This is a genomic window from Stenotrophomonas sp. GD04145 (assembly GCF_029835135.1).
In the GTDB taxonomy this organism is placed as follows: domain Bacteria; phylum Pseudomonadota; class Gammaproteobacteria; order Xanthomonadales; family Xanthomonadaceae; genus Stenotrophomonas; species Stenotrophomonas maltophilia_P.
On sequence record NZ_JAODZG010000029.1, the window covers coordinates 1 to 43,377 of the forward strand.

Here is a 43,377-nt window from a genome sequence, read left to right on the forward strand (position 1 = left end):
TGATCAACCCCGGTTTGCCGGATCCGGGCCGATCACGCCGCACGGGACGCTTGAAACCCCTCCCGGCCGTCCCAAGCTACAATGGGTGTTGCCATCGACAGGGCGCCAAGCGCCCTGTTTCGTTTGCGGCGGACGGATTCCCCAGGGAAGGCCGGGCGTCGTGTCCATCCAACCCGGTTCCTTCAATGATCAACAGCCTGCTTACCCGCGTATTTGGCAGTCGTAACGAACGACAGCTGCGCCAGCTCAACCGCATCGTCGCCAAGATCAATGCGCTGGAGCCGGAGATCGAGAAGCTTTCCGACGAGCAGCTGCAGGCCAAGACGCCGGAGTTCAAGCAGCGCATCGCCGGCGGTGAGGCCCTGGACAAGGTCCTGCCGGAAGCATTCGCGGTCTGCCGCGAAGCCGGTCGCCGCGTGCTCGGCATGCGCCACTACGACGTGCAGCTGATCGGCGGCATGGTCCTGCACCTGGGCAAGATCGCCGAAATGCGTACCGGTGAAGGCAAGACCCTGGTGGCCACGCTGCCGGTGTACCTCAACGCGCTGGAAGGCAAGGGCGTGCACGTGGTCACCGTGAACGACTACCTGGCCCGCCGCGATGCCGCGCAGATGGGCAAGCTGTACAACTGGCTGGGCCTGAGCGTGGGCGTGGTGTATCCGGGCATGCCGCACAGCGACAAGCGCGAAGCCTATTCCGCCGACATCACCTACGGCACCAACAACGAATTCGGTTTCGACTACCTGCGCGACAACATGGCGCTGTCCAAGGCCGATCGCTATCAGCGCGGCCTGCACTACGCCATCGTCGACGAAGTCGACTCCATCCTGATCGACGAAGCACGCACCCCGCTGATCATCTCCGGCCCGGCCGACGATTCCCCGGAGCTGTACATCCGCGTCAACCGCATCGTGCCGAACCTGGTCAAGCAGGAAGTGGAAGACGGCGAGGGCGACTTCTGGGTCGACGAGAAGGGCAAGCAGGTGCACTTGTCCGAAGCGGGCATGGAGCACGCCGAACAGCTGCTGGTCGAGGCCGGCATCCTCAACGGCGACACCGAAGGCCTTTACGCGGCGCAGAACCTGACCGTGGTCCACCACCTCAACGCCGCCCTGCGCGCGCACGCCATCTACCAGCGTGACGTGGACTACATCGTGCGCGATGGTGAAGTGGTGATCGTGGACGAGTTCACCGGCCGTACCCTGGCCGGTCGCCGCTGGTCCGACGGCCTGCACCAGGCGGTGGAGGCGAAGGAAGGCGTGCCGGTGCAGCGTGAGAACCAGACGCTGGCCAGCATTACCTTCCAGAACCTGTTCCGCATGTACAAGAAGCTGTCCGGCATGACCGGTACGGCCGATACCGAAGCATTCGAGTTCCAGAGCATCTACGGCCTGGAAGTGGTGGTGATCCCGACCAACCGCCCGACCATCCGCAAGGACAGCCCGGACCAGGTGTTCCTCAACCGCAAGGGCAAGTTCAACGCGGTGCTGGCCGACATCGAGGAATGCGCCAAGCGCGGCCAGCCGGTGCTGGTCGGTACCACCTCGATCGAAACCTCGGAAATGCTGTCCGAGCACCTGCGCAAGGCGGGCGTGAAGCACGAAGTGCTCAACGCCAAGCAGCATGACCGCGAAGCGACCATCGTCGCCAATGCCGGTCGTCCCGGCGCGGTGACCATCGCCACCAACATGGCCGGTCGTGGTACCGACATCGTGCTCGGTGGTTCGCTGGAAGCCGAGCTGCATGCGCTGGGCGAAGATGCCACCGATGAACAGAAGGCGGCGATCAAGGCCGACTGGCAGCAGCGCCACGAAGCAGTGAAGGCGGCAGGCGGCCTGCACATCGTCGGCACCGAGCGCCATGAATCGCGTCGTATCGACAATCAGCTGCGTGGCCGTTCGGGCCGCCAGGGCGACCCGGGTTCGTCCCGCTTCTACCTGTCGCTGGAAGACAACCTGATGCGCATCTTCGCCTCCGACTGGGTGCAGAAGGCCATGCGCATGATGGGCATGAAGGAAGACGACGTCATCGAAGACCGCCTGGTCAGCCGCCAGATCGAGAAGGCGCAGCGCAAGGTCGAGGCCCACAACTTCGACATCCGCAAGAACCTGCTGGACTTCGACGACGTCAACAACGACCAGCGCAAGGTCATCTACGCCCAGCGCGATGAACTGCTGGACGCCGAATCGGTGAAGGAGAACGTCGATGGCATCCGCGACGACGTCGTCTTCGACATCGTTGCGCGCTTCGTGCCGCCGAACTCGGTGGACGAGCAGTGGGACCTGCGTGGCCTGGAAGCGACCCTGGAGTCGGAGTTCGGCATGCAGATGTCGCTGACCGACCTGGTCAAGTCGCACGAGGAACTGGACGCCGAAACCATCGCCGCCAAGGTGCAAGAGCGCGTCAACCAGCACTTCGCCGAGAAGGAAGCCAGCGTCGGCGACGAGACCATGCGCGCGCTGGAAAAGCACGTGATGCTGACCGTGCTGGACCAGAGCTGGAAGGAGCACCTGGCACGCATGGACTACCTGCGCCAGGGCATCTACCTGCGGGGTTACGCGCAGAAGCAGCCGAAGCAGGAGTACAAGAAGGAAGCCTTCGAGCTGTTCTCGGACATGCTGGAGAACGTCAAGCGCGAAGTGGTGACCCTGCTCGCCCGCGTGCGCATCCGCAGCGACGAGGAAGTGCAGGCACTGGAAGCGGCCGAGCGCCAGCAGGTCGAGGCACGCCTGCGCCAGTCGCAGTTCCAGCACCAGGACGCCGGCGGCTACAGCGCCGACGAGGAAGCGGCGCAGGTGCAGGCCGCGCAGCAGGGCGTGGCCCAGGTGCAGCGCGAAGAAGCCAAGATCGGCCGCAACGATCCGTGCCCGTGCGGCAGTGGCAAGAAGTACAAGCACTGCCACGGCCAGCTGAGCTGACCGGCCAGAGAGCCCCGCGAAAGCGGGGCTCTCCCGTTCTGGGGCAGGAAAGTACGCGATCCGCGATTGCGCCGGTCCCCCTGTTGTAGGCATGCTCCCTGCATGCCTTCCCCCACCCGATCGATCCATGTCGTGGCGGCCGTCATCACCGACGCCCGTGGCCGCGTGCTGCTCAACCGTCGTACCGAGAACCGCGACATGGCCGGCCTGTGGGAGTTCCCCGGCGGCAAGCGCGAAGCGGGCGAAACCTCCGCGCAGGCCCTCGTGCGTGAACTGCGCGAGGAACTGGGCATCGAAGCCGAGGTCGGCGACTGGATCATGGACGTGCCACAGCGGTACCCGGACAAGCACCTGACGCTGGAAGTGCGGCACGTCCGCAGCTGGAAGGGCACGCCGCGCGGTCGCGAAGGCCAGGCCATCACCTGGGTCGCGCAGGACAAGCTCGGACGCTACTCGATGCCGCCGGCCGACCTGCCGGTGGTGGCGGCACTGCGCGAGCCCGACTGCTATCTGGTCACCCCTGCACCGGGTGAGGACGAGGCCGGTCAACGGCAGTGGCAGGAACGGCTGCAGCGCGCGGTCAGTGGCGGCCAGCAGCGTATCCAGCTGCGCCTGCCGCTGCAGCATCCTCGCCGTCAGGCCCTGATCGAGCAGGCGCTGCGTGCGCACCGGCGCGGGGTGCAGTGGCTGCTGAACCGCGATATCGAACTGGCGCGCTCGCTGGGTGTCGGCGTGCATCTGGGCAGCGAACAGCTGTTGTCCCTGCAGGCGCGACCGTTGCCGGATGGGCAGCTGGTGGGAGCCTCCTGCCACGATCTTGAGCAGCTGCAGGCCGCACAACGGCTGGGATGCGACTTCGCCGTGCTTGGGCCGGTGCAGGCGACCGCCAGCCATCCCGAGGCAACGCCGCTGGGCTGGGATGCGTTTGCCGCCCTGCGTGCACAGGTATCGCTGCCCATCTACGCGCTGGGTGGGATGGCACGCGGCCAGGTCGCTGAGGCGCGCCGCCATGGTGGGCAGGGCATCGCCGCCATCCGCAGCCTGTGGCCGGAGTAGAGCACGCTCGCGGGGTCAGATCCCCGCGCAGCCGGGCTCTGACCCCATTGCCGGGATCGGACCCCACCGGTCACAAGGTGATCCAGAAACAGCCGTACTGACGTCGCAGTCCCAGCACGGTCGCGGCGCGGGTGGCGCTGCCAGGCAGCGTCTGCTCAAGCCGCAGGCCTACGGGATGGCGCGACGTGGAGGGCTCGGTCGCGGATCCGGCCAGTGCAGGATCCTCGTCCTGGAGAAGGGCCTGTGCCTGCTGCGGATAGACCGGCACGACGTCCACCAGTGGCCGCCGCGCCAGCGACTCCAGCTGGCCGAGGATGCGCTGCGCGCCCGCGTCGGACACCGCCCCCCAGAGATAGAGTGAGGACAAGCGGTTCACGTCGTTGCCGGTGATGCCGGTGCGCAGGGCCTGTACCAGCTCGCTCAGGCGGCGCGGGCAGCGCGCCCCCAGCGAGTCCTGCGGCAGGTGGTTACCGGCAGGAGCGGGAGGTGGCAGCCGTGATCGCGCGCCGATGCTGTCGCAGGGTCGGTCGGTGTAGACGCTCTGGCCCTGTGCATCGGTGCAGCGGTTCAGGCGCGAGGCCTGGCCGTGGGCAACGCCGGGCGCAGCGGACAGCAGCAGCGGCAGCAGCAGGAGTGAAATGGATCTCATCGACGCAGGGTAGCGCCGAATGCACGCGTGCAGCGTGCTTTCAGCCCTGCAGCAGTTTCAACACGGCCGTTGTCGGCTTGGCCAGGTTCAGCGTGTAGAAGTGCAGGCCCGGCGCGCCGCCTTCGATCAGGCGCTGGCACAGCTTGGCCACCACTTCGGCGCCGAATGCACGCACCGATGCCGCGTCATCGCCGTAGGCCTGCATCTTGCGGCCGATCCAGCGCGGGATCTCGGCGCCGCATTGCTCGGAGAAGCGGCGCAGCTGGCTGAAGTTGGCGATCGGCATGATGCCGGGCGTGATCGGCACGTCCACGCCAAGCCGGCGCACTTCATCCACGAAGTGGAAGTAGGCGTCGGGGTTGAAGAAGTACTGGGTGATCGCCGCGTCGGCGCCGGCATCGATCTTGGCCTTGAAGTGCTTCAGGTCGGCCAGGGCATCGGAGGCCTGCGGGTGTGTTTCGGGATAGGCGCCGACCTCGATGCGGAAGGCATTGCCATGTTCGGCACGGATGAAGGCGATCAGTTCGGCGGCGTAGCGCAGGTCGCCAGGAAAGCCCATGCCCGAGGGCAGGTCACCGCGCAGTGCGACCAGCCGGCGGCAGCCGATCGCGCGGTACAGCTTGAGCAGTTCGCGGATTTCCTGGCGGGTGCCGCCGACGCAGGAGAGGTGAGGCGCCGCCTCGAAGCCGTGGTGCTGGTTGAGATGGCGCACGGTCTCGGAGGTGTAGCTCAGGGTCGAGCCACCGGCGCCGAACGTACAGGACACGTACTCGGGCGCGTAGTCCTTCAGCTTCGCCGCGGCACGGTCGAGCTGGCTGCGCTGTTCGTCGGTCTTGGGCGGATAGAACTCGAAGCTGATGGCGGTCATGGCACGGGCGATGGCGGCGGGTGCGAACCAGTATATCGCTTCATCAAGATGGATGTGCAATGAATGTGTGAAGCGCCTGCCGCGAAGGGGGAAGGGCGGGTACCCTGTGCCACTGAATCCCTGATCACGCCGCACACCATGTCCATCGTCCTTACCGATTTCGCCCGTCCCCGCCTGTTCCCGCGCGTGCCGCGCGGCAACACCATCCAGGACTGCACTGCCGAGCAGTTCGAGGCGTATCTCAACGCACACGCACCGCTGAAGGTGCTCGACGGCTACGCGCCGTTCTGCAAGCTGTTCGTCTACGAGAACTGGACCAGCACGCGCTGCCTGACCGTGCCGGTCACCGATGCCAACCGCCACCTGCTGCGCAGCGGCTACGAAGCGCGCAACCGCGATGAGCTGCCGGTGCTGGTGCGTTGGTTCGAAGGCGTCGAATCGCCGCGTGCGAACTACCTGGTGGTGATCCTGTACAGCGCTGAGCAGCTGGCCAAAGAGGGCTCACCGATCGATGCGGACTGGGGCATCGTCGGTTGCATCTACACCGCCGAACCGGAAGAAGTGCCGATGGCGCCGATCACGATGATGCGCAATGCGCTCGGTGTGGAGGAGGGGGGTTCCGGCGTGCCGCTGGACCGTGAGGCCTACCAGCGTTCGGTGGCGTTCTGGGAGAACAACGCCAACTGGCGGCCGTAAGCCCGGTCACGTGGGTCCGGCCGCGCTCAGCCGGAAAGCCATTCCCACCACGGGTAATGGTATTCGCGGTCGATTGCCTGCCAGTGCTGGCCGCAGTGTGCACAGGCGACCGTGTGGCAATCGCCCCAACCATCTTCGGCCTCCTGCAACGAGAGCAGCTGCATGTGGCCCTGTTCGATCAGGCGCCGGGGATCGAAGAACGGGTAGGTGGGGTTGAGCGCGCACAGGCAACCCTCGCGCGCCTGCCAGTAGCGCAATCGTCGCAGCGCCGCCTTCAGGTGCGCCTGGTTGCTGACCAGCATGCCGCCGAGTTCGATGGGCTCGCAGCGTCGCTCGATCAGGTCGGCGTGCGATGCCAGGGCCTCCAGCGAGGAGGGGGTGAACAACCGCGCAACCGTGCGCGCGGCGTCGGTGATGCGGCTGGCGTCGCGCGACAGCAGATCCTGCAGCAGCACGTCGGCCTGGGCATCGTCGAGCCGGGGTATCGGCGCTGCGGACCACGGCCAGCGCATCAGCGGGCCTTGCCGATGGCGGCGTAATGGCCGGCAGTAAGGCGCAGCAGGTCGGCCGGCGCCAGTTCCACTTCCAGTCCACGACGCCCGGCGCTGACATGCAGGCTGGGCAATACCTGCGCACTGGCATCCAGGAACGTGCGCAGGCGCTTCTTCTGCCCAAGCGGGCTGATGCCACCGACCACGTAGCCGGTGGCGCGCTGGGCGGCGTCGGCAGCGGCCATCTCACACTTCCGGCAGCCGGCTGCTTCCGCCAACGCCTTCAGGTCCAACTGGCCGGCCACCGGCACGATCGCCACCAGCAGCTCGTGGGTTTCGGTGCCGGCCAGCAGGGTCTTGAATACCTGTGCCGGGTTGAGGCCCAGCTTGTCGACGGCCTCGCCACCATACGACTCGGCGTGGGCATCGTGCACGTAGCTGCGTACGGTGTGGGCGATCTTCTCGCGCTTGAGCAGGGTGATGGCCGGAGTCATGGGTGCATCGTAGCGTGGGGCGACGCGGCTGCCTTGACCGAGGCTGTTGCCGTGATCTGGTAGCGCCGGGCCATGCCCGGCGGGTGCAGGGCGCCTGCTCATCGACACGCAGGCAATACGATCTCCACGCCACCGGGCATGGCCCGGCGCTACCGGGATGCTCGTGGGCTGGCGCTAGCGGCGTGCCTGACGCAGAACGGGCGCCCGAAGGCGCCCGTTCTTTCTGTTTCCGTTGCTGGGGCCGGGGCCCTTTCCTGCGGAAAGGGAACCGACCCCGGGCGCGGCATCAGTAGCGGTAGTGGTCCGGCTTGAACGGGCCTTCCACCGGCACGCCGATGTAGTCGGCCTGTTCCTGGGTCAGGGTGGTCAGCTTCACGCCGATCTTCTCCAGGTGCAGGCGTGCCACTTCCTCGTCCAGCTTCTTCGGCAGCAGGTAGACCTTCTTCTCGTAGCTGTCCTTGTTCGCCCACAGGTCGATCTGTGCCAGGGTCTGGTTGGCGAAGCTGTTGGACATCACGAAGCTCGGGTGGCCGGTGGCACAGCCCAGGTTCACCAGGCGGCCCTCGGCCAGCAGGAAGATCGCATTGCCGTTCGGGAAGACGTACTTGTCGACCTGCGGCTTGATGTTCACGTGCTTGATGCCCGGGTAGGACACCAGCGCATCGACCTGGATCTCGTTGTCGAAGTGGCCGATGTTGCAGACGATGGCCTGGTCCTTCATCGCGCTCAGGTGCTCGATGCGGATGATGTCCTTGTTGCCGGTGGTGGTGACGTACAGGTCGGCACGGCCCAGGGTCGATTCGATGGTGTTGACTTCATAGCCTTCCATCGCTGCCTGCAGGGCGCAGATCGGATCGATTTCGGTCACGACCACGCGTGCGCCGTAGGCACGCAGCGAGGCGGCGCAGCCCTTGCCGACGTCACCGTAACCGCAGACCACGGCCAGCTTCCCGGCCAGCATCACGTCCATGGCACGCTTCAGGCCATCGGCCAGCGACTCGCGGCAGCCGTACAGGTTGTCGAACTTGCTCTTGGTGACCGAATCGTTGACGTTGATCGCCGGAATCAGCAGGGTGCCGGCCTGGGCCAGCTGGTACAGGCGGTGCACGCCGGTGGTGGTCTCTTCGGAGACGCCCTTCCAGTCCTTGACCACGCGGCCCCAGTAACCCGGGCGCTCCTTGGCCACGCGCTTGAGCAGGTTCTTGATGACCTGTTCCTCGTGCGAGGAGGAGGCGGTGTTGACCCAGTCGCTGCCGTTTTCCAGCTCGTAGCCCTTGTGGATCAGCAGGGTGACGTCGCCACCGTCATCGACCACCAGCTCCGGACCGGTCAGGGTGCCGTCGGCCAGGGTGAAGGTCAGCGCGTCCAGGGTGCAGTCCCAGTACTCTTCCAGGGTCTCGCCCTTCCAGGCGAACACCGGGGTGCCGGTGGCGGCGATGGCCGCAGCCGCATGGTCCTGGGTCGAGAAGATGTTGCACGAGGCCCAGCGCACGTCGGCGCCGATGTCCTTCAGCGTTTCGATCAGCACCGCGGTCTGGATGGTCATGTGCAGCGAGCCGGTCACGCGCACGCCCTTCAGCGGCAGCTCGGCCTGGTACTTGCGGCGGATCGACATCAGGCCCGGCATTTCATGCTCGGCGATGTCCAGTTCCTTGCGGCCCCAGTCGGCCAGGGTGATGTCGCGGATCTTGTAATCGCCTTCGGTGGAGAAGGTCTTGGCAACAGCGTTCATGCAGTAGCTCCGGTTGTGGGCGAGCGGGTGCTCGCATCTAGCCGGGCGCCGTTGTTACAGAGCCACCTCACCGAGCCTGGCCGGCCTCATGGGGGTCCGGTCGCAGCGCCCCTCGGGAGGGGAGAACGGCCATTATATCGCGCGCCCGGTGTTTCATCGGCGTGACCCAACCATCGGCAGATGGGCGCCTGTGCACGGACTGTTAAGGTCGGGTTTTAACGCACCCTCAGGTGGAACGATGAGCACGCATGTACGCCGCAACCGGCGCTTGACCGGCCTGGTCCTGTCCATGGCCCTGTTGGCGGTGGCCCCGCTGGCCTGGGCGGCAGCGCCGCAGCCTGCGGCGGCCCAGGCCCAGGGGGCAAACGGCTACGAGCTGCCCTCGGCCGAGCTGCAGGCGGTGGTCGACGCCCCGCGTGCGCCCTCGCTGTACCTGTCGCCGCGCCGCGATGTGGCCGCGCTGATGCAGATGCCGTCGCTGCCGTCGATCCAGGTGGTGGCCCAGCCGGAACTGAAGCTGGCAGGCCTGCGCATCAACCCGCGCACGTTCTCCGACAGCCGTTTCAGCTTCGGCGAGAAGCTGTGGCTGATGAGCGTGGCCGACGGCAGGGAGCGGCAGATCAGCGGCCTGCCGGGCACGCTGTCGATTGCCAGCCTGGCATGGTCGCCGGACCAGAAGTGGCTGGCCTTCAATCAGGTGGACGCCGCCAGCGGCGCCAACGAACTATGGCTGGTGGATGTGGCCGCCGGCAGCGCCCGTCGCCTGGTCGCCGGCCTGAACACGGTGATCGGCAGCGGCTACCAGTGGCTGCCGGACAGCCGTGGTCTGGTGGTGTTCACCCGCCCGGCCAACCTCGGCGCCGCCCCGGCCGCCGACGGCATTCCCACCGGCCCCGCCGTGCAGCAGACCAGCCAGGGCGGCGGCGTGGTGTCGATCCGTACCTATCAGGACCTGCTGAAGAACGAGGCCGACGCGCGCCAGTTCGACTACTACGCCACCACCCAGCCGATGGAAGTCAGCCTGGATGGCCGCACCCGCGCGATCGGCGCGGCGGGCATCTTCATGGGCTTCTCGGTGTCGCCGGATGGCCGCTTCGTGCTGCGCCAGCCGGTGCAGCGGCCGTACTCCTATGTGGTGCCGGTCAGCAGCTTCCCGCGCCGCATTGAAGTGATCGACCGTGCCAGCGGCCAACTGGTGCACACCGTGGCCGTGCGCCCGCTGGTGGAAGGCCTGCCGACCGGCAACGACGCCGAAGTGACCGGCGTGCGCGACATCAGCTGGCGCGGCGATGCCGATGCCACACTGGTCTGGGCCGAAGCCCAGGACGGTGGTGATCCGAACCGCGACGCCAAGGTGCGCGACGCGGTGCTGATGCAGGCCGCCCCGTTCGACAGGCCGCCGGTGACGCTGGCCCAGCTCGGCAGCCGTCTGGCCGGCATCAGCTGGGGCCGTGGCGACCTGGCCCTGCTCACCGAGTCGTGGTGGAAGACCCGCAGGACCAAGACCTGGTTGATTGCCCCGGACAACGCCGGTGCCGAGCCGCGCCTGCTGTGGGATCGTGATGCGCAGGACCGCTATTCCGATCCTGGCCGGCCCCAGCTGTCCAGCGACGATCGCGGCCGCTCGCTGCTGCAGACCAGCCCCGATGGTGGCAGCCTGTATCTGGTTGGTGCCGGTGCTTCGCCGGAAGGTGACCGTCCGTTCGTGGACCGCTTCGACATCGCCAGCGGAAAGGCCACCCGCCTGTTCCACTCGCAGGCGCCGAACTATTCGGTGCCGGTGGCATTGCTGGACAACCAGGGCAGCTCGCTGCTGCTGAGCCGTGAAAGCCCGGACGAGCCGACCAACTTCCATGTGCAGTCGCTCACCGATGCCGGCGCGGCATCGCGCGCGCTGACCCACTTCCCGCATCCGCTGCCGCAGCTCAAGGGCGTGCAGAAGGAGCAGATCCGCTACAAGCGTGCCGACGGCGTGGACCTCACGGCCACGCTGCTGCTGCCGCCGGGCTACGATCCCACGCGCGACGGCCCGCGCCCGCTGCTGATGTGGGCCTACCCGGGCGAGTTCAAGAGCGCCGCGGCCGCCAGCCAGGTCACCGATTCGCCGTACCGTTTCAACGCGATCAGCTACTGGGGCCCGCAGGCCTTCCTGGCCAAGGGCTATGTGGTGCTGGCAAGTCCTTCGATGCCGATCATCGGCGAGGGCGACAAGGAACCCAACGACACCTATATCGAACAGCTGGTGGCCAATGCCCAGGCTGCGGTGGACGAAGTGGTGCGCCGTGGCGTGACCGACCGCGACCATATCGCCATCGGCGGCCATTCCTACGGTGCGTTCATGACCGCGAACCTGCTTGCGCATACGCGCCTGTTCAAGGCCGGCATCGCCCGCAGTGGTGCCTACAACCGTACGCTGACGCCGTTCGGCTTCCAGGCCGAAGAGCGCAACTACTGGCAGGCGCAGGACGTGTATCAGAAGATGGCGCCGTTCAACTATGCGGACCGGATCAAGGATCCGATCCTGTTCATTCACGGCGTGGATGACAACAATTCCGGCACCTTCCCGATGCAGAGCGAGCGCATGTTCGCCGCGGTGAAGGGACTCGGAGGGACGGCGCGCCTGGTGATGCTGCCGAACGAATCACACGCCTATCGTGCACGCGAATCGATCATGACCATGCTGGCCGAGAGCGAGCGCTGGCTGGAGCAGACCATCGGCCCGGCAGCCTCGGGCAAGGCGAAGAAGAAGCGCTGACACGTGCATGCCGGCGGCCCCTGCGAGGGGGCCGCCCCGACGCGGTTGCATTCCACATCGGCAGCGCTGGCGTTGCATGCAGATGAAACCATTTCTGCATCGCAGCACAGCCCCCGATCTGGGATAGGCTTGGATCCAGGATCCGTTGACCGAGGCCCGTGCGTCGCCGATGAACGAGTACCGCAGCAGCATCGAGTTTGCTTCTCCCGATCTTCCGCTCCGCGATGACGTGCGCCGGCTCGGCGCGCTGGTCGGCGACCTGCTGGTCGAGCAGGTTTCGGCAACCTTCCTCGACGATGTCGAGGATGTGCGCACGCGGGCCATCGCCCGCCGCGAAAACCAGGCGCCGCTGTCGGAGCTGGCCGATGGCCTGGCCGGTCGTACGCCGCAGCAGGCCGAGACGATGGTGCGGGCATTCAGCACCTACTTCCAGGTGGTCAACATTGCCGAGCGCGTGCACCGCATCCGCCGCCGCCGCGACTACCAGCGCGCCGGTACTGCCGCGCCGCAGCCGGATGGCCTGCAGGATGCGCTGCAGCACCTGAAGGCGCAGGGCGTGACGCTGGATGAGTTGGCGCAGTGGCTGCCGCGCATCGATATCGAACCGGTGTTCACTGCGCATCCGACCGAAGCCGTGCGCCGCGCACTGCTGGAGAAAGAGCAGCTGATGGTGGCCAGCCTGGTCGACAACCTCGACGGCCAGCGCACGCCGGGCGAGGCGGCAGCGGATGCTGCACGCTTCCGCATGGCGCTGACCGCTTCCTGGCAGACCACCGACTCCTCGCCGGTGCGGCCGACGGTCGATGACGAGCGCGAGCATGTCGGCTTCTATCTTGTGCAGGTGCTGTACCGGGTGATACCCGTGCTGTACGAATCCCTGCAGCAGGCGCTGCGTGATACCTATGGCGAAGAACTGGCGCTGCCGCGCCTGCTGCGTTTCGGCACATGGGTGGGCGGCGACATGGACGGCAACCCGAACGTGGACGCCCGCACCATCCGCAGCACGCTCGATGCCCAGCGACAGGCAGTGCTGGGGCGCTACCAGAAGGAGCTGCTGCAGCTGGCCAGCCTGCTCAGCCAGTCCACCGAGCGGGTGGGCGTGAGCGATGCGCTGCAGGCGCGCGTGTCGCACTACCAGCAGCTGTTGCCGAAGGTGCAGTCGCGCCCGCGGCACGCCGACATGCCGTACCGGCTGCTCAACGACCGCATGCGTGCGCGCCTGCAGGCCACCCTGGACGATGCAGAGGGAGCCTATGCAGGCCCGGACGAGCTGATCGACGATCTGCAGCTGATCCTCGACAGCCTGCGTGCCAACCGTGGCGAGCATGCCGGCGGATTCGCCGTGCAGCGACTGTTGTGGCGGGTGAAGACGTTCGGCTTCCATCTGGCGCGGCTGGACGTGCGGCAGGAATCGAGCGTGCATGCGCGCGCGCTGGCGGCGGTGCTGGGCGGCGAAGCGGCGTGGGAGGGATTGGATCCATTGGCCCGCGCCGGCCTGCTCGGGCCACACGCCAGCGGCGAGCAGCCGCTGCCGGTGGGCGACGACGAGGGCAACCAGCGACTGGATGCGGTGTTCGCGGCGCTGGCCGACGCGCGCGCGCGGCATGGCAGCGAGGCGCTGGGCAGCTACATCATCTCGATGGCACATGATCGCAGCGATGTGCTGGCCGTGCTGGCGCTGGCGCGCCGTGGCGGATTGGCTGACGAGGACGGCGCGGTGCCGCTGGACATCGCACCGCTGTTCGAGACGGTGGACGATCTCAAGCGCGGTACTGCGACGCTGCGTGACCTGCTGGCCGATCCGGTCTATCGCGCTCATCTGCGGGCACGCGGTGATGTGCAGATGGTGATGCTGGGTTATTCCGACAGCAGCAAGGACGGCGGCATCGCCGCTTCGCGCTGGGGCCTGCAGCGTGCGCAGGTGGAACTGCTGGACGTGGCGGCCGAGGCCGGCATCCGCCTGACCTTCTTCCACGGCCGTGGTGGTTCGATCAGCCGGGGCGGTGGCAAGACCACGCACGCGGTGGACGCGTCGCCACGTGGCAGCATCGATGGTCGCCTGCGCGTGACCGAGCAGGGCGAGGTGATCCACCGCAAGTACGGCATCCGCGCGCTGGCGCTGCGATCGCTCGAGCAGGCCACCGGTGCGGTGCTGCGGGCCAGTCTGCGTCCGCGTGCCGCGGAACCCCGCGAGGAGGGCTGGCGACCGGTGATGGACGTGGTCGCCACGGCCAGCAGCGAGGTCTATCGCGCCTTCGTCGGCCAAGCGGGTTTCATGGATTACTTCCGTACGGCGACGCCGATCGATGTCATCGAGCGGATGACGCTGGGTTCACGGCCGTCGCGTCGTCTCGGCCAGGATGCGGCACTGGGCAACCTGCGTGCGATCCCGTGGGTATTCGCCTGGAGCCAGGCCCGCGCGGTGATTCCCGGCTGGTATGGCGTGGGCAGCGGCCTGCAGGCGGCGGTGGATGCCGGCCATGAACCTGTCCTCCGCGACATGGCGCGCGACTGGCCGTTCTTCCGCACCTTCCTGGACGACATCGCAATGGTGCTGTCCAAGGGCGATATCACCATCGCCGAACAGTTCTCGCGTCTCTCCGGTGACCTGCACGGGCGCTTTTTCCCGCAGATCCAGCACGAACTGGCGCTGACCCGCCGCTGGCTGCTGGCACTGATGGACCAGCAGACCTTGCTGGAGCACGATGCGCGGCTGGCGCTGTCGATCCGCCTGCGCAATCCCTACGTCGATCCGATCAGCGTGCTGCAGGTGGACCTGCTGCAGCGCTGGCGCGCAAGCGGGCGGGAGGACGAAGAACTGCTGCGCGCGCTGGTGGCCTGCGTGAATGGTGTCTCGCAGGGTGTGCAGAACACCGGGTGATCCGCATCCGCCGGGCATGGCCCGGCGCTACCCGCCTCGGTGGGTGCGGGGCTTGCCCCGCACGCTCTCACTCTTCAGGCGAAGGCGGATTGGACGCCAGCAGTTCCAGGTGCCGTTGCTCCATTTCCTGCCGCAGCTGGCGCCGGATCAGCGCGGCGGCCTGCCGGCGCTTCTCGTCCGAACTGGCGGTCTGCAGCGGGGGGACTGGCGTTGGCCGCCCCTCTTCGTCCACCGCCACCATGGTGAAGAAACAGCTGTTGGCGTGGCGCACGCTGCGCTTGAGAATGTCCTCGGCCACCACCTTGATGCCGATCTCCATCGACGAGGTGCCTGTGTAGTTCACCGAGGCCAGGAACGTCACCAGTTCGCCCACCGCGATCGGTTGGCGGAACATCACCTGGTCCACCGACAGGGTGACCACGTAGCTGCCGGCGTAGCGGCTGGCGCAGGCATAGGCGACCTGGTCGAGCAGGCGCAGGATGGCGCCGCCGTGGACCTTGCCGGAGAAGTTGGCCATCTCCGGCGACATCAGCACGGTCATGGACAGCTGGTGGGTTTTGAGTTCGGTCGACATGCACCGATTGTATCGGCGTGGCGCGGCTCGTGTAGAGCCGAGCCCGTGCTCGGCTGCTCTCGGCGCAGGCAAAAGAAAGCCGAGCATGGGCTCGGCTCTACAGAAAGCAGAAGGGCCGCTTGCGCGGCCCTTCGTCTGTCTTACTTCAGTTTCGCATCGGCGCGCAGGGCGGCGGCACGATCGGTCTTCTCCCAGGAGAAGGCCGTGGCGTTGACCGTCTCGCCGGCACCGTTGAGGTAGCTGAACTCCTTCGGCTTGCGGCCGAAGTGGCCGTAGGCCGCAGTCTGCTGGTACATCGGGTGGATCAGGTCCAGCATCTTGATGATGCCGTACGGGCGCAGGTCGAAGTGCTTGCGGATCAGCTTCTCGATCTTGTCGTCGCTGATTTTGCCCGTGCCGAAGGTGGTGACCGAGATCGAGGTCGGCTCGGCCACGCCGATGGCGTAGGAGACCTGCACTTCGCAGCGGTCGGCCAGGCCGGCGGCGACCACGTTCTTGGCGACGTAGCGGGCAGCGTAGGCGGCCGAGCGGTCAACCTTGGACGGATCCTTGCCGGAGAACGCGCCGCCACCGTGACGGGCCCAGCCGCCGTAGGTGTCGACGATGATCTTGCGGCCGGTCAGGCCGCAGTCGCCCACCGGGCCGCCGATCTCGAACTTGCCGGTCGGGTTGATGTGGAACTTGGTGCCCTTGTGCAGCCACTTGGCCGGCAGCACCGGCTTGATGATCTCTTCGCGGACGGCCTCGATCAGGTCCTTCTGCTTGATGCCCGGGGCGTGCTGGGTGGACAGCACCACCGCGTCGATGGCGGCCACTTCGCCGTTCTCGTAGCGCAGGGTGACCTGGCTCTTGGCGTCCGGGCGCAGCCACGACAGCGGCGAGTTCTTCTTCTTGCGGATCTTGGCCTGCTGCTCGACCAGGCGGTGCGACAGGTGGATCGCGGCCGGCATGTAGCTGTCGGTCTCGTTGGTGGCGTAGCCGAACATCAGGCCCTGGTCGCCCGCGCCCATTTCTTCCGGCTTCTTGCGGTCCACGCCCTGGGCAATGTGCGGCGACTGCTTGCCGATCAGGTTCAGCACGCCGCAGGTGGCGCCGTCGAAGCCGACGTCGGAGCTGTCATAGCCGATGTCCAGGATGACCTTGCGGGTCAGCGCTTCGAGGTCGATCCAGGCGCTGGTGGTGATCTCACCGGCAACAATGGCCACACCGGTCTTGACCATGGTCTCGCAGGCCACGCGGGCGCGCTGGTCCTGGGTCAGGATCGCGTCCAGCACCGCGTCGGAGATCTGGTCGGCAATCTTGTCCGGATGGCCTTCGGAGACCGATTCGGAGGTGAACAGGTAGCTGGACATCAGGCTTAATATCCCTTGATTCGGATGGAAAGATGGGCGCGCATCATACACGGGGTGCGCCGCCTGTGCATTGTGAACCCGTACGGGTTGCCGGTGGTTAAGGTGACGTGCCCTCTGGCACAAGGCCTGGCGGGCGTCTGCAGGACACGGTGCGCAGGCAGTGTTCCACTGGCGTGACCATTGCCGCAAGGCCGTGTTGCGGGGGGGAAGGGGCGGTTCCGGCGTTGCCGGAGCGGGGCCGGCCGTCATCGTTCTGCCCCGAAACCGCCATTTGCTTGCCGCGTGCCAGGCGCAGGCTGTCGGCCAATCCGGCCGCCGGGTATCAGTGAGCACGCCATGCAGGAACTCGAACAGCGTCTGCAGCAACGCTTTCCGGAGTGGTTCCACGGCCGCCGCGGCCAGCTCGCGCGGCCACTGCTGCGCAGTGTCGGTCGCTGGTCGCGGCTGGACCGGGTGGAGGACTTCCTGCGGCGCAACGCTAACGTGCGCGGATTCGGCTTCGTGGCCGCCGGACTGGAGTTCCTGGACGGCCAGTACCAGGTGGATCCGGCCGCCCTGGCTCGCATTCCGGCCACGGGCCGTCTGCTGATCGTGGCCAATCATCCTTCCGGTGCACTCGACGCGCTGGCGCTGCTGGACGCGGTCGGCCGCATCCGCCGCGATGTGCGGATCGTGGCCAACGATCTGCTGGGCGCCATCGGCCCCCTGCAGGACCTGCTGCTGCCGGTCCGCATCCTCGGCGGCAAGGTCCAGCGCGGCAGCCTGCAGGCGGTGGAGCAGGCGCTGGCCGCCGAGCAGTGCGTGATCGTGTTTCCGGCCGGCGAGGTATCCCGGCTGTCGTTGCGCGGCATCCGTGATGGTCGCTGGCAGCGCGGGTTCGTCAGGTTCGCCCGGGCCGCCGGCGCCCCGGTGTTGCCGGTGCGGGTGGAGGCACGCAATTCGGCCCTGTTCTACGGCGCCTCGACCCTGTTCAAGCCAGCCGGCACCGCGCTGCTGGCGCGCGAGATGTTCGCGCGGCGTGGTCGGCCGCTGCGGTTGCGCGTCGGTGAACCGATGCAGCTGGGACAGGGCGACCCGGGCGAACAGCTGCTGGCGGTACGGCGCGCGGTGTATGCGCTGGGCCGCGACCTGCGCCCCGGCGAGACTGCCGGTGCCGGCCCCGAACCACTGGCCGCACCGGTGCCGCCGTCGCAGGTGGCGGCCGCCATCGCTGGCGCTGTCCGGCTCGGGCAGACCGCCGACGGCAAGCAGATCCTGCTGGCCAGCTGCAGCGCCGACTCGCCGCTGCTGCTGGAACTGGGACGCCTGCGCGAGCTGACGTTCCGCCAGGTGGGCGAGGGTACCGGCCACAGCCGCGACCTGGACGCCTTCGATCCGCAGTACGAGCACATCGTGATCTGGGACGCTGCCGCGCAGCGCATCGCGGGCGCGTACCGCATCATGCGGGGCGCGCACGCCCTGGCCCGGCGCGGACTGGCAGGGCTCTACAGCGCGTCGCTGTTCCGCTATTCCGACGATGCCATCACCCATATCGCCGAGGGGCTGGAGCTGGGCCGCAGCTTCGTAGTGCCCGATTACTGGGGCAGCCGCAGCCTGGACTACCTGTGGCAGGGAATCGGCGCCTACCTGCAGTGCCGGCCCGGCATCCGCTACCTGTTCGGTGCGGTATCGATCAGTGCGGCGCTGCCGCGCGATGCGCGCGAGCAACTGGTGGCCTACTACCAGCGCTACTACGGCGGCATCGCCGGCCTGGCCGAGTCGAACCGGCCCTTCCAGTACTTCGCGGCACCGCCCAGTTTCGGCGAACTGGATGCGGGCGCAGCCTTCGATGTCCTGAAGGCCAACCTGGCCGCACTCGGGACCGGCGTGCCGACCCTGTACCGCCAGTACACCGACCTGTGCGAGCCCGGTGGCGCGCGCTTCCTTGCGTTCGGCGTCGACCCGGCGTTCAGCGACTCGATCGACGGTCTGATCGAGGTGGACCTGTGCGCGATCCGACCGCACAAGCGCAAGCGCTACCTGCGCGATGCCGGAGCGCAGGCATGAGCGCGCTGGCGACGTTGTCGCCACACCGTCGCGCCGTGTTCGTCTCCGACGTGCATCTGGGGTCGCGCCATTGCCATGCGGCCGAACTGGCCGTGTTTCTCACCCAGCTGCGCTGTGAACGGTTGTACCTGGTCGGTGACATCATCGACCTATGGTGGATGGCGCATCATCGCGCCAACTGGCGGCAGTCGCACAGCGACGTCATCCAGGCGCTGCATGGACTGCGTCGCAACGGTACCGAGATCATCTACATCCCCGGCAATCACGATGCCTCGCTGCGCCATGTCTGCGGGTTGATGCTGCCGGCGATGCAGGTGCGTCGTCGTGCGATCCATGTGACCGCCGATGGGCGACGGTTGCTGGTCGCCCATGGCGACGACTACGACGGTGTCACCCATTTCGGCGGCCTGCAGGAAAAGTTCGGCGATTGGCTGTACTACCGCATCCTGACCGGCAACCAGGCGCTCAACGCCGTACGCCGCCGGCTGGGCATGCGCTACTGGTCGCTGTCGGAATTCCTCAAGAAGCGCAGTGGAGCGGCCGAGCGCTACATCGAGCGCTTCGTGCAGGCCGGGTTGGACGACGTGCGCCGGCGCGGCCTGGACGGCATCATCTGCGGGCACATCCACCGTGCGGCGCTGGTCGAGCGCGACGGCCTGGTCTATGCCAACGACGGCGACTGGGTGGAGAGCCTGACCGCGCTGGCCGAAGATCATGACGGCGCGCTGCGCCTGCTCGATCACCATGGGCGGACGCTGGTGGAGCTGCCCGGCGCAGCCCGGCGCGCGGCAGCTGCCTGAGCCCAGCGGCACCGGCCACCGTCCGGGCTCTGCTGTCGCCCGGCAAAGCCGTTAGCATCGGGCCATGGATTCCTTGACCCAGATCGTTCTCGGCGGCGCCGTAGCCGCTGCCATCGCTCCGCCCGGACATCGCCGCGCGGCCCTGCTGGCCGGTGCCGCACTGGGCACCTTGCCGGATCTGGATGCCTTGTGGCTGGGCTTCACTGCCGAGGATCCCGTAGCGGTGATGGTCGACCACCGCAGCTTCAGCCATTCGCTGCTGGTGTTGCCCTGGGTGGCGGCGTTGATCTGGTGGCTGTTCAAGCGCTACGGACGGGGGCGGGTGGCGCAGTCGCCGCTGCGCTGGTTCTGGGCCATCCAGCTGGCGCTGGTCACCCATCCGCTGCTGGATGCGCTCACCGTCTACGGCACCCAGCTGTGGTGGCCACTGCGGCCACACCCGACCATGGGCTCAAGTGTTTTCATCATCGACCCGGCGTACACGGTATGGCTGCTGCTGGGCTGCGTGGTGGCGTGGTTCGGGCGCGCGCGGCCGTGGGCCGGCAAGGTGCTCGGGCTCGCCCTGGTGCTCAGTACCGGCTACCTGGGATGGGGCCTGCTGGCCAAGGCTCAGGTCGACCGTGCCGCCCAGCAGAGCCTTGCGGCCATGGGGCTGGGCGATGCACCACGATTCTCGGTGCCGATGCCGTTCAACACCCTGCTGTGGCGGGTGGTGGCGATGACCCCGAACGGTTACGTGGTCGGCGATCGCTCGCTGGTGGCCGACCGCGGCCCGATGCAGTTCGAAGGCCACCCGTCCAACGTGCAGGCCCTGCGTGAAGCGCAGTCGATTCCGGCGGTTCAACGCCTGCAGTGGTTCAACCGTGGCTTCATGCGTGCGCAGATAGTGGACGGAATGCTGGTGCTGAGTGATCTGCGCATGGGCCTGGAGCCGGATTACACCTTCAACTTCGCGGTGGCACGGCAGGTCGATGGGCGCTGGCAGGCGATCGTGCCCGAGCAGCGGCGCACGGATTACAGCAGCCCAGCGGCGCGCGCCGATGTCGGCGTCAGGCTGGCCGCGATGTGGCAGCGGATCTGGCATGCGCCGGCAGCGACGGGCGCCACCGGCGGGAGTGCCCCGGTGCACGCGGGCGATTGATCGGCAGGCGGGGGTGCTGTGCCGGCGTCAGGCCGGCGGTGCTGTGCGGTTGAGCTGGATCGAGCGATGCAGGACCTGGCGCGGCGCATTGGCGATGTCGAAGCCGACGAATGCCAGCAGGAACTGCAGGCCCGAAATCAGCGAAACCATGACGATCATGAGCGTACCGACCGGCGTCGCAACCTCTGCCGATGCCGATGCGATCCAGTGGTACGCGCCGAACACGCCACCGAAGGCGAGCAGTCCCAGCCCGGCGATCAGCTCCAGCGAGGCGATGGTCAGGTCGCGCAGGAAATAGTTGTAACCCACGCGCTTGAGCGTGTTGCGCACGTGCTTGAAGGCGAACTCGCCCAGTACCCGGCTGATGCGCAGGTTGCTGGTCTCGTCGGCATAGCGCGCGTCCATCGCCACGTCCTGCACCACGGCACGCACCGTGTTGAGGCGGAACAGCATGTCGGTCTCGAAGAAGTAGCGGTCGCTGATCGCATCCAGGGGCAGGTGGCTGGCAACGCGGGCGTGGATGGCGGTGTAGCCGTTGGTCGGGTCGAACACCTGCCAGTAGCCGGACGACGCCTTGCTCATGAACGACAGCGCGAGGTTGCCGATCCGCCGCAACAGCGGCATGCAACGGATGTGGCTGAGGTTCCAGAAGCGGTTGCCCTTGGTGTAGTCGGCGTTGCCCTCGGCGATGGGAGCGACGAAGTCCATCAGCAGTGTGGGATCCATCTGGCCGTCGCCATCGACCTTCACCAGGATGTCCATGCCCTCGGCGATGGCCGCGCGGTAGCCGGTCTTGATCGCACCACCGACGCCGCGGTTCTGCGCATGGAACAGCACCCTGACCCGGGGATCGCGCGTGCTGTCCTGGACCATCCGGCCGCTGCCATCCGGGCAGGCATCATCAACGCAGTAGATCGCGGTGACCGCATCGTCGATCGCTGCGAGCACGCCGAGCACGTGGCGGGTCACCCGGTAGCAGGGAATGATGACGGCGATCTTCGGTGGCGTGGCCGGGCGCGCGTAGGCGTTCATCTGCATCGTCCTCAGGGCTGCGGCGTTGCCGGCGGCTGCGCGGGCGCGGCCAGCATCGCGGCTGCGGGCACTTCCACCAGGTCGGCGTACATCGAACGGGGTTCGGCGACGTCGCTGACCATCACATGGTGATAGCGGTTGAACGTGGTGTTGAAGCGGTCTTCGGGCATGTCCGGGAAGCGCGCGCGGAAGTACGCCAGCTGCGGGAAATACAGCGTGTGGTTGACTGCCGGGATACCGACGCCGGACAGCAGCGCACCGTAGCGCCCTTCCACCACCAGCGCTCCGTCCGCAGCCTGCCGTGCACCGCGCGCCTGCATCGACGCCAGCACGGCGCTGCGGTCCATGTCGAAGATCGGCCGGGCCGACTGCACCGGATTGAACAGCCCGTTGGTCAGCACGTTGCCGAGCGCGGCCACCGCCAGCACCAGCGCCACCGGATGCGCGGCGAACCGCGGGCGGCGCGCGGCGAAGGCCAGCACGCCCACGCACAGCAGTGGCCATGCATCGGCCGTGGCATGCAGCCGGCTGAAACTGCCCTGGCCGAAGGCGAACTTGAGCAGGCATCCCGCCAGCAGCAGAGCCGCGAGCAGCAGCAGGCGGCCGCGGCCCAGGCGCGCCCCGCCGCGCACCAGCACGATCGCGCAGCCGATGTTCAGCAGCAGGCCCAATGCCAGCAACGCACGGGTGGGCGGCACCATCGACAGTCCGGTCAGCTGGCCGATCCGCATCGGCACCGGCAGGAAGATCCAGCAGGCGACCAGCGCGATGCCGGCGACCAGCACCCCCAGCGACAGCCGGTGGCCACGCGCCCAGCGCAGCACCTGCGTCCAGTCGGCGAGGACGGCGGTGAACAGCGGCAGCAGGCTGCTGAACACTGCGATCTCGCAGGCGTTGGACGGCTCGAACGCAGGCAGCGGATAGAACCCGCGCGTCATCAGGTTGGGGAACCCGTGGGTGAGCAGCGCGACCGGGTTGACCCCGCCGCCGGCGCTCTCGCGCTGGCCGGGATAGACGGTGTTGCGGACGATCTCGATCGCTTCGTGGAAATAGCCCAGGAACGCCAGCAACGCCAGGCTGCCGGCGACCGCCGCATCGAGCAGGCGTGCCACTGTCAACGCATCGCGGCGGAAGGCCAGCACCAGCACGCCCATGGCCAGCAGCGCTGAAATGATGAAGGGCGGGTAGGCCACGGCCAGCAGCCAGACCACCAGTGCGTAGGCGCTGGCGAGGATGCGCAGCCAGCGGTTGTCGATCCGCAGCCAGGCCACGGCTACCCACGGGGCCAGCGCGAACGCGCCCCAGTTGGTCGTCCACCACACCTGCACGTAGGGCGAGAAGTACAGGGTCAGCGCGACCAGCACGGCCGCCAGTGGTGGAACCCGCAGCTGGCGCAGGAACAGTGCCCAGCCGCACAGGAACGCCATCGCCATGAACATGAAGAAGAACGAGTAGGCGTTGGCCGGTGGCAGGATGAAGAAGGCCCAGTGGTACGGCTTGAACAGCAGGCCCCAGTCCAGCAGCGGAAGCGCCTGGAACGAGCGCAGCGTCTCGTGGTATGGCGAAAACGCGTTGGTCGCGCCGAAGTCGTTGGCCACCGCGATCTGCACGTACGGGGTGTAGACCATCCACTCGTCCATGCGGATGCCCCGCGCCTTGCCGAGCAGGGGCTCGATCGGCGCCAGCCCCAGGTACTGGCTGGCCATCGCATACGACGAGGGCGTCAGTGCAAATGCGACATACAGCAGGCACAGCACCGCCACGATGCCCAGGCACAGACGGGCCTGGCGGGAGTCGAGGCCATCCAGCAGGCCGCCTTCCCGGGCGGCGAGGGGCAGCGTGCTACCCGGAGTCGTTGCGCGTGCTGTCATCAGGAATCCCTTCAGGCGCGGAGCTCGGTGGTCCCGTTGCCGCGCACGCGGAAGGGGCCGGGTCCAGCGCGCGCCCGTCCTCGACGCCAGCCCGCGACGATTCTAGCGGGTTGCCAGCCATGCGGCGCGTGGCACTGCCGCAGCGCAGCGGTGCAGGCGCCGGTCAATACACCGTCGCGCGGCCCTGCACGAACGAGAAGAAGAACACGGCATTGGGATCGTTCTGCACCAACCGGAACTCGCGACGCATGCCCTCCACCGTATCCTCGTCCACGGTGCCGGCCTGCAGCAGCTGCTCGGCGGCCGACAGCAGCAGCTGCTCCCAGAACGCGATCATCGTCTTGCGCCGCGCCGGCTCGCGGTTGTCCAGGTGGATCGTCTTGATCTCGGTATGCACATCGCGGAAACCACCGGCCAGCAGCAGGTTGCCGAGCTTGGCGCCGACGAAGGGATCGCCGCCGTGGTCGTACTGGAAATCATTGAATGCCATCCAGTAACGCCAGATGTGCGGCGAATACGGATCGAGCAGGAACGATGCGTTCATCACTTCGGTGATGTAGACCGGCGATCCCGGTGCGAGTACGCGGCGCACTTCGCTGAGCACGCGGGCCGGCGAAGGTACATGCTCCAGCACCCAGCACAGGAATGCCGAATCGAAGCTGCGTGCCTCGAACGGCAGCTCGCCTGCATCGGCCTGCTGCAGGGTGTAGCGATCGCTGCACCACGGCGTGCGCGCGAGGTTCTCGCGGGCGGTCGCCAGTTGCGTTTCGCTCAGGTCCACGCCGGTCACGTGCAGGTCCGGGAAGCGGCGCAGCAGGATCTCGGTCTGCGCGCCGACGCCGCTGCCGACTTCCAGCAGGCGTCGTGCGCTGCCGTAGTCGATCTGGCCGAAGATGCTCGATTCCAGCAGGCGGGCCTGGGTCATCAGGCGCTGCTGTTCGGTGCCGGAGAACCCGTGCAGGTAGGTGGGGGAGGAAATCGGCGGTGTCATGGTCGCGGGCTCGTGGTGCGTCGTGCAGGGTCGACTGCAGGGCGTGCGGGGTCAGGCAGCCGACGGCAGCGCCGGTTGCCCGGCGATCAGTCGGTCGAAGTACTCGGTGGTCAGCGTGATCTGGCTCTGCGGATCTTCGGCGCGGTTGACCACGGCGCGGAACGCCGCATTCTCGGGCCGGTCCTTGGCGTACCAGCCCAGGTGCTTGCGCGCGATGCGCACGCCCTGCGGCTCGCCATAGAAGGCATGCAGGGCGTGCAGGTGGCCAAGCAGGATATCGCGCACTTCGGCCAGTGACGGCGGGGCCAGTTCCTCGCCGGTGGCCAGGTAGTGCGCCACCTCGCGGAAGATCCACGGCCGGCCCTGCGCCGCGCGACCGATCATCACTGCGTCCACGCCGGTCTGCTGCAGGACGAAGGCGGCCTTGCGCGGCGAATCGATGTCTCCATTGGCGATCACCGGAATGCGCAGCGCGGCCTTGATCTCGCCGATCGTGGCGTACTCGGCCTGGCCGGTATAGTGCTGATCGCGGGTGCGGCCGTGCACGGCCAGGGCGGCGATGCCGCTGTCCTCGGCGATACGCGCGATCAGCGGCCCATTGCGGTGGTCGCAGTCCCAGCCGGTGCGGATCTTCAGCGTGACCGGCACATCGACCGCGTTGACCACGGCAGCAAGAATGCGCGCCACCAGCGATTCATCACGCATCAGCGCCGAACCGGCCCAGGCATTGCAGACCTTCTTGGCCGGGCAGCCCATGTTGATGTCGATGATCTGCGCACCATGGTCGACGTTGTAACGCGCCGCCTCGGCCAGCTGCTGCGGCTCGGTGCCGGCGATCTGCACGCTGATCGGTGCCGGTTCACCCTCATGGTCCATGCGGTGGATCGACTTGCGCGTGTTCCAGAAGCGCGGGTCGCTGATGGTCATCTCGGAGGCGGCCAGGCCCGCGCCCAGCCGTTTGCACAGCAGGCGGAACGGCTTGTCGGTGACGCCGGCCATGGGCGCCAGCACGACGTTGGGAGCAATGGTGTAGGGGCCGATCTGCATACGCCCATTGTAGGCCGCAGGCGGTCACATGGCCGGGTCGGCGAGGCGCCGGTTCAGGCCGATCCGGACCGACCTCATGCCGTACGGGCATCAGCAGATGCTTGACGGTTGCTTCCGCCGCCCCCAGTGGCGGGTCATCCTGGGCGGCTGGGGCAGGGCTGCGTGCCCTGCATGGGCGCAGGCAGAAAAAGGCCCGGGCACCTGCGCGCCCGGGCCGGTTCATGCAGCTGCGGCGTGGACCTACCGGATTTCCACGTCGGCCGGGGTCAGCCGTGGCATCGCCGCTGCGGCGCCTTCCTTCTCGGTCGAGCGGCCCGCGAACTGGTTGGCGAAGCGCACATGGCGTGCGAACGGCGCCTCCGGCAGCTGGGCAAGGGAGGCGGCCAGCGCGCCGTTGAAGGCGTCGCCGGCACCGGTGGTATCGATCGCCTGCACCTGCTCGGCACCCACGCGGTAGTACGGCTGGGTGTCGCCGCGCAGGTTCTCATCGGCATGCGAAACGAACACGCCCACCGAGCCCAGGGTCACCACCACGGTACCGTTGCCGACCAGCTTGCGGCACAGCGCATGCAGGCTGGCACCATCCAGCGCGGCCACGTCGTTGGCATCCACGCGCTCGCCGACATGGCGGCCCAGCAGGGCAGCGAACTCGGTCTCGTTCGGGGTGATCACATCGGCCAGCTTGAGCAGGCCGATGGTCGAGGGGGCGTCGGCCGGTGCGGTGTTGAGCACGGTGGTGACACCGGCCTCGCGGGCGGCAGCCAGTGCCGCCTCGATGGTCTGCACCGGCGACTCCAGCTGCACCAGCACCACCCGGGCACCGGTCAGCAGCGCCTGTTGCTGCTGCAGGAAATCGGTGCTCAGGGCGGCATTGGCGCCCGGGCCGATCACGATGGTGTTGCGACCCCGTGCATCGACATAGATGCCGGCGGTGCCGGTCGGTTCGCTGCTGGCTTCGGCGATCAGCGCGAAACCGTCCTGGCCGGCGAGGTCGCGGGCGGTGGCACCGCCGGCGTCATCACCCAGGGCGCACACGAAGTGGGTATCGGCGCCCGCGCGGCATGCGGCCACGGCCTGGTTGAAGCCCTTGCCACCGGGGCCGGTGCTGTAGCGGCCGGCAATGGTCGCGCCCGGTGCCGGCAGCGACTCGCACCGCCACACGTGATCGACATTGAAGGAACCGACGACAACGACACTGCTGCTCATAGGGAATCTTTTCTCGAACTAGGGTTCAACTGAAATGCGTCAGCACGCCGGCGATGGTCGCCGTCATGAAGGTGGCGATGGTACCGCCCAGTACCGCGCGCAGGCCGAACTTGGCCAGGTCGTGGCGACGTTCCGGGGCCAGGCCACCGATGCCGCCGATCTGGATTGCGATCGAGCTGAAGTTGGCGAAGCCGCACAGCGCATAGGTGGCGATCAGGCGACCTTCATTGGACAGGGTCACGCCGGCGACCTGGCCGTTCACGATCTGCGACAGCTCGGTATAGGCGACGAATTCGTTGATCACGACCTTCTGTCCGATCAGCGACCCCACGGTGGTGGCGTCGGCCCACGGAGTGCCGATCACCCAGGCGATCGGTGCCAGCAGGTAGCCGAAGATGGTCGACAGGTTGGTCGGCTTGCCGATCTGTGCGGCCAGGCCGGTCACTTCGCCGAGCCAGGTCAGCGGGGCGTTCAGCAGGGCGATCAGGGCGATGAAGGCCAGCAGCATCGCGCCGATGTTCAGCGCCAGCTTCAGGCCGTCGCCGGCGCCGGCCGCCGCCGCGTCGATGATGTTGCTGGAGGTCTTCTCCACTTCCATCTTCACCGTGCCGCGGGTCAGCGGGGTGCCGGTTTCCGGGATCAGCAGCTTGGCCACCACCAGCGTGGCCGGTGCGGCCATGATGCTGGCCGCCAGCAGATGCTTGGCGTAGAACGCCTGCTGGGTCGGGTCGCCCCCGCCGAGCATGCCCACGTAGGCCGCCAGCACGCCGCCAGCGATGTGGGCCATGCCACCGATCATCATGGTCAGCAGCTCGGACTGGGTCATCTTGGCGATGTATGGGCGCACGGTCAGCGGCGCCTCGGTCTGGCCGATGAAGACGCTGGCGCAGACGCTGGTGGTTTCGGCACCGGACACGCGCATCACCTTGGTGATCGCCCACGCCATCACCCGGACGATCGCCTGCATGACGTTCAGGTGGTACATCACGCCCATCAGCGCGGAGAAGAAGATGATGGTCGGCAGCACCTGGAAGGCGAAGATGAAGCCGTAGTTCTGGACGTCCATCAGCGAGCCGAAGATGAACTTCGAGCCCTCGTTGACGAAGCTCAGGACCTTCACGAAGCCGTGGCCGAGCGCATCGAACACGTCGCGGCCGCCGGGGACGAGGATCACCAGCGCCGCAAAGGCGATCTGCAGGGTGATGCCGGTGGCGACGAGCTTCCAGTCCACCGCGCGCTTGTTGTTGGAAAACAACCAGGTGATGCCGATCAGCACCGCCAACCCGAACAGGCCGAAGCCGATCCTGCCCAAACCTTCGACCATGTGAGTGACTCCCCTGGGGCGTCGCGAAAAACGGGAAGCCTAGTGCAGGGCAGGGGCCGGGGCAAGGAAAAGCAGCGTGCGCGCGGCCATCGGCACCGATCGGGCCAGCAACGGCAAGGGGTTGCGGTCGGCACGACGGGTAGAATGGGGCTCGATTCCGGCCCGGATGCGGGCCCGCAGCAGGAGATTCGCATGCATTACCGCCGCCTGGGCTCCACCGGCCTGCCGATATCCGCCCTGTCCTTCGGCGCCTGGGTGACCTTCGGTGACCAGATTCCGCGCGACGAGGCCCGCAACCTGGTTGCCGCGGCCTGGGACCATGGCATCAACTTCTTCGACAATGCCGAGGGGTATGCCAATGGCCGCGCCGAGCAGGTGATGGGCGATGTGATCGCCGACCTGCGCCTGCCGCGCGATGGGTTCTGCGTGTCCAGCAAGGTGTTCTTCGGCAGTGCCAAGGATCCGCGACCGACCCAGCGTGGCCTGTCGCGCAAGCACGTCACCGATGCCTGCCATGCCGCGCTCAAGCGCCTGCGGGTGGACTATCTGGACCTTTATTACTGCCACCGCCCGGATCCCGACGCGCCGATCGCCGAGACCGTGCACGCGATGGATACCCTGATACGGCAGGGCAAGGTGCTCTACTGGGGCACGTCCGAGTGGTCGGCGGCACAGATCCAGCAGGCGCTGGACATTGCCGCGCGACACAACCTGCAGGGGCCATCGATGGAGCAGCCGCAGTACAACCTGCTGCACCGCGAGCGGGTGGAAACCGAGTACGCCCCGCTGTACGCGGGGGCCGGCCTGGGCACCACCATCTTCTCGCCGTTGGCGTCCGGCCTGCTCAGTGGCAAGTACGACCGTGGCATTCCGGCCGACGCCCGGCTGGGCCGCGAGGGCATGGAGTGGCTGCAGGATCTGGTTCTGGGCGCCGATGCACAGGCGCGCCTGGCCCAGGTCCGTCATTTCAGCGCGGTGGCACGCGAGCTTGGCCACGCCCCGGCCAGCGTGGCCATCGCCTGGTGCCTGCGCAATCCACAGGTGTCCAGCGTGATCCTGGGCGCCAGCCGGGTCGAGCAGCTGCTGCAGAACCTGCAGGCTCTGGAAGTGCTGGAGCAGATCGACGCCGCCGGCTGGGCCCGGATCGAAGCCGCCTTCGTCTGACCCGCAGCATTTTCCCGCCGGGGAGTCGAACTGTGCTCGACCCCAGGGTCGCCGCCACCCACCATTCGATTCACAAAATCTATCGAATTTTGGATTTCGATCATTAATCTCATCAATCAAATTGAGAATGGTTGTTGATTGTCAACTGAGAATCATTATCATTTAACTCGTCCCTCGCACGAGTCCAGATGCTCATGAACGCTCAACCTGTACTGCTGCGCCCCGAAACACTGACCCTCCGCGATCGTCCGGTCCGCGTCGTTCCGCCGGAAGAGGTCATCGACAGCGAAGCCCTGCTCAAGGGCCGTCGTGAAATCCTGATCCAGCACGGCGATCGCTTCTATCGCCTGCGGCACACCAGCAACGACAAGCTGATCCTGACCAAGTAACGCGGCCTGGTCGCCCGCCTCCCTCCCTCCTGCCGGGCGCCGCCCGCAGGGTGGGCGACCCGTCCGCTCCTGCTCTCTCCCCCTCGGTCTACCGCGTACGCTCCGGCGTGCCGGTGGCCGGGGGTTCCCCTGCCTGACCGAACGAACCCGATGACCCGCCATACCGCCCTTTGCCTTGCTGTCTGGATGGCGCTGCCGCTGTCCGCCCACGCTGCCACCGCCGCCAGCGCCGCGCCCGATGCGCGCGAATTCGATCGCGTGCAGGTCACCGCCACGCGCACCGAGCGCGCAGTGAGTGACGTCGCCGCGACGGTGGACGTGATCGACCGTGAGCAGATGGACCGGCACCTGGTCCAGGACATCAAGGATCTGCTGCGCTACGAGCCGGGCCTGTCGGTCAGCCGCAGCGCCGCGCGCTTCGGCCTGGGCAGCATCCGTATCCGTGGCCTGGACGGCAACCGTGTGCGGGTGCAGACCGATGGCATCGCGATGCCGACCAGCTTCAACATTGGTTCGTTCTCCAACGCCAACCGCAACTTCACCGATCTGGACACGCTCAAGCGCGTGGAGATCGTGCGCGGCCCGGCCAGCTCGCTGTACGGTTCCGATGCGCTGGGCGGCGTGGTCGCCTTCGTCACCAAGGATCCGGCCGATTACCTGAAGGATGGCAAGGACAGCTACGTCGGCCTGAAGTTCGGCTACGACGGTGAATGGAAGGGCCTGCTCGGCGGTGTCACCACGGCGTTCGGCGGCGAACACTGGAGCGGCATGGTCAACATCAACCATCGCCAGGGCCAGGAAACCGACAACAAGGGTGACGTGCGCAGCAACGACAACACCCGCACCGCCCCCAACCCGCAGGACCGCGACGGTCGCAGCGGCCTGGCCAAGCTGGTCTATGCACCGAGCGAGGACCAGCGCTTCCGCCTGACCGTGGAAGGCAACGAAGACAAGACCGAGACCAACGTGCTGTCTTCGATCGACCGTACCACCACCACCGGCATGAAGGCGCGCGACAAGCAGAACCGCACCCGCGTGTCGTTCGCGCATGAAATGGATGCGCTGGACAAAGGCTTCGCCGACAGCCTGCACTGGCAGCTGTATACCCAGCACAGCGAAACCACCCAGATCACCGATGAGGACCGTGCCAACCGCAGCCGTCGCCACCGCGAGTTCAACTTCGACCAGCGTGTGTACGGCCTGCAGGCGCAGTTCAACAAGGCCTTCAGCACCGGCAGCGTCGAGCACGCGCTGACCTATGGCTTCGAGGGTGCACGCACCGAGATCCGCCAGAAGCGCGATGGTTTCCAGGTACTGGCCAACGGCCAGACCAGCACCACCATCCTGCCCGATGCGTTCCCGGTACGCGATTTCCCGATCAGCAAGACCACCGAGCTGGGCCTGTATGCGCAGGATGAAATGCGCATGGCTGGCGGCAAGCTGTCGCTGGTGCCGGGCGTGCGCGTGGACCGCTACGAGCTGAAGCCGGAAGTGGACAACATCTTCGCCGAGGACAATCCCGGCGTGGCGGTGGCGAAGCTGACCAAGACCAGCGTCTCGCCCAAGCTTGGCATGGTCTATCGCTTCACCGACGAATGGTCGCTGTTTGCCGGTTACTCGCACGGCTTCCGCTCGCCGCCGTACAACGACGTCAATCTCGGCTTCACCAACTTCGCTTTCGGCTACACGGCCATTCCCAATCCGGACCTGAAGCCGGAAACCAGTGATGGCATGGAACTGGGCCTGCGCTTCCTGTCGCCGGCTGCCTACGTCAGCGTCAGCGGCTACTACAACGAGTACAAGGACTTCATCGAGTCGCAGTCGCTGGTCGGCACCAATGCGCAGGGCCTGATGGTGTTCCAGTCGCGCAACATCGCCGACGCCCGCATCTACGGCGCTGAACTGAAGGCCGGCGTCGACTTCGGCCAGATCAGCCCGACCCTGCAGGGCTGGGCACTGCGCAGTTCCGTGGCCTGGTCGCGCGGCGACAACAAGACCGAGGACACCCCGCTGGATTCGGTCGACCCGCTGCGCGGCACCGTCGGCCTGACGTACGACACCGATGCCTGGGGTGTCGAACTGGCCGGCACGTTCGTCAAGCGCAAGGACCGCGTCGCCTCGGCCACGGTGTACCGCCCGGCCGGCTATGGCGTGGCCGACCTGATGGCACATTGGAACTTCGCCCCGGGTGCGACCTTCAACGTAGGCGTGTTCAACCTGGGCGACAAACGCTACATCGATTGGTCCAACGTGGGTACGACGCTGTCGTCGACCAGCCGCGTGCTGGATCGCTACACCAGCCCGGGTCGTACCTTCTCCGCCAGCCTTGCCGTGTCCTGGTGACCTCATGAGCCGAGCCTTGTCCGCACGCAGGAATGACTCCATCGCCGCGCCACACCGCGCGGCATGGCCGACCCCGGCACAGCTGGCCACGCTTGGCACCGTGTTGTGTCTCTACCACGCCGACGGCAACGAGCTTGGCGGCTGGCGCCAGGCGGTGCGCGTGCATGCCTGCCAGGGCGTGGACAGCGAGGGCCTGCGCGAAAGCCTGTGCTTCCTTGACGGCCGTGGCCGCTGCGTGTGGCGCCTGTACCTGCTGCCGGACAGCGATTTCCTGGCCTGGGACCGGTTGGTGGCCGCGCTGCCGCCGGGCCCACAGCACGACAGCGACGGCAGTGTCGGTGAACGCCTGTGGCGGCGCCTGGCCGGTCATCTCGGCGGCCAGCGTTGGCGCCTGTGTGCGCTGCGCCTGCATGCCGCCGATGACGGCCGCACCCTGGCGGCCAGCCTGTCGACGCTGTCGTCGCTGGGCGCGGCCACCGCACGCCGCATCGCGCGCCTGGAAGGCGCAGAGGGCGAGCTGGCCATCGACGACTGCTGCTGTGCCGACGCCGCGCGCCGGCCGCCACCACGGATTCCCGGCGACCAGCCGCTGATCCGCCTCTGATCTGTTCCTGATGGAACGCCCGACGGCCACGGATGGCCTCTCAACGAACCTGCAACCCCGAAGGAAGACCCCGATGAAATTCCAGACAGCCAGCGTCCTGCTGTTGCTCGCCGGCAGCGGCGTGGCCAGCGCGCAGCCCTCCGACATCGCCCGCGATCACGACAGCATTCTGGCCATGCAGGGCGAGTACACCGTGGATTTCGCCTTCGACGAAACCGTGCTGCTGAAGCCGGGCTACGAGCGCGCGCCGGCGATGCGCAGCGGCGGCAATGAAATGGTCATCGTGGTCGAGGACACCCCGAAGCGCATCGTGCTGCAACACCTGCTGCTGGACGAGAAGAGCGGCCACATCACCAAGCACTGGCGCCAGGACTGGGTCTACGAGGCCCCGAACCGCTTCGAGTTCAGTGCCGATCAGACCTGGCGGGTACGCAGCATCCCGGCGGCGGTGAACCAGGGCGCCTGGACCCAGTGCGTGTATGAAGTAAGCGATGCACCGCGCTACTGCGGCACCGGCAAATGGACCTACACCAACAACGTGCCGAGCTGGACCAGCGACCTGAGCTGGCGCCCGCTGCCGCGCCGTGAGTACACCAAGCGCAGCGACTACAACGCGCTGGCGGTGGTCAACCGCCACACGCTCACCCCGAACGGCTGGACCCACGAGCAGTTCAACACCAAGGTGCAGCGCAACGCCGACGGCAGCCAGGTGGAGATCGCGCGCGAGTTCGGCTTCAACGACTACGTGAAGACCACCGAGATCGACTTCACCCCGGCGCGCGACTACTGGAAGGCCACCGCCGGCTACTGGGCCAAGGTGCGCCAGCGCTGGGACGGTTTCCTGACCCAGGCTCCGGGCGTGCACCTGAAGACCAAGCTGGATGGGATGGCGATGATCATTCCGCTGTTCACCCAGGCGCAGGACCTGCAGGATGGCAAGCAGGTGAAGGACGCGCAGATCGACGAAGTGTTCGCCAGGTACGTGGAAAAGGCCCAGTAGGGTCGAGCCATGCTCGAGGCCACAGCCGGATCCACGCATGGCGTGGCCTACCGCAAGGAAGGGTGCCGGGCTTGCCCGGCACGCCTTCCGGGGCGCGCCTTCGTCAGGCCTCGCGCAGGGCCAGGGCGGGCGGGGTATGCAGGATGCGCCGGGTGCCCCACCAGCCCGCCAGCAGGCTCAGCCCGATGCCGACCACGCCGCCCAGCAGCAGGCCCGGCCACGGCGGCAGCAGCGGCAGCTCGAACACCTTCTGCGACACCACCAGCCCGATCACGGCCGTGGCGCCCACCGCCAGCAGCGCGGCGAGCGTGCCCAGTGCCCCGAACTCGACCAGTACCGCACCGCGCAGCTGGCGCCGGGTCGCGCCCAGCGTGCGCAGTACCGCGCTGTCGTAGCGGCGCTCGCCGGCCGTGGCCTGCAGGGCAGCCAGCAGGACCAGCACGCCGGCCAGCAGGCTGAACACCATCACCAGCTGCACCGCCTGCGCCACCCGTTCCATCACGTCGCGCACCTGCGAGATCACCGCATCCACGTCCAGCAGCGACAGGTTCGGCTGTGCACGCACCAGTTCGCCCAGCCCGGCTGCCTGGCCGGCCGGCAGGTGGAATGCCGAGAGCAGGTTGTGCGGGGTGTCGCCTACGGCGTTCGGATTCAACAGCACGAAGAAGTTCGGCCGGAACGTGTTCCAGTCCGCCTTGCGCACGCTGGTCACGGTGAACTCGCGCTGCTGCTCGCCCACGGAAATGCCGATACGGTCGCCGGTCGAGACGCCGTAGCGTTTGGCCCAGCCGGTTTCCACCGAGGCTTCGGGCGCAGTGCTGTCCGCCTTCCAGAAGTGGCCCTCAAGCAGCGTATTGGCCGGCGGGAAAGTGCTGCGCCAGCTGAAGTTCAGTGGCCGGTTCTCGTCGTCGTCCTCGCGCGGGCCGTTTTCCCGCCCCTGGCCGTCCTGCGCCTGGTCCACGCGCACCGGGGGCTTGCCGTTGATCGCGATCAGGCGGCCGGTGGCCATCGGTTCGATGCTGGCATCGGCAGCACCCAGCGCGCGCAATGCTGCCAGCACGCCGTCGCGTTGTTCGGGCTGGATGTTGATCAGGAAGTAGTTCGGCGTGTTCTCCGGCAGGCGCTCGCGCCACTGCTGCAGCAGCCCCGGCCCGGTCACGGCCAGCAGCAGCAGCGCGCACAGCGACAGCGACAGGCCCACCAGTTGCATCACCGCCAGCATCCGGCGGCGGGTCAGGGCGGCCAATCCCAGCCGCCAGTTGCCGTGCAGGCGGTGCTGCAGGCTGCGCAGCACCTGCAGCAGCACAAAGCCGCCCAGGCCCGCCGCTGCGGCGAGAGCGGCCAGGCCACCCAGCACCCACAGGGCCAGCTTCAGGTCGCCGGTCACCTGCACGGCCAGCACCAGGCTGGCCAGCAGGGCGGCGACGTAGGCCAGCAGCGAGGCGGGCGGCAGTGCAGCGAAGGAGCGGTTGAGTACGCGCATCGGCGGCACTCCGCGCAGGCGCAGCAGCGGCGGCAGGCCGAAGCCGAACAGCAGCAACAGACCGATGCCTGCACCGGTCAGCGCCGGTGTTGCCTGTGGCAGCGGCAGGCGCTGCGGTATCAGGCTGCCCAGCACCTGTACCAGGCTTTCCTGCGCGGCCATGCCCAAGCCGATGCCGAGCAGGCAGGCCGGAACGGCCAGCATCAGCAGCTGCAGTGCCAGGCCCAGCAGGATGTCGCGCTGGCGTGCTCCCAGGCAACGCAGGATCGCCACCTGGTCGATGCGGCGCAGGGCGAAGCGGTTGGCGGCCAGCGCGGTGGCGACGCCGGCCAGCAGCACCGCCAGCAGCGCGCTCAGGCCGAGGAAGCGCCCGGCCAGATCGAACGCCTGGCGCACGCCGCGCTGGGTGTCATCCACGCTGAGCAGGCGCATGCCCTTCACCTGTGGCTGCAGCCATTGCCGGAACGCCGCGATCCGGTCGGCCGGCCCGGCGAACATCAGCCGGTAGCTGATGCGGCTGCCGGGACCGAGCAGGCCGGTGCCGTCGACATCAGCGCGATTGACCAGCAACGTCGGCGACAGCGTGAGGAGGTCGCCGCCGGCATCCGGTTCGGCCTCGATGATGCCGGCGATGCGCAGCGTACCGGCGCCGAACTCGAGGTCATCGCCGGCCTTCAACCCCAGCGCCTGCAGCAGGCGGGGATCGGCATAGGCCTGGCCCTGCGGCGGCATGCCGGCATCGTCGATCAGCGCACCACCGGGCGTGCTGCGTACCCGCAGCGTCCCCCGCAGCGGATAGCCGGCCTGTACCGCCTTGATGCTGGCCATCTGGCTGGCATCGCCCTGGAACAGCACGGTGCCGAAACTGGCCATGCGGGTGGATGCCAGTCCCCGCTGCCTGGCCTCTTCGGCGAAGGCGGCCGGCGGGTCGTCACGACCGGCGACGCCGAGGTCGCCGCCGAGCATCTCCGCAGCGCTGCTGGTCAGTGCCAGGTTGACCCGGTTCACCAGCGTGCCGACCGCGGTCATCACCGCCACGCCCAGTACCAGCGCGGCGAACACGGTCAGCAGGTCGCCGGCCAGGGCTTCGCGGCGCAGCGCGCGCCACGCATGCCGCAGCAGGTTCATGCGCGGGCCTCGTGCGCGACCGCCTGCAGGCGGCCGTTGTCGATGCGGTGGATGTGCTGGCAGCGCTGGGCCAGGCGCAGATCGTGGGTGACCAGCACCAGCGTGGTGCCGCTGCCGGCGTTGAGCTCGAACAGCAGGTCGCTGATGTGCTGGCCGGTGCTCTGGTCCAGCGAGCCGGTCGGCTCGTCGGCGAACAGGATGCGCGGCCGGGTGACGAAGGCACGCGCCAATGCCACGCGCTGCTGTTCGCCGCCGGACAGCTGGCGCGGGTAATGGCGGGCGCGATGGGCCAGCCCGACCTGGTCCAGCACGGCGTCCACCCGCGCGCGATCCTCGCGCCCGCCCAGCTCCAGCGGCAGGGCGACGTTCTCGGCGGCGGTCAGCGCCGGCAGCAGGTGGAAGCTCTGGAAGACGAACCCGACCTCGCGAGCACGCAGCTGCGCGCGGGCTTCCTCATCCAGGCTGGACAGTTCGTGCCCGGCCAGAGCGATGCGACCGCGGCTGGGCAGGTCCAGCCCGGCGAGCAGGCCGAGCAGGGTGGTTTTGCCGGAGCCGGAGGCGCCGACGATGGCCACGCTGGTGCCTTCATGGACCGTCAAAGTGATGTTGTCCAGTATGTGGACTTCACCCTCCGGGCCATGCACGGATTTGCCGACCTGGTCGACGGCGATGGCGACGGGCGCGCTGCGGGGGGACAGGCTGTCGATGAGGAGACTCCAATGCGCAAGACGGGATGGAGCCGGCGAGCCGGCATGATGATGGTGCTGTTGCTAGGGTTCCTGCTGTTGCCCGGGCTGGCCTGTGCCAAAGGTCCGGCCGGTACCGTCCTGGTGCTCGGCGACAGCCTCAGTGCTGCCCACAATATCCCTGCCGATGCCGGCTGGGTCAGCCTGCTGCAGCAGCGGGTCAGGCAGCAGTCGAAAACGCCGGCGCGGATCGTCAACGCCAGCATGAGCGGCGAGACCACCGCCGGCGCCCTGACCCGGCTGCCGGGCCTGCTGGCGAAGGAGAAGCCGGACGTGGTGGTGATCGCTCTGGGGGGCAACGACGCCCTGCGCGGGCTGACCCCGGCGCAGGTGCAGGGCAATCTGGAAAAGATGGTGCAGGCCAGCCAGAAGGCGGGCGCCAAGGTGCTGCTGCTGGGCATCGATGTGCCACCGAATTACGGCCCGGCGTACCGCCAGCGGCTGGCGGCCGCCTACCGCGCGCTGGCCGACCGCTACGCTGTGCCGCTGCTGCCGTTCCTGCTGGAGGGGGTGGCCCTGCAGCCGGGGATGATGCAGGCCGACGGTCTGCACCCCACCGCCCAGGCCCAGCCGAAGGTGCTCGACAACGTCTGGCCCCTGCTCAAGCCGCTGCTCTGAGCAGCGGATCGGACCTCTTGACGGAACTTCACATTGCCTCCACCGTCGATCCGGCATGTTTCACAAAGCTGAAGTTAGAGGGAATCACATGCGTCAGACGAAGGAGACTTCCGGCTTGGTGCTGGTGGTCGAAGACAACCGCAACATCTCCGAGATGATCGGCGAATACTTGGAAGGTCGTGGCTTCGAAGTCGACTATGCACAGGATGGCCTGGACGGCTACCGGCTTGCGGCGGAGAACAGCTATGACGTGGTGGTGCTGGACCTGATGCTGCCGCGGCTGGATGGCATCGAAGTCTGCCGGCGGCTGCGCAACGATGCGCGCAAATCGACGCCGGTGCTGATGCTGACCGCGCGCGATACGCTGGACGACAAGCTCACCGGCCTGGGTTTCGGTGCCGATGACTACCTGACCAAGCCGTTCGCGATCCAGGAACTGGAAGCACGCCTGCGCGCGCTGATCCGCCGCGAACGCCGCCAGGTGGGTTCGGAAGTGCTCAAGGTCGCCGACCTGGTGCTCGATCCGGTCAGCATGCGCGCCACCCGCGCCGGCACCGAACTGCAGCTGTCGCCGATCGGCCTGCGGCTGTTGACGATTCTGATGCGCGAATCGCCGCGGGTGGTCACCCGCCAGGAAATCGAGCGCGAGATCTGGGGCAACGGGTTGCCGGATTCGGACACCCTGCGCAGCCATCTGTACAACCTGCGCAAGATCATCGACAAGCCGTTCGATCGCCCGCTGCTGCATACCGTGCAGAGCGCCGGCTATCGCATTGCGGACATCGCCCAGCCGATGGCCTGAGCAGGGACCGTGCCGGTGCAGCTGCAGGCCCGGTGCGGTAGCGGACGGGCAACAGGGCAGGGGATGACCGACCGGCAGTGTCGGCGGTCATCATCCCTGCACGACCACGGCGCGGTGCGCTGCCTATAATCGCAGCGCTCTGACCGGGACCCCGCAATGCCGCACGGCCTGCCGCGCAAGATCCGTATCGCCTTCATCCTGCAGGCAGTGCTGGCCAGCCTGGGCATCCTGCTGGGCGCATGGCTGGTGTCGCTGGTCATCAAGCACAGCCTGGTCGGTGCAGCGCTGCGCGAGGAAGCGGCGTATTACTGGACGCTGCACGACGCGTCCCCCGCACAGCCCCCCCCCAATACGCAGAACATCCGCGGCTACCTGCTGGAAAGCGGCCAGTCCGCGTTGTCGCTGCCGGCTAACCTGCGCGACCTGGAGCCCGGTTTCCACGAACTGCCGGCGGATGACCAGCTGGTCCTGGTCGATGTGCGGCCGGCCGGCCGCCTGTATCTGGTATTCCTGCGCTCACGCGCGGAAATGCTGGCGTTCTGGTTCGGCATCGTGCCGGTGCTGCTGACCCTGCTGGCGGTGTATGGCGCCAGCTGGATCACCTATCGCGCGTCCAAGCGTCTGGTATCGCCGGTGAACTGGCTGGCGCGGCGCGTGTCGCGCTGGGATCCCGGCCACCCCGAGGCGGCTGATCTGGAACCGAACAAACTGCCGGCGGACATGCAGGGCGAGACCCGGCAGCTCGCCGCGGCCCTGCATTCGCTGGCCAACCGGGTCAGCGCGCATGTCGCCCGCGAACGCAACTTCACCCGCGATGCCAGCCATGAACTGCGCACGCCGTTGACGGTGATCCGCGTGGCCAGCGACATGGCGCTGGGGGATGATTCCCTGCAGCCGCGCCTGCGCCGCAGCCTGCAGCGCATCCAGCGTGCCGGGCGTGACATGGAAGCGGTGATCGATGCCTTCCTGATCCTTGCCCGCGAGGCGGATGTCGAGCCGCAGGTCGAGCTGTTCGATGTCAACGACATCGTCCGTCACGAGGTGGACAACGCCAACGAACTGCTGGGTACGCGCCCGGTCGTGGTGCACCTGCACAGCGACGGACCGGTGAATCTGCATGCGCCGCCGCGGGTGCTGCAGGTGGTGGTCAGCAACCTGGTGCGCAACGCCTGCAGCTATACCGACGAAGGCCGCATCGACGTGCATGTGCGCGACGACCGGGTGGTGGTGCGCGACACCGGCATCGGCATGTCTGCCGAAGCCCTGTCGCGCGCGTTCGAGCCGTTCTACCGCGCCGAACCCAGTCGCCCGCAGGGCACCGGACTGGGCCTGTCGATCGTGCGCCGGCTGTGCGATCGCTTCGGCTGGAAGGTCAGCCTCTCCAGCGAACCCGGGCAGGGAACCGAAGCCACCGTGATTTTCCGCTAGAGGGCTTTTGCCGGGTCAGAAGCGGGCATTCCGCGGAATGGCAGGGGTAGCGCCGGGCCATGCCCGGCGTGCGCAGTGCCTCAGTCGCAGGTCACCTTCGGTGCCAGCGCGCGGGTCCAGATGGCATATCCGGCGGGCGTCATGTGCAGCATGTCCTCACGGAACAGCGCGCGATCAGGCTGGCCGTCGGCGCCCAGCATCGGCGTGTAGATGTCGGTGAAGCCGGTGTTGGGCAGCCTGGCCAGCGCCGCCTTGACCAGCGTGTTGGCCTCGTTGATCGCCGGCAGCAGGTGCGCCCGTGACGGGCTGGGCTTGATCGACACGTATTCCACCCGGGTCTTGGGCAGGTCGCGATGCACGCGCTGCACGAAGGCGACCACATCGTCGCGCACCTGCACGGCGCTGCGGCCGCTGTTGAGGTCGTTGTCGCCGGCGTACAGGAAGACCTTGCACGGCGCGTACGGGATCACGATCTGTCCGGCATACCAGGTGCTGTCCCGGACTTCCGAGCCGCCGAAGCCCCGGTTGAACACCGGCTGGCCGGCGAAATCGGCCGCCAGGCTGTCCCACATCCGGAACGACGAACTGCCGATGAACTCGATGCCACCACGAGGCGGCGGGGCGACCTTGTCGGCGGCGGCGAAGGCGGCCATGTCGGCGGCCCAGGCCACGTTGGAGACCTGCTCGGGAACGCGGGGCGACGGCGAGGGAACGCGTGCCAGCGCCAGCGGCGCAAGGGTCAGCAGGCCCAGCATCAGCAGAGCGGGACGGCGGTGGGACATCGTGCACTCCAGGCAGGAAGGAGGGAGCCATCATAGGAGGCGGGCGCGGCCCGCGCTTGTCCCCGGCAGGCCATTCGGCCCGGCCGCGCGGAGTATGGCCGGCGGCCTTGTGGCAAAATGGCGACTGTCTGCCCATCCCTGTGCACCCATGACTCCCTGCCGTGCGTCTGAGCGGTCGCTGCGCCGCGCCCCCGTTGCTGGATGCTCCACCCGTGGCTGACCAGTTCGGCCACATGCCGCGCGGCCCGCGCCGCATCTTCCAGGCCGCGCGCTGGTCCTGGCAGGGCCTGCGGGCTGCCTGGCTGCATGAGTCCTCGTTCCGGCTGGAGGTCTACCTGCTGGTCCTGCTGACCCCGGTGGCGATCTGGCTCGGCCAGACCCCGGTGGAGCGCGCGCTGCTGATCGGCTCGATGCTGCTGGTGCTGGCGATGGAACTGGCCAACTCCGCCATCGAGGCCGTGATCGAGCGCTACGGCAGCGAGATCCACGAGCTGGCCGGGCGCGCCAAGGACATGGGTTCGGCCGCCGTGTTCGTGCTGATGATGAACGTACTGCTGTGCTGGGCCCTGGTCGTGGTCCCGCATGCACTGGCCGGCCGCTACGGCTGAACCCCCATTCCCCCACTGCCTTGAAGAGTTTCCATGTCCTTTGAGTTCCTCGCCGACCCCAACGCCTGGGTGACCCTGTTCACCCTGAGCGCGCTGGAAATCGTGCTCGGCATCGACAATCTGGTGTTCATCTCCATCGCGGTCAGCAAGCTGCCGGAAGAGCGCCGTCCCTTTGCGCGCAAGCTCGGCATCGCCGTGGCCTGCATCACCCGTATCGCACTGCTGGTGTCGCTGGCCTACCTGGCCCACATGTCCGCCAACCTGTTCACCGTGGCCGGCATGGGCATCTCCATCCGCGACCTGGTGCTGATCGTGGGTGGCCTGTTCCTGATCATCAAGGGTTACATGGAGATCAAGGAACTGATCACCGGTGGCGAAGACGAGAATCCGGCGACCAGCAAGGCGTCGGGCGTGTTCGGCATGGTCATCCTGCAGATCGCCATCATCGATATCGTGTTCTCGCTGGACTCGGTGATCACGGCCGTCGGCATCGCCGACCACATCCCGGTGATGGTCGCTGCCATCCTGCTGTCGGTGCTGGTCATGCTGCTGGCGGCCAATCCGCTGGGGCGCTTCATCGACGCCAACCCGACGGTGAAGATGCTGGCGCTGGCCTTCATCCTGCTGATCGGCGCGGTGCTGATCCTGGACGGCCTCGACGTGCACGTGCCCAAGCCGTACATCTACGCCGCGATGGGCTTCTCGGTGCTGGTGGAATGGTTGAACCTGCTGATGCGCCGTCGCGCGCGAGACCACCACGTGCCGGGCGCCGGCGACTGGTAAAGCGTATGACCTCGAACCCCCGGCCCGGCCGGGGGTTCTGCTTTGCGGGCTACCGCGTCCGCCGGGCCATGCCCGGCGGGGGCTTTTGCCTGCAATGCCGGCGTACACCTTCACTTGTGAACCCGTATCAACAGTGTTTTCCCCGGACAAGGCTTAATCCGGTGCGGCAAAGCGCGCAGGCTACGCGCTCCCGATTCCCGCCCCCAGGAAGTCCCCCATGAAGTCCAGAGCCGCATTGCTGGCGCTTGCCGTCGGCGCCTTCGCCATCGGCACCACCGAGTTCGCCCCGATGGGCCTGCTGCCGGTCATCGCCGACGGCGTAGGGGTTGGCATTCCCACCGCCGGCATGCTGATCACGGCCTACGCCATGGGCGTGATGCTGGGCGCGCCGGTGATGACGCTGCTGATGGGGCGGTTCGGCAAGCGCACCGCGCTGATGCTGCTGATGTCGATCTTCGTGGTCGGCAACCTGCTGTCGGCGCTGGCGCCGAACTATGGCCTGCTGCTGTTGTCGCGGCTGGTCACCAGCCTCAACCACGGTGCCTTCTTCGGTATCGGTGCGGTGGTCGCCGCCAGCCTGGTACCGAAGGACAAGCAGGCGGCGGCGGTGGCCACGATGTTCATGGGCCTGACCATCGCCAACATCGGCGGCGTGCCGCTGGCAACCTGGGTCGGCCAGCAGCTGGGCTGGCGCCTGTCCTTCGCCGGCACCGCAGTGCTGGGCGTGGTGGCGATCATCGCGCTCGGCCTGGCCCTGCCGGCCTCGGCACCGGGCCCGCGCCCGGACGTGCGCCGTGAACTGAAGGCGATCCTGCAGCCGCAGGTGCTGCTGGCCATGGCCACCACGGTGCTGGGCGCCGGTGCGATGTTCACCCTGTACACCTACGTGGCGCCGGTGCTGACCGAGCTGACCGGTGCCTCCAATGCCTTCATCGCGATGTCACTGGCGCTGATCGGTATCGGTTTCACCATCGGCAATGGCATCGGCGGGCGCATGGCCGACTGGTCGCTGGATGGCGCTACGCGGATCCTGCTGGCGGCGCTGGCGGTGTTGATGTTCGTGCTGCCGCTGGCCTTCATGAATCCCGTGACCGCAGCGCTGGGTGTACTGCTGTTCGGCGCGGCGACTTTCGCCATCGTGCCGCCGCTGCAGATCCGGGTGATGGAAGCGGCCACCGAGGCGCCGGGCCTGGCGTCGTCGATCAACGTGGGCGCGTTCAACCTCGGCAATGCCGTGGGTGCGGCGCTCGGCGGTGCGGTGATCAGCTCGGGCCTGGGCTACGCGGCCATTCCGGTGGCCGGTGGCCTGCTGGCGGCATCGGGCCTGCTGCTGGCGTGGCTGGGGCGTCCGCGCACTGCGGTGGCCGAAGCCTGCTGAGGGGTGTTGGATTCCGGCAGGGCTTGCAGCCCTGCACCCGCCGAATCAACGTCAACGGCAAAAGCAAAAGCCTGCATTCCCCGCCCCGCCTTCGACAGATTCCCGCGATCTGTCGCAACGGCGTTGCGCTCTGGTAGGTGTCGACCTTGGTCGACACGAATGCCTGAAGAACCGGCTTTTGCTTTTGATTTTTTCTT

Annotated in this window: 35 protein-coding genes and 1 riboswitch; of the genes, 19 read left to right on the forward strand and 16 right to left on the reverse strand. The window is 67.6% G+C overall.

The window, feature by feature from the left end; genetic code table 11:
- Positions 1–185: 185 nt before the first annotated feature.
- Together secA and N7367_RS13745 are read left to right on the forward strand one after the other, a co-directional pair.
- Positions 186–2,918 (forward strand): preprotein translocase subunit SecA, encoded by a 2,733-nt coding sequence (secA, locus tag N7367_RS13740; RefSeq protein ID WP_279942590.1) that lies wholly within the window; start codon positions 186–188, stop codon positions 2,916–2,918.
- A gap of 102 nt (positions 2,919–3,020) precedes the next feature.
- Positions 3,021–3,974 (forward strand): Nudix family hydrolase, encoded by a 954-nt coding sequence (locus N7367_RS13745; RefSeq protein WP_053516444.1) that lies wholly within the window; start codon positions 3,021–3,023, stop codon positions 3,972–3,974.
- 70 nt (positions 3,975–4,044) lie between these two features.
- Here N7367_RS13745 and N7367_RS13750 read toward each other — a convergent pair whose 3' ends face one another.
- On the reverse strand, positions 4,045–4,623 hold the full coding sequence (locus N7367_RS13750; protein WP_111186308.1) for a DUF4124 domain-containing protein: 579 nt from the start codon (positions 4,621–4,623) through the stop codon (positions 4,045–4,047).
- Positions 4,624–4,663: 40 nt separating this feature from the next.
- Entirely contained in the window at positions 4,664–5,491 is an 828-nt protein-coding gene (gene metF / locus N7367_RS13755) for a methylenetetrahydrofolate reductase [NAD(P)H] (RefSeq protein ID WP_053516480.1), read from the reverse strand.
- Between the two features lie 138 nt (positions 5,492–5,629).
- Between metF and N7367_RS13760 the strand changes: the two genes are divergently transcribed.
- Positions 5,630–6,187, forward strand: coding sequence for a DUF3228 family protein (locus tag N7367_RS13760; protein WP_065175850.1), 558 nt, complete (start codon positions 5,630–5,632; stop codon positions 6,185–6,187).
- Positions 6,188–6,213: 26 nt separating this feature from the next.
- On the opposite strand, the gene N7367_RS13765 is transcribed toward N7367_RS13760, so the two are convergent.
- From N7367_RS13765 to ahcY, 3 genes are all read right to left on the reverse strand, one after another.
- Positions 6,214–6,699, reverse strand: a complete 486-nt coding sequence (locus N7367_RS13765; RefSeq protein WP_279942591.1) for a hypothetical protein — start codon at positions 6,697–6,699, stop codon at positions 6,214–6,216.
- Positions 6,699–7,172 carry a Cys-tRNA(Pro) deacylase gene (gene ybaK, locus N7367_RS13770; RefSeq protein WP_279942592.1) on the reverse strand — a complete coding sequence of 158 codons (474 nt, stop codon included), beginning with the start codon at positions 7,170–7,172 and terminating at the stop codon, positions 6,699–6,701. Before ybaK ends, N7367_RS13765 begins: the two co-directional genes overlap by 1 nt.
- A 286-nt stretch (positions 7,173–7,458) precedes the next feature.
- A complete protein-coding gene (ahcY, locus tag N7367_RS13775; protein ID WP_065182797.1) occupies positions 7,459–8,904 on the reverse strand; it encodes an adenosylhomocysteinase in 1,446 nt (481 codons plus the stop codon).
- Between the two features lie 36 nt (positions 8,905–8,940).
- Positions 8,941–9,024: riboswitch (S-adenosyl-L-homocysteine riboswitch) on the reverse strand.
- Positions 9,025–9,142: 118 nt separating this feature from the next.
- Here ahcY and N7367_RS13780 point away from each other — a divergent pair.
- A complete protein-coding gene (locus tag N7367_RS13780) occupies positions 9,143–11,659 on the forward strand; it encodes a prolyl oligopeptidase family serine peptidase (RefSeq protein WP_279942593.1) in 2,517 nt (838 codons plus the stop codon).
- Between the two features lie 169 nt (positions 11,660–11,828).
- Complete coding sequence (gene ppc, locus N7367_RS13785) at positions 11,829–14,540, forward strand: phosphoenolpyruvate carboxylase (RefSeq protein ID WP_279942603.1); 2,712 nt, start codon at positions 11,829–11,831, stop codon at positions 14,538–14,540.
- Between the two features lie 67 nt (positions 14,541–14,607).
- Here the strand turns inward: ppc and N7367_RS13790 are convergent, their stop codons facing one another.
- Positions 14,608–15,114, reverse strand: a complete 507-nt coding sequence (locus N7367_RS13790) for an acyl-CoA thioesterase (protein WP_279942595.1) — start codon at positions 15,112–15,114, stop codon at positions 14,608–14,610.
- A gap of 140 nt (positions 15,115–15,254) precedes the next feature.
- A complete protein-coding gene (gene metK, locus N7367_RS13795; RefSeq protein ID WP_053516433.1) occupies positions 15,255–16,466 on the reverse strand; it encodes a methionine adenosyltransferase in 1,212 nt (403 codons plus the stop codon).
- 336 nt (positions 16,467–16,802) lie between these two features.
- On the opposite strand from metK, the gene N7367_RS13800 reads away from it, so the two are divergent.
- The 3 genes from N7367_RS13800 to N7367_RS13810 all read left to right on the forward strand — a co-directional run bounded on the left by N7367_RS13800 (position 16,803) and on the right by N7367_RS13810 (position 20,453).
- Complete coding sequence (locus N7367_RS13800; protein ID WP_279942597.1) at positions 16,803–18,512, forward strand: lysophospholipid acyltransferase family protein; 1,710 nt, start codon at positions 16,803–16,805, stop codon at positions 18,510–18,512.
- Entirely contained in the window at positions 18,509–19,312 is an 804-nt protein-coding gene (locus tag N7367_RS13805) for a UDP-2,3-diacylglucosamine diphosphatase (protein ID WP_279942598.1), read from the forward strand. The genes N7367_RS13800 and N7367_RS13805 overlap by 4 nt, the downstream gene beginning before the upstream one ends.
- 64 nt (positions 19,313–19,376) lie before the next feature.
- Positions 19,377–20,453, forward strand: a complete 1,077-nt coding sequence (locus N7367_RS13810; RefSeq protein WP_279942599.1) for a metal-dependent hydrolase — start codon at positions 19,377–19,379, stop codon at positions 20,451–20,453.
- 27 nt (positions 20,454–20,480) lie between these two features.
- Here N7367_RS13810 and N7367_RS13815 read toward each other — a convergent pair whose 3' ends face one another.
- From N7367_RS13815 to N7367_RS13840, 6 genes are all read right to left on the reverse strand, one after another.
- A complete protein-coding gene (locus tag N7367_RS13815) occupies positions 20,481–21,485 on the reverse strand; it encodes a glycosyltransferase (RefSeq protein ID WP_279942600.1) in 1,005 nt (334 codons plus the stop codon).
- A gap of 11 nt (positions 21,486–21,496) precedes the next feature.
- Positions 21,497–23,356, reverse strand: coding sequence for a hypothetical protein (locus N7367_RS13820; RefSeq protein ID WP_279942601.1), 1,860 nt, complete (start codon positions 23,354–23,356; stop codon positions 21,497–21,499).
- A gap of 163 nt (positions 23,357–23,519) precedes the next feature.
- The gene (locus N7367_RS13825; RefSeq protein WP_053516428.1) at positions 23,520–24,347 is read right to left on the reverse strand and encodes a methyltransferase domain-containing protein; all 828 of its coding nucleotides are present in this window, start codon (positions 24,345–24,347) and stop codon (positions 23,520–23,522) included.
- Positions 24,348–24,398: 51 nt separating this feature from the next.
- Positions 24,399–25,394, reverse strand: coding sequence for a tRNA dihydrouridine synthase DusB (dusB, locus tag N7367_RS13830; protein ID WP_053516426.1), 996 nt, complete (start codon positions 25,392–25,394; stop codon positions 24,399–24,401).
- A 240-nt stretch (positions 25,395–25,634) separates the two neighbouring features.
- Entirely contained in the window at positions 25,635–26,600 is a 966-nt protein-coding gene (locus N7367_RS13835; RefSeq protein WP_053516425.1) for a ribokinase, read from the reverse strand.
- A 25-nt stretch (positions 26,601–26,625) separates the two neighbouring features.
- Positions 26,626–27,924 carry a nucleoside transporter C-terminal domain-containing protein gene (locus N7367_RS13840; RefSeq protein WP_053516424.1) on the reverse strand — a complete coding sequence of 433 codons (1,299 nt, stop codon included), beginning with the start codon at positions 27,922–27,924 and terminating at the stop codon, positions 26,626–26,628.
- A 192-nt stretch (positions 27,925–28,116) separates the two neighbouring features.
- On the opposite strand from N7367_RS13840, the gene N7367_RS13845 reads away from it, so the two are divergent.
- The 5 genes from N7367_RS13845 (at position 28,117) to N7367_RS13865 (ending at position 33,424) form a co-directional block, all read left to right on the forward strand.
- Positions 28,117–29,088: an aldo/keto reductase gene (locus N7367_RS13845; RefSeq protein WP_053516475.1), complete on the forward strand. Its 972-nt coding sequence runs from the start codon at positions 28,117–28,119 to the stop codon at positions 29,086–29,088.
- 194 nt (positions 29,089–29,282) lie between these two features.
- Complete coding sequence (locus tag N7367_RS13850) at positions 29,283–29,477, forward strand: hemin uptake protein HemP (RefSeq protein WP_005412278.1); 195 nt, start codon at positions 29,283–29,285, stop codon at positions 29,475–29,477.
- A 186-nt stretch (positions 29,478–29,663) separates the two neighbouring features.
- Positions 29,664–31,820: a TonB-dependent hemoglobin/transferrin/lactoferrin family receptor gene (locus tag N7367_RS13855; protein WP_279942604.1), complete on the forward strand. Its 2,157-nt coding sequence runs from the start codon at positions 29,664–29,666 to the stop codon at positions 31,818–31,820.
- Positions 31,821–31,824: 4 nt separating this feature from the next.
- Positions 31,825–32,424: a Hemin transport protein gene (locus tag N7367_RS13860; protein WP_065175798.1), complete on the forward strand. Its 600-nt coding sequence runs from the start codon at positions 31,825–31,827 to the stop codon at positions 32,422–32,424.
- Positions 32,425–32,497: 73 nt separating this feature from the next.
- Positions 32,498–33,424, forward strand: coding sequence for a DUF6607 family protein (locus N7367_RS13865; RefSeq protein WP_053516420.1), 927 nt, complete (start codon positions 32,498–32,500; stop codon positions 33,422–33,424).
- A gap of 103 nt (positions 33,425–33,527) precedes the next feature.
- Here the strand turns inward: N7367_RS13865 and N7367_RS13870 are convergent, their stop codons facing one another.
- Together N7367_RS13870 and N7367_RS13875 are read right to left on the reverse strand one after the other, a co-directional pair.
- Positions 33,528–36,035 (reverse strand): FtsX-like permease family protein, encoded by a 2,508-nt coding sequence (locus N7367_RS13870; protein WP_279942602.1) that lies wholly within the window; start codon positions 36,033–36,035, stop codon positions 33,528–33,530.
- Positions 36,032–36,679: an ATP-binding cassette domain-containing protein gene (locus tag N7367_RS13875; RefSeq protein ID WP_080375229.1), complete on the reverse strand. Its 648-nt coding sequence runs from the start codon at positions 36,677–36,679 to the stop codon at positions 36,032–36,034. Before N7367_RS13875 ends, N7367_RS13870 begins: the two co-directional genes overlap by 4 nt.
- A 75-nt stretch (positions 36,680–36,754) precedes the next feature.
- On the opposite strand from N7367_RS13875, the gene N7367_RS13880 reads away from it, so the two are divergent.
- From N7367_RS13880 to N7367_RS13890, 3 genes are all read left to right on the forward strand, one after another.
- Complete coding sequence (locus N7367_RS13880) at positions 36,755–37,399, forward strand: arylesterase (protein ID WP_053516417.1); 645 nt, start codon at positions 36,755–36,757, stop codon at positions 37,397–37,399.
- Positions 37,400–37,487: 88 nt separating this feature from the next.
- Positions 37,488–38,201 (forward strand): response regulator transcription factor, encoded by a 714-nt coding sequence (locus N7367_RS13885; RefSeq protein ID WP_002811889.1) that lies wholly within the window; start codon positions 37,488–37,490, stop codon positions 38,199–38,201.
- Between the two features lie 156 nt (positions 38,202–38,357).
- A complete protein-coding gene (locus N7367_RS13890) occupies positions 38,358–39,629 on the forward strand; it encodes a HAMP domain-containing sensor histidine kinase (RefSeq protein WP_053516416.1) in 1,272 nt (423 codons plus the stop codon).
- 80 nt (positions 39,630–39,709) lie between these two features.
- Here the strand turns inward: N7367_RS13890 and N7367_RS13895 are convergent, their stop codons facing one another.
- Positions 39,710–40,411: an SGNH/GDSL hydrolase family protein gene (locus tag N7367_RS13895; RefSeq protein ID WP_065182787.1), complete on the reverse strand. Its 702-nt coding sequence runs from the start codon at positions 40,409–40,411 to the stop codon at positions 39,710–39,712.
- Positions 40,412–40,623: 212 nt separating this feature from the next.
- Here N7367_RS13895 and N7367_RS13900 point away from each other — a divergent pair, with 212 nt between their 5' ends.
- From N7367_RS13900 to N7367_RS13910, 3 genes are all read left to right on the forward strand, one after another.
- Complete coding sequence (locus N7367_RS13900) at positions 40,624–41,019, forward strand: diacylglycerol kinase (protein ID WP_053516413.1); 396 nt, start codon at positions 40,624–40,626, stop codon at positions 41,017–41,019.
- A 33-nt stretch (positions 41,020–41,052) separates the two neighbouring features.
- Entirely contained in the window at positions 41,053–41,802 is a 750-nt protein-coding gene (locus tag N7367_RS13905; protein ID WP_004144462.1) for a TerC family protein, read from the forward strand.
- A 217-nt stretch (positions 41,803–42,019) separates the two neighbouring features.
- Positions 42,020–43,180, forward strand: a complete 1,161-nt coding sequence (locus N7367_RS13910) for an MFS transporter (RefSeq protein WP_053516410.1) — start codon at positions 42,020–42,022, stop codon at positions 43,178–43,180.
- Positions 43,181–43,377 lie beyond the last annotated feature (197 nt).

Excerpts from the sequence above, each read along its gene's own strand:
- secA (WP_279942590.1), top strand. The coding sequence starts at position 186 with ATGATCAACAGCCTGCTTACCCGCGTATTTGGCAGTCGTAACGAACGA.
- N7367_RS13745 (WP_053516444.1), top strand. The coding sequence starts at position 3,021 with ATGCCTTCCCCCACCCGATCGATCCATGTCGTGGCGGCCGTCATCACC.
- N7367_RS13750 (WP_111186308.1), bottom strand. The coding sequence starts at position 4,623 with ATGAGATCCATTTCACTCCTGCTGCTGCCGCTGCTGCTGTCCGCTGCG.
- metF (WP_053516480.1), bottom strand. The coding sequence starts at position 5,491 with ATGACCGCCATCAGCTTCGAGTTCTATCCGCCCAAGACCGACGAACAG.
- N7367_RS13760 (WP_065175850.1), top strand. The coding sequence starts at position 5,630 with ATGTCCATCGTCCTTACCGATTTCGCCCGTCCCCGCCTGTTCCCGCGC.
- N7367_RS13765 (WP_279942591.1), bottom strand. The coding sequence starts at position 6,699 with ATGCGCTGGCCGTGGTCCGCAGCGCCGATACCCCGGCTCGACGATGCC.
- ybaK (WP_279942592.1), bottom strand. The coding sequence starts at position 7,172 with ATGACTCCGGCCATCACCCTGCTCAAGCGCGAGAAGATCGCCCACACC.
- ahcY (WP_065182797.1), bottom strand. The coding sequence starts at position 8,904 with ATGAACGCTGTTGCCAAGACCTTCTCCACCGAAGGCGATTACAAGATC.
- N7367_RS13780 (WP_279942593.1), top strand. The coding sequence starts at position 9,143 with ATGAGCACGCATGTACGCCGCAACCGGCGCTTGACCGGCCTGGTCCTG.
- ppc (WP_279942603.1), top strand. The coding sequence starts at position 11,829 with ATGAACGAGTACCGCAGCAGCATCGAGTTTGCTTCTCCCGATCTTCCG.
- N7367_RS13790 (WP_279942595.1), bottom strand. The coding sequence starts at position 15,114 with ATGTCGACCGAACTCAAAACCCACCAGCTGTCCATGACCGTGCTGATG.
- metK (WP_053516433.1), bottom strand. The coding sequence starts at position 16,466 with ATGTCCAGCTACCTGTTCACCTCCGAATCGGTCTCCGAAGGCCATCCG.
- N7367_RS13800 (WP_279942597.1), top strand. The coding sequence starts at position 16,803 with ATGCAGGAACTCGAACAGCGTCTGCAGCAACGCTTTCCGGAGTGGTTC.
- N7367_RS13805 (WP_279942598.1), top strand. The coding sequence starts at position 18,509 with ATGAGCGCGCTGGCGACGTTGTCGCCACACCGTCGCGCCGTGTTCGTC.
- N7367_RS13810 (WP_279942599.1), top strand. The coding sequence starts at position 19,377 with ATGGATTCCTTGACCCAGATCGTTCTCGGCGGCGCCGTAGCCGCTGCC.
- N7367_RS13815 (WP_279942600.1), bottom strand. The coding sequence starts at position 21,485 with ATGAACGCCTACGCGCGCCCGGCCACGCCACCGAAGATCGCCGTCATC.
- N7367_RS13820 (WP_279942601.1), bottom strand. The coding sequence starts at position 23,356 with ATGACAGCACGCGCAACGACTCCGGGTAGCACGCTGCCCCTCGCCGCC.
- N7367_RS13825 (WP_053516428.1), bottom strand. The coding sequence starts at position 24,347 with ATGACACCGCCGATTTCCTCCCCCACCTACCTGCACGGGTTCTCCGGC.
- dusB (WP_053516426.1), bottom strand. The coding sequence starts at position 25,394 with ATGCAGATCGGCCCCTACACCATTGCTCCCAACGTCGTGCTGGCGCCC.
- N7367_RS13835 (WP_053516425.1), bottom strand. The coding sequence starts at position 26,600 with ATGAGCAGCAGTGTCGTTGTCGTCGGTTCCTTCAATGTCGATCACGTG.
- N7367_RS13840 (WP_053516424.1), bottom strand. The coding sequence starts at position 27,924 with ATGGTCGAAGGTTTGGGCAGGATCGGCTTCGGCCTGTTCGGGTTGGCG.
- N7367_RS13845 (WP_053516475.1), top strand. The coding sequence starts at position 28,117 with ATGCATTACCGCCGCCTGGGCTCCACCGGCCTGCCGATATCCGCCCTG.
- N7367_RS13850 (WP_005412278.1), top strand. The coding sequence starts at position 29,283 with ATGAACGCTCAACCTGTACTGCTGCGCCCCGAAACACTGACCCTCCGC.
- N7367_RS13855 (WP_279942604.1), top strand. The coding sequence starts at position 29,664 with ATGGCGCTGCCGCTGTCCGCCCACGCTGCCACCGCCGCCAGCGCCGCG.
- N7367_RS13860 (WP_065175798.1), top strand. The coding sequence starts at position 31,825 with ATGAGCCGAGCCTTGTCCGCACGCAGGAATGACTCCATCGCCGCGCCA.
- N7367_RS13865 (WP_053516420.1), top strand. The coding sequence starts at position 32,498 with ATGAAATTCCAGACAGCCAGCGTCCTGCTGTTGCTCGCCGGCAGCGGC.
- N7367_RS13870 (WP_279942602.1), bottom strand. The coding sequence starts at position 36,035 with ATGAACCTGCTGCGGCATGCGTGGCGCGCGCTGCGCCGCGAAGCCCTG.
- N7367_RS13880 (WP_053516417.1), top strand. The coding sequence starts at position 36,755 with ATGCGCAAGACGGGATGGAGCCGGCGAGCCGGCATGATGATGGTGCTG.
- N7367_RS13885 (WP_002811889.1), top strand. The coding sequence starts at position 37,488 with ATGCGTCAGACGAAGGAGACTTCCGGCTTGGTGCTGGTGGTCGAAGAC.
- N7367_RS13890 (WP_053516416.1), top strand. The coding sequence starts at position 38,358 with ATGCCGCACGGCCTGCCGCGCAAGATCCGTATCGCCTTCATCCTGCAG.
- N7367_RS13895 (WP_065182787.1), bottom strand. The coding sequence starts at position 40,411 with ATGTCCCACCGCCGTCCCGCTCTGCTGATGCTGGGCCTGCTGACCCTT.
- N7367_RS13905 (WP_004144462.1), top strand. The coding sequence starts at position 41,053 with ATGTCCTTTGAGTTCCTCGCCGACCCCAACGCCTGGGTGACCCTGTTC.
- N7367_RS13910 (WP_053516410.1), top strand. The coding sequence starts at position 42,020 with ATGAAGTCCAGAGCCGCATTGCTGGCGCTTGCCGTCGGCGCCTTCGCC.